The following is a 56,555-nucleotide window of genomic DNA, read 5'->3' as shown; positions in this document are numbered from 1 at the left end:
GGCGGCTATGTCGCTGCCATCCGCTGCGCGCAGCTTGGTCTGAAGACCGCCATCGTTGAGCGCGAGCTGCTGGGCGGCATCTGTCTCAACTGGGGGTGCATCCCCACCAAGGCGCTGCTGCGCAGTGCTGAGATCATGCACTTTGCCCAGCACGCCAGCGACTATGGCCTGAAGATTGCCGGCGCGATCGAGGCGGACCTGGCCGCCATCGTCAAGCGCAGCCGGGGCGTGGCCAAGCAGCTGAACGCCGGCGTCACCCACCTGATGAAGAAGAACAAGATCACCGTCCACATGGGCACCGGCACCATGACCGGGCCGACCACTATGATGGTGAAGGGCGAGAAGGGCGAGGAGCAGCTCTCCGCCAAGCACGTGATCCTGGCCACCGGCGCCCGTGCGCGCGACCTGCCGTTCGCGCCTGCTGACGGAAAGCGCGTGTGGACCTATCGCCACGCGATGACCCCGCCGGAAAAGCCCACCAGGCTGCTGGTGATCGGCAGCGGCGCAATCGGCATCGAATTCGCCAGCTTCTATAACGATATCGGCTGCGAAGTGACCGTGGTGGAAATGCTGGACCGCGTGGTGCCGGTGGAGGACGCGGACGTGTCTGCCTTCCTCGAAAAGGCGCTGACCAATCAGGGCATCACCATCCGCACTGGTGCGGGCGTGGAGGAGTTGAAGGTCTCCGACAAGGGCGTGGCCGCCAAGATCAAGCTGAAGGACGGCAAGGTTGAGGCGGGCGATTTTGGCCATGTGATTGTCGCCATTGGCATCGTCCCCAACACCGAGAATATCGGCGTGGAAAAGTTGGTCGACATGGACCGCGGCTTTATCCAGATCGACCCCTTTGGCCGCACCAAGGCCAAGGGCCTCTGGGCCATCGGCGATTGCACGCCCGGTCCCTGGCTGGCGCACAAGGCCAGCCACGAAGGCGTGACCACGGCCGAGGCAATTGCCAAGGAGCTCGGCAACAAGGACGTCCACCCGCACCCGCTGGATCGCGGCAATATTCCGGGCTGCACCTATTGCCACCCGCAGATCGCCAGCGTTGGCCTGACCGAGGCCAAGGCCAAGGAAGCCGGCTACACCGTCAAGGCCGGCACCTTCCCCTTCATCGGCAACGGCAAGGCGATTGCCTTGGGCGAGGCAGAGGGCTTCGTGAAGACCGTGTTCGACGCGAAAACGGGCGAACTGCTGGGCGCGCATATGATCGGTGCCGAGGTGACCGAGATGATCCAGGGCTTCGTGGTCGGCAAGACGCTGGAAACCACCGAGGCGGAACTGATGCAAACCGTGTTCCCACACCCGACCATCAGCGAATCGATGCACGAGGCGGTGCTGGCCGCCTATGGCCGAGCGCTGCATATTTGAGTTGACGGCTCAACACCGCGTCCTGTCTAACCTTGCGGCATGACACGGATCGACATCGAAGAGTTCATCGACAACCAGCGGATCGGCACGCCGCAGGTAATGGTGCTGCTGGTCTGCGGGCTCGTCTGCTTCATAGACGGGTTCGACATGTTCATGATCGGCAAGATCGCGCCCGCGATTGCCGAGGGATTCGGACAGCCGCCGGAAGCGATGGCCAACCTCTTCGTGTGGCAGCAGATCGCCATGGCCGTGGGGGCCTTCGTGGTCTCGCCGCTGGCTGACCGGATTGGCCGCCAGCGCATGTTGATGATTTCGTGCGGCCTGTTCGGACTGTTCACCCTGGCCAGCGTCTGGTCGCAGACGCTGGCGCAGCTCACTGTGCTGCGCGCGCTTGCCAGCGTGTTCATGGCCGCCGGCCTACCGATGGCGCTCGCGCTGATTTCCGAGGCGGCCCCTGCGCGGCGGCGGGCGACTTTCGTAGCGCTGTCGCTAGTCGGCTACTCCACCGGCAACGCCGCCAGCGGGGCCGTGGCAGCGTGGCTGCTGGACGATTACGGTTGGCAGAGCGCCTTCTGGATCGGCGGCATCGCCCCGCTGGTGTGCATCCCGCTGCTGGCCTTCTTCGTGCCCGAATCGCTCAAGTTCCGCGCCGAGCGTAATCCGAACGATCCGCGGATCGGGGCCAGCCTGCGCAAGCTGGACCGGCAGTTCATGGTGCCGGAAGACGCGGTGTTCGTGCTGGGCAAGTCCGGTGGCGAGGCGCGCAAGGCGAAGCTGACCGACATCTTCACCGAAGGGCGCGGGCTGATGACCGGCGTACTGTGGGCCGCCTGCCTGATCTCGATGACCAGCATCGCACTTACCAGCCAGTGGTTGCCCACCTTCTTCCAGGAGATGGCCGGGGTGCCGATCCAGCAGTTCGCGGTTTCGGCCCTGATCGGCTATATGGGCAGCATCGCGGGCACGCTGCTGATCGGCTACCTGATGGACCGGTTCCGCGCCACGCGGATGATCCCGCTGTTTTACATCGGGTTGTTTGCCGCCTTTATCGGTATGGCCTGGGTATCATTCGAGGCGCAGATCTTCATCCTGATCCTCATCGCCTTCAACTTCCTGCAGACCGGCGGGCAAGCTGGCCTGAACACCCTGATCACCAAGATCTACCCGCCGCGCATGCGCAGCACGGCGCTGGGCTGGGCTGGCGGGGCAGGCCGCGTGGGCGGCGTGCTGGCGCCTATCTATGGCGGCTATGCCGTGGCGCAGGACTTCTCGCTGCAATTGACGCTGGGAATCGCAGCGCTGCTGCCGTTCACCGTGGCGTTGCTGGTTCTGGTGCTGGGCCGCGTTATCCGGACCGGCAAGGCAGTGCTGGCGCCCGATGCAGGGCAGGTGTGAGGGGCGACTTGGCAGTCCGCAAACCTGGCGGACAGGGTGGGATTCGAACCCACGGTAGGCTTGCACCTACGGCGGTTTTCAAGACCGCTGCCTTAAACCACTCGGCCACCTGTCCTCGAACGACGCGCTAGCTTCACGCGCCGCGCTTGTCACCCCGCTTCGGCCCAACGGCCATGATGACATTGTCCGATCCATGCGATAACACTGCCCAACAAAGCCGCGTAACCGTCTTGGGAGAGGACGACTATGGCCCTGAAACATGTCGCCCTTGTCGCGCTGGGTTGCGCTGCACTTGGCATTGCCGCCCCTGCCGCTGCGCAAGGGGCCTGCGACCGGGCACAGTTGCAGAATCTGGCCGATCTCTACATCACCGCGCAGGAGGCGGGCGAGGGCTTCCGCGTGCCGATGGGCGAGTGGGTGCAATACCGTGAGAACAATCGCCTCTCCTCGATGACCTTTGGCGGTGTACTGGCCACGCCGCACGAGGTGGATTGGCACCGCAGCCTGCTGGACACCACCACCTGCGCCATTTTCGTGCAGGCGATCATCGACGATCCCGCAAGCCCGTGGGTGCTTGGCACCAAGATCTCAACGCGCGGCGGGCTGGTAAACCGGTATGACGTGGTAACCACCACCACGGGTGACTGGCTGTTTGATGCTGCCAGAACCCGCCAGTTCGCTGCCGCCGAGGACTGGGCCGTAATTCCCGAAGGCCAGCGCAACACCCGGGCCGAAATCATCGCCGCCGCCAACGCCTATCTGGACCGTTTCGCCGACCCGGCAGTGGAAGTGCCGTGGGCCGACCGTTGCGCGCGACTGGAGGGCGGCCTGAACACTGCGCGCGACGACGACCCGATGACCTGCGATGTCGGCATTCCGCAGGGCATCCAACTGGTCGACCGCGACTACATCGTTGACGAGACGCTGGGCGCGGCGGCCGTGCGCCTGCGCTTCGGCGGGCCGGAGGGCCTGGCCGACGTGCACATCTTCCGCGTGGAGAACGGCCGCATCAGCGCCATCCACACCATCACCAATTGCAACGGCCAGCCCAACTGCGGATTCCCGCCGATGGGCGAGGGGCCGCCCGCCTGATAACGACAACCCCAAACCAAGGATCGCAAACCCCCATGATGCGCAAGACTTTCGCTGCACTGGCCGTACTGGCCGGCCTCTCCGTCGCCACCCCCGCCGCAGCCCAGGGGGCCTGCACCCGCGATTCGCTGCAGGCGATTGCCGATAGCTGGAAGCGCGCGATCGAGCAGGGCACGATGATGACCATGAGCCTGGGCGAATGGGTGGACTACAACGGCAACGGCCGGCGTGGCTCGCTGGGTGCGTTCCTCGATCACCCGCGCGAGGTGGTGCACCACATGGCCCTGCTCGATACCACCACCTGCCGCACCTTCAACGAAGTGGTGGCGAAAAGCGGTGACGAGTGGGAAGTCTTCGCCACCCAGGTCAACAGCGGCTTCTTCGGCACCGGCCCGTTCATAAACGTGACCAGCAAGGAGGGCGACTGGCTGTTCGATGGCGAGCGCACCGCCTATTACGCCACGCGCGAGGACTGGGGCGTGATCCCCGAAGGGCAGCGCAACACGCGCGAGGAGATCCTCGCCGCCGCCAACGCCTATCTCGACCTGTTCAGCAATCCCGACACCGTGGTTCCCTGGGGCACCCCCTGCGCGCGGCTGGAAGGCGGCATCTACACCGGTCGCGGCCTGCCGACCGACACCTGCAACGTGGGCGTGCCCAGCGGCGTGGCCATGGTGGAGCGTGACTATGTGGTGGACGTGGAGCGGGGCGCGGTGGCCGTGTTCCTGAAGATGGGTGAGAAGCGCCGGCCCGACGTGCACACCTTCCGCATCGAGGATGGCAAGATCCGCTATGTCCACACGGTCACCAACTGCCTGGGCGAAAACAACTGCGGCTTCAGGCCGTTCAGCGAGATGCTGGCCGATAACCCCGGGATGCAGCCCGACCTGCCGTAACCATCACGAAATGCGATGAAAGCCGCCGGCGGGGGATTCCCATTCGCCGGTAGCTGTGGCACATTCAGCGGATGAAATTGCCCCGTCGACACCTGACCTTGCCTGCCCTGTCCACCCTGGCCCTGGCGCTGCTGCCGATGGGGCCGATGGCGCAGGCGCAGCTGCTGGTGGCCGAGCCGGTGGTGCAGGACGTCAACGCCACGGTGGCCGAAGCGGGGGCCAATTCCAGCTTCGATGCCTACCTGGGGGAAGTGGCGGGCAGGGCGCGCGCGCAGGGCATCAGCCAACGGGCGATCGATCAGGTGCTGGGGGGGCTGACGGTCAACCAACGGGTGATTTCGCTCGATCGGGACAACCTGCGCTCCACCAGCCCCAACAGTACCGGCTTCAGCCCGCTGGCCCCCTATCTGCGCACGCACAACAGCCAGGCGCGGATCGATGGGGGCAGGGCAGCCATGCGCAGGCTGGGCGGACTGGCGGCAGAGGTAGAGCAGACCTATGGCGTGCCCGAAGCCATCGTCATTGCCATCTGGGGACATGAAACCGCCTATGGCGCGGTGAAGGGCAGCTTCGACCTGCCTCGCTCGCTGGCCTCGCTCGCCTGGGAAGGCCGCCGGCGTGAACTGTTCGAGCCCGAACTGATCGCCACGATGAGGATGGTGGACCAGGGCGTGCCCCGCGCCAGCCTGGTGGGCAGCTATGCCGGGGCTTTCGGCAACCCGCAGTTCCTGCCCAGCGTCTACCTGCGGCTGGCGGTGGACGGTGACCGTGATGGGGACAAGGACATCTGGAATTCGGATGTCGACACGCTGCATTCGGTGGCCAACTATTTCCGCGATGCCGGCTGGCGGCCGGGGCAGCCCTGGGGCGTGCGCGCCTATGTGCCCAACTCGCTTGACCGGGACGCCGTCGTTAACCAGGTCACCTCGCCGGTCTGCCCCCGGGTTCACGGGCGGCACAGCCAGTGGAAGACCGTGCGCGAATGGCGCGCCCTTGGCGTGCAGCCGATGGGCCCGCTGGGCGATGACGTGATGGCTTCACTGTTCGAGCCCGATGGTCCGGCCGCGCCGGGCTACCTGTTAACCCAGAATTATAGGGTTATCCTCGAATATAACTGCTCGAACTACTATGCCATGAGCGTGGGGTTGCTTGCAGATGAGATTTCCCGTTGAGAACCCGCGCCACCCGCGTGGACCCCGCCTGGCCGCCCTCTGCCTGGCGCTGCTGAGCAGCACCGCGCTGGCCGTTTGCGCGCAGGCGCGCGATGTTCCGGCCAGCGTTGCCCTGCCGGCCAACGGCCCGCAGGCCGACTATCCGCTGACCATCGGTGAACCCTATACCATCGGCGAGGTGACCTATCGCCCGGCCGATACGCTGAACTATGACGAGGTCGGCTATGCCACCGCCGGCGCCGGCAATGGCATCACCGGCGCGCACCATACTCTGCCGGTGCCGTGCTATGTCGAGGTCACCTCGCTGGAGACCGGCCGGACCATCCTGGTGCGGCTGGAGACACGCGGACCGATGGACAGCAACCATCTGGTGGCCCTGTCGCCCGCCGCCATGGCGCAGCTTGGGGCTACCGCCGATACCCCGGTGCGGGTGCGCCGTGTCAATCCGCCGGAAAGCCAGCGTGCGCTGCTGCGGGCAGGCGAGGAAGCCCCCCTGCGGATGGATACCCCGCGCGGACTGGTTGAAGTGCTGCGCCGCCGCCTGCCAGCTAACGGTTCAGCCAGCCTGGCGGGGGGCGTGCAGCCAGTGGGCAGCGTGCCGCCGTCTGTCGTCGCTCCAGCTGTCGAGCCGGTCGAGCCTGCCCCGGCACTCGCGCCGCTGGCAACATCAGCGCTGACGGTGCCGACCGCCATTGAAAACGTTAGCGTTGAGCCGAGCAGCGTGGCCGACGCGTTTGCCCTGACGCCGGCTGCTGACGAGCCGGCAGAACCGGCCTCCGTGGTCATTGCAGAGGCACAGCCCGAACCGGCACCCGCACCCGCACCTGTTGCGGCCCCTGTTCCCTCTACGGGCGGCTGGGTGGTTCAGGCCGGAGCCTATTCCGTTGCGGCCAACGCCCAGCGCGTGGCGAGCCAGATCAACGGCCGGGTCAGCCACTCGGGCAACCTCTACCGCGTCCGCACCGGCCCCTTCGGCAGCCGTGCAGAAGCCGAGGCCTCGCTCGCCAACGTGCGGGCGGCGGGTTATAGCGATGCCCGAATCTATAACGGCGGCTGAAGCCTGATACGGGGTTGTCCCGGGCGGGCCGCGCGGGAGTGACCTTGGCTTCATACCGGGCAATTGCAGTGGGTGCCGCGGCCTGGCTGGCGCTGGCCGCGCCGCCCCACGTGCTGGCCCAGACGCGTGCCCTGACCATACCCGATCCCGCCACCTTGCGCGGACCCGCCCCCATCTCTCCCGAAATCCCGGTGGCGCTGCTGGTCGATGTGTCGTCCGGCCAGCACCTCTTCGCGCGCGAGATCGACCGCCGCTTCATGCCCGCCTCGGTCACCAAGGTGATGACCGCCTTCACCGCCTTCCGCCTGATCGACGAAGGGCGCATCGATCCTGCCACCCCGTTCCTGATCAGCCAGGACCTGGAGGACCAGTGGTCCGGCGAGGGCTCGTCGATGTTTCTCAAGGCGGGGGAGCGACCCACCTTTGGCGAACTGCTGCTGGGAGCAACCACGGTATCGGGCAATGATGCCTGCGTGGCCATGGCACTGGCCAGCACCGGATCGCTGCGCGCCTGGGTGCGGCTGATGAACCGCAATGCGGCAGACCTTGGCATGGGCAATACCCACTTCGGCGGGGCCAACGGCTTTCCCGACGAAGGGCAGACCTTCACCACCGCGCGCGACCTGGCCACCTTGGGGTCGTCGCTGGTGAACCGCTACCCCGGCCTCTACCGGCGCTATTTCGGCCACCCCACGCTCACCTGGCGCGGGCTTACGCAGGCGAACCATGATCCGGTGACCGGCAAGGTGGCGGGGGGCGACGGCATGAAAACCGGCTTCACCAGCGAGGCTGGCTATACCGTAATCGGCTCCGCCAAGCGCGAAGGACGGCGGCTGATCGTTGTGGTGGCCGGATCGCCAACCGCGCGCCTGCGGGACGAGGCTGCGCGCGGCCTGCTGGAATGGGGCTTTGCCAACTTCGCCAGCACCAGAGTGGCGGAAAAGGGCACGATCGTGGGCCGGGCGCGCGTGCAGGGCGGCGACGCGCGCCACGTGCCGCTGCGGGTGGCGCAGGATTTGGCGCTGGCCCACCCGATCGACCGAGGTGCCGCGCCACCGCGCATGACCATCCGCTATCGCGGCCCGCTGGAGGCGCCGATCAGCCAGGGCGAAGTGATTGCCAGCCTGCACGTCGAAATGGATTCGATGCCCGCGTTCGACGTGCCGCTGGAGGCGGCGGCCGACGTGGGCGAGGCCGGACCGCTGGACAGGCTGGTCAACGGGGTGGCAGAGTTCTTCTCGTGACAAGGGGCAAGTTCATCACGCTGGAGGGCGGCGAGGGCGCGGGCAAGAGCACGCAGGCGCGCCTGCTGGCCGATGCCTTGCAGGCAGCGGGCTACGAGGTGGTGGTCACGCGCGAGCCGGGCGGCACACCGGGAGCGGAAGCCATCCGGCACCTGCTGCTCGATCCGCAAGGCACCGCCTGGTCGCTGCGATCGGAAGCGCTGCTGTTCGCCGCCGCGCGCGCCAACCATGTAGAAACGCTGATCCGTCCCGCGCTGGAGCGGGGCGCGATCGTGGTGTGCGACCGCTACATCGATTCCACCCGCGCCTACCAGGGCGGGGAAGGGCGGCTGCCGGATGCGGAGATCATGGCGATCCATCGGCTTGGGACAGAGGGTTTCATGCCGCATCTGACGCTGCTGGTGGAAGTCGACCCCGCCACCGTGACGGCCCGCTTGGCCCTGCGCGATGCCGAGGGCAGCGACAGGATCGGTGGACGTGATGCCGATTTCCACGCCAAGGTCGCGCGCCGCTTCGCTGCCATCGCTGCGACCGAGCCGGAGCGGGTGGCGGTGATCGACGGCAACGGGAGCGCCCAGACCGTCCATGTGGCAGTACTGGCCGCAGTCCGCGCCCGCCTGGGTCTCACGGTATGACCCTGCTCGGCCACAAGGAGGCCTGGGCCCAGTGGCGCGCGGCAATGGCCGGCGCGCGCATGCACCACGCCTGGATCCTGGGTGGCAAGAAGGGGCTGGGCAAGGCCACCTTTGCGCTGACCGCCGCGCGCGAGCTGGTGGCGGAACCCGGCGTGCCGCAGCCCCCGGGCGAACATCCCGACGTGATCGTGCTGACCAACCTGCCCGCCAGCAAGGAAGACGAGAAGAAGCGCGAGGATGGCAAGCCCTTCGCCCTGAAGCGGAACATTTCCATCGACCAAATCCGCCAGATGCAGCTCCGGCTAAACACTCGGCCCACGCTGGGCAGCCGCCGGGTGATCATTATCGATCCGGCGGACGACCTGGAAAAGAGTGCCTGCAATGCCTTGCTGAAGAGCCTGGAGGAGCCGCCGCAGGGCACCTTCTTCCTGCTTGTCACCCACCGGCCCGGCCGCTTGCTGCCGACCATCCGCTCGCGCTGCCGGATGCTGCCGTTCCGCCCGCTGGACAACCGCGAGATGGAGGAGGTGCTGGAGCGAGAGGCCCCGTCAGGCAGTCCCGCCGCGCGCACCGCAGCGATTGCGGCGGCGGCAGGCTCGCCCGGCGCGGCGCTCGATTTCGTGGAGCTGGACCTGGGGCCGCTGCACACGCTGATGGGGCAGATTGCCGCCACCGGGGATGCGGATTTCAAGCTGCGCGGCAAGCTGGCCGATGCCATCGGCACGCGCCCCTCGCGAGAGCGGCAGGCCGCCGTGCTGGACCTGGCGCGCACCGTGCTGGCCGAACGCATGGCCACCACGCCGATGACGCAAGTGCCCGCGCTGGTGGAAACCAATGCCGACCTGGCGCAGCTTGCCGCCCATTTCCCGATCTACAATTTCGATCCCGGACTGCTGGTGATGGAGATCGGCACCCTGCTGGCGCACCTTGCGCCCGTCCGGACCGCCGGTTAGGGCCTGCCCATGGCCGAAACCTTTTACCTCACTACCGCAATCCACTATCCCAACGGCAAGCCGCACATCGGCCATGCCTACGAAACCATTGCCGCTGACGTGCTCGCCCGCTGGCACCGCCTGCAAGGGCGCGAGGTGCGCTTCCAGACCGGCACAGACGAACATGGCCTGAAGATGGCCCAGAAGGCGCGCGACCTGGGCATCACTCCGCGCGAACTGGCCGATGAAATGTCTGGCCATTTCCGCGCCTTGTTCGACAAGCTTGATCTCAGCTATGACCGCTTCATCCGCACGACCGAGGCCGAACATCACACGGCCAGCCAGGCCATCTGGCAGGCGATGGAAGCCAGCGGCGATCTCTACCTCGATCGCTATGAAGGCTGGTACTCGGTGCGCGACGAAGCCTATTACGATGCCAGCGAGCTGACCGAGGGGGATGGGGGCGAGAAGCTGTCGCCCCAGGGCACGCCGGTGGAATGGACGGTTGAGGAGAGCTGGTTCTTCCGCCTGTCGAAATACCAGGAGCCGCTGCTGGCGCTCTATCGCGACAACCCCGATTTCATCCAGCCCGAGGCGCGCCGCAACGAGGTCATGCGTTTCGTCGAAGGGGGCCTGCGCGACCTTTCGGTTAGCCGCACCAGCTTCGACTGGGGCGTGAAGGTGCCGGGGCACGAGGATCACGTGATGTACGTGTGGGTGGATGCCCTCACCAACTATATCACTGGCCTGGGCTATCCGGACATGGACGGCGACATGGCGAAGTTCTGGCCGGCGGACCTGCATCTGATCGGCAAGGACATCGTCCGCTTCCACACGGTTTACTGGCCGGCCTTCCTGATGAGCGCGAAAATCGCCCTGCCGAAGAAGGTGTTCGGCCACGGCTTCCTGCTTAACCGGGGCCAGAAGGAATCGAAATCGCTGGGCAACGTCACCGATCCGGCGGACTTGGCGGACCGCTATGGGGTGGACAACCTGCGCTATTTCCTGCTGCGCGAATTCAGCTTTGGGCAGGACGGCAGCTATTCTGCAGAAGCCATTGTAAACCGGTCCAATTCCGAACTCGCGAACAGCTTCGGCAACCTTGCACAGCGCACGCTGAGCCAGGTTTTCAAGAACTGCGAGGGCAGCCTGCCGGCAATTTCCGGCCATACTCCGGAGGATGAAGCCCTGTTTGCCCTGGTCGACAAGGCCGTGCGTCAGGAAATGCCCCCCGCCTATGACCAGCTCGCCTTTGCCCAAGCGCTCGAAGCCTGGATGGGCGCCGTGTTCGCCTGCAATGCCTACATCGATGCCCAGGCTCCCTGGGCGCTGAAAAAAACTGACGAGCAGCGCATGCGCGATGTGCTGGGCACGCTCTATATCTGCATCGCGCAGCTTGCCGTGGCCGTGCTGCCGGTGATGCCCGGTTCGATGACGCGGCTGCTCGATGCCATGGGCCTTGCACCGGAATTGCGGACGCTGGCGGGTATCGGCTCGCACTGGTACTCCCAGCTTGCGGAAAGCGACTTCCGCCTGGCCAAGCCGGAAGGGATCTTCCCGCGCCTGGAACTGCCGGCAGAAGAGGCCTGATGCTGGTCGATAGCCACTGCCACCTGAATTACGCCGGCCTTGCCGAACGGCAGGGCGAGGTGCTGGCTGCCGCGCGCAGCGCCGGGGTGGGCGGCTTCCTCAATATTTCCACGCGGCAGAGCGAATGGCAGACCGTCATCGCCACTGCCGAGCGCGAGCCGGATGTCTGGGCCACCGTCGGCATCCACCCGCACGAGGCCGATGGCCACGTCGACCTTGGCGAAGCCGCGCTGCTGGCAGCGGCAGAACACCCGCGGGTGATCGGCATCGGGGAAACCGGCCTCGACTACTATTACGACAAGTCAGACCGCGCGGTGCAGCAGGCCCTGTTCCGCACCCATATCGCGGTCAGCCGCGCCACCGGCCTGCCGCTGGTGATCCACACGCGCCATGCCGATGACGATACCGCCGCGATCATTGCCGAGGAAATGGGGCAGGGGGCCTTCCCCGCGCTGATCCACTGCTTCACCGCCAGCCCCGCTTTTGGCCGCCGGATGCTGGAACTGGGGCTGACCATCTCCATTTCCGGTATCGTGACCTTCAAGAATGCGCGCGACTTGCAGGCCTTCGCGGCCGAAATCCCGGCGGACCGTCTGCTGGTGGAAACCGACAGCCCGTTCCTCGCCCCCGTGCCGCACCGGGGCAAGACGTGCGAGCCGGCCTATGTGCGTGACACGGCCGCCTTTGTGGCGCAATTGCGCGGCGAGAGGGCTGAAGACCTGGCGGCACAAACAACAGACAACTTCTTCCGATTGTTCGGGAAAGCCCGCCCGTGAAGTTGCTGATGCTCGGTTCCGGCACCTCCACCGGCGTACCGCGCATCGGTGACGATTGGGGGGACTGCGATCCTGCGGAGCCCAAGAACCGGCGCACGCGTGTCTCGGTTATTGTCGAAAGCAATGAAGGCAAGCGGTTGCTGGTGGATACGTCCACGGACCTGCGCCAGCAATTGCTCTCCAACCGGATCGACCGGGTGGACGCGGTGTTCTGGACCCACGACCACGCCGACCACTGCCACGGCATCGATGACCTGCGGCCCATGCGCTATGGCCGCGCCGCGCCGCTGCCGGGGTTCGCCTCGGCGCAGACCGCGCGGCGGCTAAAGCTGCGGTTCGACTATGTTTTTGCCGGCCAGCACGGTTATCACACGCTGGTGGAACTGCAGACGCTGGAGCGGCTGCGGATATTCGCCGGATTCTCGGTCGCTTCGGTGGAAATGCCGCACGGTCCCACGCAGACGACGGGCTACCGGTTCGAAGCTGACGGAAAATCAATTGTTTACGCAACGGACTTCAGCGAGATTACTGCCGATATGGTGGCGCTGTTTAGCGGCGTGGACGTGCTGGTGACCGATTGCCTGCGCCGCGAACCGCATCCGACCCATGCACACCTGGCCATGGCGCTGGAGCTTGGCCAGCGTTGCAAGGCCGGCAAGGTGGTGCTGTCGCATCTGGACAAAAGCATGGATTTTGCCAGCTTGCAGGCCGAGGTGCCGGGCAACGTGATCGTCGGCTATGACGGGCTGGAGCTGATGGCATGACCGAACTGGACTGGCCACGGCTCATCTATCTGCTGATGGCGCTGGGACTGGTCCTCAGCACCTGGCGCGTCCATCGCGGCGGTGGCAAGCGGACGCTGGTTCTGGTGCTGGCTTGGGGATGCATCTTCGTGGTCGCGGCGGGAATTGCCGCATATATCGACGAGAAGGCAAATCCGGCCCCTGTGTTGGCCCCCTCTCCGGACAGCGATCGTAATTTTACATAATATATATTATCATCCCAACATGCCAGACTCCACCAGCCGCCTCCTCGCCATCATGGCCCGCCTGCGCGATCCCGTTACCGGATGCGACTGGGACACCGCGCAAACCTTCGCCACGATCGCGCCCTATACGATCGAGGAAGCCTACGAAGTCGCCGACGCCATCCAGCGCGGCGCCATGGCGGAACTGCGCGAAGAACTGGGCGACCTGCTGCTGCAGGTGGTGTTCCATGCGAGGATGGCCGAGGAACAGGGTCTGTTTTCCTATCAAGATGTTGTCACAGCTATCTGCGACAAGATGGAAAGTCGGCACCCGCATATCTTCGGCGCGCAAACCGGCGGGCCGGATCTGGCGCGCTGGGAAGACCAGAAGGCTGCCGAGCGCGCCGCCAGGGGCCATTCCAGCGCGCTCGATGGTGTGGCCCAGGCGCTGCCGGCGCTGATGCGCGCGGAGAAATTGCAGAAGCGCGCCGCCCGCGTCGGCTTCGACTGGCCCGATCCGGCAGAACCATCCGCCAAGATCGTGGAAGAACTGGACGAGCTGGCCAACGCCACCACTGACCATGACCGGTTGCTGGAAGCAGGTGACCTGCTGTTCGCGGCCGTCAACGTGGTGCGCAGCTATGGCATTTCAGCCGAGGATGCCCTGCGCGCCGGCAATGCCAAATTCGAAGGACGATTTCGCCAGATGGAACATCTTGCCACCGCCGACGGCCAGGATTTCGCCAGCCTGTCGCTCGACGAACAGGAAGCCTACTGGCAGCGGGCCAAGGCGGCGGAGCGCGGTTAGGGCCTAGCCGCCCAGCCTGCCCAGCCAGTCACGCGCGCCATCCTGCGCCTGCCGCCTGATCGGGGGCACCGCCACCCTCGCCGCCGGATCCAGCCTGGTGCCAAGGTGATCCGCCACTTGCGCCAGGGCCCCTGCCGGGTCGGCCAGCGCGTCTTCGAACCACAGCAACAGCGGCACCACGCCCAGGTCGGCATACATCGCCTGCCAACCTGCCTGCTGCTGGTCGAGCATGGCCATGGCCCGCTCAACCGCCAGGGAGGAAAATTCCGGCTCCTCCCTCCCCTCGCGCTCCTGCTCGGCGCGCCACACGCCGGAGAGCAGGGCGCGGGCATAGGATACGGCATGGGCCTGCCGGTCGCGGCGGCGCAATTCCACTACCTTGCGCGGCGCTGCCGGACCCAGCAGCAGCCGCATGACCTCGGCCACCAGCGCGGGATTGCCCCGCTGGACATGGTGCAACTGCCCGGGAAATGCCTTCAAGCCGAAGGCCCCGTTGGGCGATGTGCGGGTGGCCAGCGCCTGCCGCCACAGGCGCGCCTGCTCGTCAGGCCGGCCGGAAGCATGGCCCCAGGGCCCGCCGGGCTCGAAATTCAGGTATTCCAGCGGCGCGCCAAGGCAGCCGGTGGCCCACAGCTCGTGGCTGAACCAGGTCGATCCGGCGCGCGGCAGTGAAGCCAGCAGCCAGGGCAGGCGCGGCGGCCCGGCCCAGGCGGGAAAGTCGAATTCCGCTTCGTAACCCGTGGTAATCCCGGCGATCATCCCGCCCTTAGTGGCGCATGGCGGCGAACCGGCCAAGGTCCTTCTCGCTCAGGCGCACGGCGATCTCGCGTGTTTCCCCGTCGCCGGGGGCCTCGTCAGCCACCACGTCACCATGCGCATAGAGCCAGGCGATATGTCCGCCCTCGCCGGCCGGAATGGCGAAGTGATGCAGCCGCGCGCCCTTGGTCAGCCGCTCGCCAAGCTGGGCGAACAGGGCATCGATTCCCTCACCCGTTAGCGCCGAGATGACGACAACATCGGGGGTGGCACGCGCCTGCTCGGCCAGCTCCTCGCGCCGCTCCTCGTCCAGCAGGTCGACCTTGTTCCACACCTCGATGATGGGAATAGAGCCCTCGCCCTCGTCCTCGGCGGTCACGCCAAGATCGGCCAGCACGCGCATCACCTGCGCCTTCTGCATCGCGCTGTCGGGGTTGGCCATATCGCGCACGTGGAGGATGATGTCGGCCGCAGTCACTTCCTCCAGCGTGGCGCGGAAGGCGGCGACAAGCTGCGTCGGCAGGTCGGAGATGAAGCCTACGGTGTCCGACAGGATGGCCTTTTCCACCCCCGGCATGGAGATCGCCCGCATGGTGGGATCGAGCGTGGCAAACAGCAGGTCTTCCGCCATCACCTCCGCCCCGGTCACCCGGTTAAACAGCGTGCTCTTGCCGGCATTGGTATAGCCGACCAGCGCGATCACCGGCCAGGGTGCCCTGCCCCGCCGCTTGCGGTGCAATTCCCGCGTTTTCCTCACCTGCTCAAGCTCGCGCCGCAGCTTGCCCATGCGGGCGCGGATCATCCGCCGGTCAGCCTCGATCTGCGTTTCGCCCGGACCGCCGAGGAAGCCGAAGCCACCGCGCTGGCGTTCCAGGTGGGTCCAGGACCGGACCAGGCGGCTCTGCTGATAGTCGAGGTGCGCCAGCTCCACCTGCAGGCGGCCTTCCGCCGTGGCCGCCCGTTCGCCGAAGATCTCGAGGATCAGGCCGGTCCGGTCGATCACCTTGCGCTTCAGCTTGTCCTCAAGATTGCGCTGCTGGATGGGGCTGAGCGCGCCATCGACGATCACCAGCTCCGCTTCGTGCAGCTCGCAATCGGTCGCCATGCGCTGCACCTGCCCTTCGCCGAACAGCGTGTTCGGCCGGAGGGTGCGCACGGGCAGGATATAGCTTTCCGCCACCACGATGCCGATCGCCATGGCCAGGCCCCGCGCCTCTTCCAGGCGCGCCTCCGGGTCCTGTCCGCTGCGCTGGCCGCGAATGTCCGGGCACACAACCAGCGCCCGCGCCCCGCGAGTAACCTCGCCGGCGACGTCGTCGTTACCGAAAATCAGGAGCCGTCATCCTCGTCATCATAATCGTCCGACAGCTCCACGTGGCTGGCGGGCTGGATCGTGGATACCGCGTGCTTGTAGGCCAGTTGCACATAGCCTTCGCGTTCCAACAGCATGCAGAACTGGTCGAAGCTGGCGATGCGGCCCTGCAGCATCACGCCGTTGACCAGGAACATGGTCACCTGCACTTCGGCCTCGCGCACGCGGCTGAGGAACACGTCCTGCAGGAGGCGCTGCTTGCGGCCGCCATCGGCGTGGCCATCGAACAGGCCCACGTCCACCTGCTGCACCGGCATGATCGTGCTGATCGCGTGCTTGTAGACCAGTTGCGACTGGCCATCGCGGCGCAGCAGGATCGAGAAATTGTCAAACCAGGTAACGATGCCCTGCAGCTTCACGCCCTTCACCAGGAACATGGTGACGGAGATCTTCTCCTTGCGCAGGTAATTCAGGAACAGGTCCTGCAAGCTGCCCGACTTGGCGCCCTGGCCGGGAGTCGAAGACTGCGCGGTTGCAGGGGGAGCGGGCGGCGCCGGCGGGGGTGTGGGGCGGGCGCGGGGCGTAAGGGTGGCTCTGGCCATAAAGATCGGACTCCTGTTTTTGGCGACTGCCTTGCCGACAGTTCGCAATCTGGCCGTTCGCTGTGACAAACAGCGGACAACCGGGTGCAGACCGAATTCTTGCACGCTGACAGCCGGTCTGCGGGCTGCCGCGAATCGAAGTCTAACCCTCTTCGCCCTCTTCGTCACCTTCCTTGCGCTCGCCCATGCCAAGGATCTTCAGTTTCCGGTGCAGGGCCGAGCGTTCCATGCCGATGAACCCGGCGGTCTTGGAGATGTTCCCGGAGAAGCGGCGGATCTGGATGCGCAGGTACTCGCGCTCGAAATTCTCGCGCGCCTCGCGCAGCGGAACGCCCATCAGGGACGGCATCCCTGCCCCAGTGTCACCGCCCCCGCCCACGATCTCGGGGGGAAGCAGGTCCGGCCCGATACTGCCGAAGGATTCGCGCGGAGTGAGGATGACGGTGCGTTCCACCACGTTGCGCAATTGCCGCACGTTGCCGGGCCAGTCATAGGCCTGCAACGCCGCCATCGCCTCGGCCGTGATGGTGGGGGCGGCCAGGCCCTGTTCGCGGGCGTAACGGGTAAAGAAGTGGTCCGACAAAGCCGGAATGTCGTCACGCCGGTCGGCCAGCGAGGGGATGGCGATGGGCACCACGTTGAGGCGATAGAACAGGTCTTCACGGAAGCGCTTCTCGCTAATCTCCACCTCCAGGTCGCGCGCGGTGGAGGATACCACGCGCACGTCCACCCCCACCTGCCGAGAGCCGCCCACTCGGACGAAGCTCTGGTCGGTCAGTACGCGCAGGATGCGGGCCTGGGTGTTGAGCGGCATGTCGGCCACCTCGTCGAGGTAGAGCGTGCCGCCGTTGGCCATTTCCAGCAGGCCCGGGCGCAGCAGCTTGCCATCGGCCTCCTCGCCGAACAGCTCCTGTTCGAACCGTTCGGGCGTGATGCGCGCCGAGTTGACCGTGACGAAGGCGTTGTCCGCCCGCGGGCTCCAGGCGTGAAGCAGGCGCGCGGCCACTTCCTTGCCCGATCCGCCCGGCCCGCTGATCAGCACGCGGCTGCCGGTATTGGCCACCCGCTTCAGTGTGGCACGCACCTGGTTTATGGCGTTGGAATTGCCGGTGAACTCGTCATGCGCGGCAAAGCCTTCGCGCAGCCGGGCGTTTTCGCGGCGCAAGCGCTCGGTTTCCGTCGCCCGCTCAACAAGCAAAAGCAAGCGGCTGGTTTCGAACGGTTTTTCGAGGAAATCCATCGCCCCGCGGCTGACTGCGGAGACGGCGGTGTCAATATTACCGTGGCCGGAGAAAATGATCACCGGCAGGCTGGGCTCTCGCGCCTTGATGGCATCAAGCACCTCCAGACCGTCCATCGGGCTGCCGTGGAGCCACACGTCCAGCAACACCACGCTGGGGCGGCGCTGGTCGATCATGGCCAGCGCCGTGGTGCTGTCCCCTGCCGTGCGGCATTCGTAGCCCTCGTCGCTCAGCACGCCGGCCACGAGTTCGCGGATGTCCAGTTCGTCATCGACTACCAGGATATCGAGCGCCATTACCTAAGCTCCGTAAATGTCATTCGGCCGCCTCGCTGCCGGATTGGATGGCCGCCGGGTGGATGGCAAAGCGCAAGCTGGCGCAGGCACCGCCCTCCCCGCCTTCATCATGCTCGGCCGGGCTGAAGGCCAGTTCCCCACCGTGTTCCTCGACGATCTTCTTGACGATGGCGAGGCCCAGTCCCGTGCCCTTCTCGCGCGTGGTGACATAGGGTTCCATGATATCGCCCCGCCCGCTGGGCAGGCCCACGCCGTTGTCGGTCACCATCACGCGCAAGTGATGGGGTTCCAGCTTGATCGCCACACGCACCTTGCCGCGATAATCGGGCTCGGCATCGCGTCGCCTCGCCTCGATCGCCTCGGCCGCGTTTTTCAGCACGTTGGTCATCGCCTGGCCAAACTGGTGGCGATCGCACCAGATCGGCGGGATGTCGGCGTCCATGCTGAAGGCGTAGGTGATCTCCGGGTTGGCCACTTCCTGCAGGAACATCCCCTGGCGTACCAGGTCGACCGCGTCTTCCTGGCGAAACACCGGCTTTGGGAGGCGGGCGAAGCTGGAGAATTCGTCAACCATCTTCCTGAGGTCGCCCACCTGGCGGATGATGGTGCCGGTCAGCTCGTCGAACAACTCGGCGTCCTGCTCGATCTGGCGCGAGTAGCGGCGCTTGATCCGTTCGGTGGCAAGCTGGATCGGGGTCAGCGGGTTCTTGATCTCATGCGCGATGCGCCGCGCCACGTCGGACCAGGCGGCCTGCCGCTGATCGAGCAACTGGCGGGTGATGTCCTCGAAGGTGATCACCTTGCCCCCGCCGGAAGCCGACTGCTTGATGGCCAGCGTCAGCAGCTCTCCCTGTTTGCTGTACTGGACAAGTCCGCTGCTGGCCCCGCCGGCGGCAAAGGTGGCGATTTCGGGCGAGACCTGCTCCAGCCGCAACCCCACGGGCGAGGCGGCGGACTGCTCCAGCAGGATGCCTTTCGCCGAGGAGTTCATCAGCAGCACCTGGCCATCATCGTCCACCGAAACGATACCTGCGGTGATCGATTCCAGCACGGTTTCGATAAAGGCGCGGCGCTCGCCCAACTGGCGGTTGGCCCCGATCAGGGCATCGGTCTGGCGCTCGATCTGCGCGGTCATCGAGTTGAACGCGCGGTTGAGCAGGCCGATCTCGTCCGGCCCGGTGCGGCCCGATACGCGCATGGCATAGTTGCCGCTGCCAATCTCGCGCGCGGCGTTGACCAGTTCGGCCAACGGCTTCACCTGCCGGTCGGCAAAGCGCAGGGCCGCCCACACCGCGAGACTCACCAGCAGGATCGCCACACCGAACAGGAGCATGTTGAAGCGCAGTTGCAGCACCCATGCCCGGTCCGACATGGCATTGTAACTGGCGGCAACGTCCTGCGCCCGCTGCCACTGGCTGAGTGCGTTCACGTCAGACCCGCGCGCCACATAGAGCACCACACCTTCGGCAATATCAATCGGGGCGACGGCCTCGATCCGCTGCGGAGTAGCATTGACGACGACACTTTCGCCGGCCCGCAGGTGGGCCATTGCTTCCGGAGAAACGCGCTGGCGGGTGCTGTCCTCGGCCGGATCGGCGATGGCAATAACCCGCATCGAACCGTCGTTCGCCTCTTGCAGGATGGCGCTTTCACTCAGCTCGCGGGTGTAGACCTGCAGGAAATACTGCTCCTGGAACTCGGCGCTCGAAACCGGCATCTGCTGCAGGAAAAACCGCAAGTCACCGGCCATGGCGACGCCTTCGGCCCCCACTTCCCGCTGGTTCTCGTCATAATATCCGCGCGCCAGTTCGTTGGCGTCCTCCAGCAGGCTGCGCTGCCGGTCCGAGAACCAGAATTCCACGCCCGACTGAAAGATCAGCGAGGCGAAGACGGCCACGATCAGTGTCGGGATGGCCGCCACCAGGCTGAAGAAGAACACCAGGTTCACGTGCAGCCGCGCAGTGGTTCCTCCCGCCCGCCTGATCGCAATGCGCCGGCCCCACAAGACGATCAGCGACAGAGCCGGGATCAGCGTGCCCACCAGCAGGGCGGCCGCCTGGGTTGCCGGCAACAGGTCCCCGGCATCGGACTGGCGCGACAGGGCCAGCCAGGTGGTCACCAGCATGGTGACAAGCGTTATGGCGGCGGCCGCTTCCAGCCAGGCAAACAGGTTCCAGCGGCGCGAGGCGATCTGCGCGCGCCGCCACCAGCGGGGCAGGCGGCGGACCGGGCGGTCAGGCGCAGGAAGATCGGCTGGCGATGTCACGTGGCATGGTTACAACGCTGCTGTTGCAGATTTGCAAGTGAATTGTCGCCCAGCGTTGCGCAAATGCGACGATCAGCGCGAGAACACGTCCGGGTCGATCGCCAGCTCGCCCAGCCGCTTGTGGAGGGTGTTGCGGTTGATCCCCAGGAGCTGGGCCGCACGCAACTGGTTGCCGCCGGTGCGGGCCAGGGCATGTTCGAACAGCGGCTTCTCGAACGCGGCAAGGGCACTGTGGTAGAGGTCACCACTGGGGAGCGTCGCCTGCTCCAGCCACTGGCGGATCACCGCGCCGATATCCTGGCCGGGCGTGAGGCCGCTTTCCGCCGCCGCGCCGGCCAGCAGGCCTTCGATGCTGGCAGCGTCGATCTCGTCCTCGCGCGCCAGCAGCGCAGCGCGAAAGATGAAGTTGCGCAGTTCACGCACGTTGCCGCGCCACGGCTGGCGCTCCAGCACTTCCAGTGCGGCGGGCGAAAGGCGGCGCTGCGGCAGGCCTTCCTGTGCGGCGCGGCGCAGGAAGTGGCGGGCCAGTGGCTCGATATCGCTCTGCCGGTCGCGCAGGGGCGGCAACTGGATGGGCACGACGTTGAGGCGGTAGTAGAGGTCCTCGCGGAAGGTGCCGGCGGCGATCATCGGTTCCAGGTCGCGGTTGGTGGCGGCGATGATGCGCACGTCGATGGCGATCTCCTGGTCGCCGCCCACGCGCCGGATGCGGCCCGATTGCAGCGCGCGCAGCAGGCGGGTCTGCGCCTCGGGCGGCATGTCGCCGATCTCGTCAAGGAACAGGGTGCCGCCGTTGGCCTGTTCGAACTTGCCGATGTTGCGGCTGGTGGCGCCGGTGAAGGCCCCTTTCTCGTGGCCGAACAGTTCGCTTTCGATCAGCTCGCGCGGGATCGCGGCGGTGTTGACCGCCACGAAGGGCCCGCCCTTGCGCGCGCCGAGCTGGTGGATCGCCTCGGCCACCAGCTCCTTGCCGGTGCCCGATTCGCCCAGCACCAGCACGGTCAGGTCATTGCGCAGGACGCGGGTGATCAGGCGATAGACCTCCTGCATCTTCTGGCTGCGGCCGATCAACGGCAGGCCATCGGCCGCTTCCTCCACCTCGCCCGCACTGCGCCCGTGGGAATCCGCCGCCTGGCACGCCGCGCGCACCAGTTCATCGAGGTCGAAAGGCTTGGGGAAGTATTCGAAGGCCCCAGTGTCGCTGGCGCGCACAGCGGTATCCAGCGTGTTCTGCGCCGACAGGATGATCACCGGCATTGCCGGCCAGGCAGCCGTAACCTGTGGCAGGGTGGCAATGCCGTCACCGTCCAGCAGGATCACATCGGTCAGCATCACGTCATAGGCGTTTTCCGCCAGCAGCCGGTCGCGCTCGGCAATCCGGTCGCAACGGTCGACGGTAAAGGCCTCGTCCTCCAGCGCAGCGGTGATTACCAGCGCGATGGCGGTATCGTCCTCGACCAGCAGGGCACGCCTGGGCATCCGCTTAATCTCCCTGTCTGGCCATCGGCAGGTGGATGCGGAAATGCGTCCAGCCACCCGCAGTATCGCGCTCGTGGCTGATGCGCCCGTCCATGTCGCGCACCAGCTTCTGCACCAGCGCCAGCCCCAGCCCCTGGCCGTTGGGCTTGCTGGACACGAACGGTTCGAAAATGTGCTGCTCCACCGCCGGATCGATCCCGGGGCCGTTGTCGCTCACCTGCACCTCGATCGGCAGCTTTACCGGGCGGCCGAGGCGGAACACGTTCATCACCAGCCCGGCCACGAAGCGGGTGCGGATCACCACCTGCGGCTGCGCCTGCCCCGCGCAGGCATCGCGGGCATTGCTCAGCAGGTTGATCAGCACCTGCACCAGTGCGCCCTCATTCGCCATGACCGGCGGAAGGGAGGGGTCGAACTCCTCGCGTACGGCCAGCTTCATGCCCGATGCAGCCTGCACGGTATCCACCGCGCGGTGGATGGCGGCGTGGAGGTTGAGCGGGGCCACCGGCTCCGGTTTCTCGCGCCCCAGGCGCTGCATCCGGTCGATCAACTGGGCGATGCGGTCAACCTCGTCGGTGATAAGGTTGGTCAGGTCGCGCTTGCCTTCGTCCAACTGGCGGGCGACCAGTTGCGCCGCGCCGCGGATGGCCGCCAGCGGGTTCTTGATCTCGTGCGCCAGCACGGCGGGGCCACGCAGCGATACTCGGCGTTCCTCGTTGCCGAACCGCTCGCCCTGCCCCGCGTCCGACAGGGTCACCACCCGCCAGCCCGGATGGGTCGGCACGGGGGAGACGGTGAGGTTGACCAGCACGGCCCGGTCACCCAGCCGCATCGGCACGCCGCGGGCCAGCAGTTGCTCGCTGTTGCGGCGCAGGTGTTCGGCCACGTGCGGTTCGCTGAAGTCGAGCACGCTGGTAAGATCGCGCCCCGCCAGGCGCTTGGCGCTGCGGCCCAGCATGCTCTCCGCCGCCGGGTTGGCCGAATGGATGACGAGGTCCGGCGTTACCACCAGCATGGCAAAGGTCAGGCCCGCAATCAGCTCCGCTGCGCCGGGTGGCTGGGCGGGAATGCTGTCGGGCGCGGCGCTCACGCGGCCAGGCGCTCCAGCACGGGGCTGTAGAAGCGGTCCAGCTCCTCCAGCACCAGTTTCGGATTGTCTATGGTGTTCACGAAATTGCGGAACTCGGCCGATCCGTGCAAACCCTTGGTGTACCACCCCAGGTGCTTGCGGGCGATGCGCACCCCGGCATGTTCGCCGTAGTGGTCGATCATGTGGCGGTAATGTTCCACAAGCGTAGCATACTGCTCGGCCAGCGGCGGGGCATCCAGTGCCTGGCCAGTCTGCCACCAGTGCATCACCTGGCCCAGCAGCCACGGCTTGCCATAAGATCCGCGCCCGATCATCAGCCCGTCCGCGCCGGACTGCTCCAGCGCGGTTGCGGCATCGTGGATCGAACAGATATCGCCGTTGACGATTACCGGGATGGTCACGGCATCCTTCACGCGGCGCACGAAAGACCAGTCGGCATTGCCCTGATACATCTGGTTGCGGGTGCGGCCGTGAACGGTGATCATCTGCACGCCCAGGTCCTGCGCGATGCGCGACAGTTCCGGCGCGTTGAGGCTGGCATGGTCCCAGCCCATCCGCATCTTCACGGTAACCGGCACCTTCACCGCCTTGACCGTGGCTTCCATCAGCCTGATCGCCAGCGGCACCTCGCGCATCAGGGCGCTGCCGGCAAACTGGCCCACCACCTTGCGCACCGGGCAGCCGAAGTTGATGTCGATGATCGCTGCGCCCTGCCCTTCCTGCAGCTTGGCGGCTTCGGCCATGCTGGCGGGATCGCAACCGACAAGCTGCATCGACACCGGCTCTTCCGCCGGGGCCCATGCGGCCTTCTGGATCGACTGGCGGGTTTCGCGGATCGCCGCCTCGCTGGCGATCATCTCGGTCACGTTGAGGCCCGAGCCATAGCGCCGCACCAGCGTGCGGAACGGCAGGTCGCTGACACCCGTCATCGGCGCAAGCACGACCGGGCAATCGATCCGCACGGGGCCGATGGCAATCGGCTTCAGGGCCGGCGGGGTGGGAATAGCGGGGCTGGTCATGGTGTGCCTAAATATTGGGCAGCGCTTAGTGGATTGCGAGGGGCGCGGCAAGCGGCTAGCGCGCGCCGGGTAATGAGCACCCCCGCTCCCCTCGCCTCGCAGAGTCTCGCCGCCGTGATCGTCGCGGCGGGCAAGGGCCTGCGCGCCGGCCAGCCCCTGCCCAAGCAGTTTGCCCTGTGGCGCGGCAAGCCGGTGCTTCGGCACGCCGCCGAAAGGCTGCGTGCGGGCGGGGTTGGCACGCTGTGTGCGGTGATCCCGGAGGGCGCGGATGCGCTGGCAGGCGAGATGCTGGCCGGGCTGGAGCCGTTCACCCTCGTCACCGGCGGCGAGACGCGGCAGGAATCGGTACGCGCCGGGCTGGAAGCGCTGGCGACCCAGGCGCCTGATCTGGTGCTCGTCCACGATGCCGCGCGCCCCGATTGCCCGCCAGAGGTGATCGCCAGGCTGGTGGCCGCGCTGGCAGACCATCCGGCGGCCATTCCCGTGCTGCCGGTGGTGGATTCCATGGTCAGCGCCGCCCATGATCTGATGAAGGGCAAGGCCGAGCGCGAGGCGTTGCGCCGGGTGCAGACCCCGCAAGCGTTCCGCTTTGCCGATATTCTGGCGGCGCACAGCGAGTGGCAAGGCCCCACCGATGCGGGCGACGATGCGCAAGTGGCCCATGCCACCGGCCTGTCGGTGGCGCTGGTCGAGGGTGACGAGCGGTTGCACAAGCTGACCTTTGCGGGTGATTTTATACAGGAGCAGGCCCCCATGATCCGCACCGGGACAGGGTATGACGTTCACCGCCTGGCCGAGGGCGAGGAACTGTGGCTGTGCGGCCTCAAGATCGAGCATGACAAGGGCCTGGCCGGCCATTCCGACGCCGATGTGGCGCTTCACGCGGTGGTCGATGCCGTGCTGGGCGCGGCGGGCGAAGGGGATATCGGCCTGCACTTCCCGCCCAGCGATCCGCAATGGCGCGGGGCCGCTTCGGGCCGGTTCGTGGAACACGCCGTCAGCCTGGCGGCGGCAAAGGGCTATGCCATCGGTAACGTCGACGTCACGATCGTCTGCGAAGCGCCCAAGATCGGCAGGCACCGCGATGCCATGCGGGCGGAACTGGCGCGGTTGCTGGGGGTTCAGGCAGAACGTGTCAACGTGAAGGCGACCACAACCGAGCGACTTGGCTTTACCGGCCGCGGCGAAGGCATTGCCGCCCAGGCCGTGGCCACGCTGGTCGCCAACTGACGAAGGATCTCGCCATGTCCGCCTTCCGCACTGCCGCCGCTGCCCTTGCCCTTGTTGCTACCACCCTGCCCGCCTCCGCGCAGGAGCTGCCGCAGATGAGCGAGGCGGAAGTCAACGCCGTTGCCCTCTATGCCATGCCCCATGCCTTCCGCGCCCTGCAGACCCGGTGCGCCACGCAATTGCCGGGCAGCGCCTATATCCGCACCCGGGGCGATGCGCTGGCGGGGCGGCTGGACCAGGCATCGCGCGGGCGCTTCCCCGCCGCGCGCGCCGCGCTGACCCGCATGGTCACCGCCGAGAATCCGCAGATGGCCGCCCTGCTGGGCCAGCTTCCCGCCGAGAACATCGAGCCGCTGGCGCGCGAGCTGATCGCCGGCAAGGTGCAGAGCGAGGTGCAGTTGACCGACTGCGCCAGGTACAACCGCGTGCTCGAATTGCTCGACCCGCTGCCGGCGGAAAACCTCGCCTCGCTGATGGGCGTGCTGGTGACCGAGGCCCAGGGCCGCAGCCGTGCTGCCGCTACAACTACAGGAACATCCCGCCGGTGACCCATCTCCTGCCCAAGAAGATTGCCGAACTGGCCGAACGCGTAGTGGCCGAAAACCGCGCCGCGGGCCGCAAGGTGGTGGTGGCGGAAAGCTGCACAGGTGGCCTGGTCGCTGCCGCGCTGACCGAAGTGGCCGGAAGCTCAGCCGTGTTCGAGCGCGGCTTCGTCACCTATTCCAATGACGCCAAGGTGGAGATGCTGGGCGTTTCGAAGGACATCATCGATGCCTTCGGGGCCGTCTCGGTCGCCTGCGTCTATGCCATGGCGCAGGGGGCCCTCGCCCGCAGCAAGGCCGATGTTGCCGTGGCCATCAGCGGCATTGCCGGGCCTGACGGGGGTAGCGAGGAGAAGCCGGTGGGCACGGTGGTCTTCGCCCGCATGGTGCGCGGCAGCGACAAGCCCGAGGCCGAGCACAAGGTTTTCGCGGAAAAGACCCGCGATGGCGTGCGGCTTCAGGCCACGCTGTCGGCGCTGGAACTGCTGCTGCCGTAAAGCGCGGCGGCCCGTTCCTCGAACGCGGCCACCATCTTGCGGAAGGCGCGGTCGATATACTGGCCGGCCAGCGCCTCGAACATCAGGTTCTTAAAGGTGAAATCCACGCTGAAGGACAATTCACAGCCACCATCGGGCAGCGGGGTGAAGGTCCAGTTGTTGTCCAGATCGCGCAGCGGACCATCCACGTAATGCACCTTTACCGAGTGCGGCCGGTCCAGCAGCACCCGGCTGGTAAACTTCTCGCGGATCGCCTTGAAGCCCACCAGCATGTCGGCCTCCATCCCCGCATCGGTGCGGCCGCGCACGCGGGTGGCGACCACCCAGGGCAGAAATTCGGGATAGCGGCCAACGTCGGCCACCAGGTCGAACATCTGCTCTGCCGAATACGGCAGCACACGGGTTTCGCTGATCGCAGGCATCAGGCTTGCTGCTTGGCTAAGCGCCGTTCACGCTCGGCGCGCATCTGGGCAAAGTCGTCGCCCGCGTGATAGCTTGACCGGGTCAGCGGGCTGGCGGCCACCTGCAGGAAGCCCTTGGCCCGCGCCACCGCGCCATAGCCGCCGAACACCTGCGGGGTGACGAATTCCTCCACCCGCGCGTGCTTCGGCGTGGGCTGGAGATACTGGCCCATGGTGATGAAATCGACGTCCGCGCTGCGCATGTCGTCCATCACCTGGTGCACTTCCAGCCGCTGTTCGCCCAGCCCCAGCATGATCCCGCTCTTGGTGAAGATAAGCGGATCGTGGCGCTTCACTTCTTCCAGCAGGCGCAGCGAGGCGTAATAGCGCGCACCCGGGCGGATGGTGGGATAGAGCCTTGGCACGGTTTCGAGATTGTGATTGTAAACGTCTGGTCCAGCAGCACAAATCGCCTCCACCGCCGGGCGCATCCGGCCGCGGAAATCGGGGGTGAGGATTTCGATGGTGGTATCGGGCGTGGTCCGCCGCAGCGCCTCGATCACCTTGACGAACTGCCCCGCCCCGCCATCGGGCAGGTCATCGCGGTCCACGCTGGTGATGACGATATGCTCCAGCCCCATCTTGGCAGCAGCGGTGGCCACGTGCTCGGGCTCCAGCGGATCGACCTGGCGCGGCATCCCGGTCTTCACGTTGCAAAAGGCGCAGGCGCGCGTGCAGACGTCACCCAGGATCATCACCGTGGCGTGCTTCTTGCTCCAGCATTCGCCGATGTTGGGGCACGCCGCTTCCTCACACACGGTGTTGAGGCTGAGGTCGCGCATCAACTGGCGCGTGGCGTGGTATTCCCTGCTGACAGGCGCTTTCACCCGGATCCAGTCCGGCTTGCGCTGGCGCGGGGGTTCGGGAGCGTTGGCCAGGTCGTTCATCAGGGGCCCACTTAGGGGAGGGTCTTGCACCTTGCAATGGCGCTTGGCAGAGAGCCGCCATGGTCACAGAATCGGCAGAACTGCAATCGCTCATCGCCGGCTACCGGCGCTTTCGGGAAACTGGCTGGGAACCGCGGCGCGAGCGCTGGTCCACCTTGCGCGAGGGCCAGCAGCCGCAGGTGATGATTATCGCCTGTTCCGACAGCCGGGTGGACCCCACGCAGATCTTCGATGTCGATCCGGGCGAGATTTTCGTGGTCCGCAACGTGGCTGCGCTGGTGCCCCCGTTCGAGACCACGCCCGGCCTCCACGGCGTATCCGCCGCGCTGGAATTTGCCGTGCAGTTCCTCAAGGTAAAGGAAATCGTGGTCATGGGCCACGGCATGTGCGGCGGCTGCCAGGCGGCCTTGACCCAGTCTATGCACGGCTGCGAGCGTGGCAAGGGCGGCTTCGTGGCCGACTGGATCAGCCTGCTGGATGACGAGCGCGACGATATCGTTGCCGCTCACGGCACTGAAGGCCGCGAGGCGGAACGGGCGATGGAACAGGCCGGCGTGCGCGTGAGCCTCAAGAACCTGCGCACCTTCCCCTGCGTTTCCACCAAGGAAGCGCGCGGCGACCTGCGGCTGACGGGCGCGCTGTTCTCCATCAGCGACGGCCTGCTGCGCCTGCTGGACGAGGACAGCGGCGAGTTTTCGCCGGTCAGCTAGCTTGCGCCAGCCGGTCCATCGCTGCATGGATGGGCAATGGAAGAGCGCCTGAAGAACATCGCCCTGCTGATCGATGCCGACAACGTATCGCGCGAAGGCATCGACCCCGTGCTGAACGTGCTGGCCACGCTGGGCCAGGTGTCCATCCGCCGCGCCTATGGCAACTGGACCAAGCGCGGGCTGATGGGGTGGGACAAGACGCTGCACCGTTATGGCATCGCCCCGCACCAGCAGTTTGACCTGACCAAGGGCAAGAACGCCACCGACATGGCGATGACCATCGATGCGATGGACCTGCTCTACCGAGGCAAGGTGGATGGCTTTGCCATCATGAGCAGCGACAGCGACTTTACCCCGCTGGCTATGCGCCTGCGGCAGGACGGCGTGCTGGTCTATGGCTTTGGCAACAGCAAGACGCCGCTGGCCTTCCAGACCGCCTGCACCCGCTTCATCGAAGTTGACAAGCTGATCGCCTCCGCCGCTGCCGACGCACCCCCGCCCCAGCCGGAGGCCGAACCCGCCCCCGCCAACGGCCCGCAACCGGTCGATCCCGAAGTGGTGGCGCTGATCGGCAAGGCGTGGAAGGAAACCAAGCGCGACGAGCAGGGTTTTGCCCGCCTTGCCGAAATCGGCAAGTTCGCCAACAACCGCTCAAGTTTCGATGCCCGCAATTATGGCTATGCCACGTTGGGAGAGATGATCGGGGCCCTGCCCGGCTTCCGGACCGAACGCCGCGCTGACGGGGTCTATGTAAAACGGGTGCGATAGACCGCAGGCACCATTCGCCGCACCCCGCGTTACCCGTGCAAACACAATTGCCGGGGACCCGCCATGCACACGCCGCCAACCAAGTTCAGCACGCTGGTGCGCGTGGGGTTTGCCGCCCGCGCCGTGCTTTACATGATGCTGGGCTATATCGGCCTCACCTCCGCCGGACACCTGCAGCAGGGAACCGACGGGATTTTCGTGGCCATCCGTGAACTGCCGCTGGGCACCGCGCTGCTATGGCTCATGGTGCTGGGCTTCACCTTCTACGGCCTGTTCCGCCTTGCTTCCGCCACCTTCGACATCGAAAACCACGGCAGCGACAAGCGCGGGCTGGCGACGCGCGCCGGCCACGGCGCATCGGGCCTGGGACACCTGGCCCTGGCCTTCACCGCCTATGGCTTTGCCACCTATGACAGCGCCGGCGGCAGCGCGGCGCAGGAAGCTGCGGCGGGCCTGCTGGGGGTGACGCTGGGGGGCACTGTGCTGGGTCTGCTGGGACTGTGTTTCTTCGGCGCGGCAGCGCAGCAGGCCAGGGAAGCGATCAGCGGCTCGTTCATGGCGGATATCGCGCGCGATGCACCCGAAGTCACGCGGAGCCTTGGCACGATCGGCTATCTTGCCCGCGCGGTGGTGTTCGCCATCATCGGCTGGTCGCTGATCGATGCCGGCTGGCTTACCGGCAGTTCGGCCCGGGTTAAGACACTGGGCGAGGCGGTCCAGTCGCTGTCGGGCATGGATCCGTGGTTCACGCTGGTGTCCATCGGGCTGCTGCTGTTCGGCCTGTTCAGCCTGATCCTGGCCCGCTTCCGCATCATCCCCGAGGTGGACATGCGGACAGTGAGGAGCAAGCGCCGGGGGTGGTAGGCTAAAGGTCCGCCTGCGCAGGATTGGCTGGCGCTTCGCCCCCGTCCACGCAGGCAACGGTGCCGGTCACTGCATAGACCTCGCGGCCATAGGCATCGTCGATGGTGATGCTGCCCTGGTCGCCGTCCATCGCCAGCTTCACCACCATGGCCCGCCCGTTGTAAGTCGTCCGCGTGCCACCCGCCAATTCCAGCGAGCCGCTGTCCGCCGCAAGCCGCACCATGTCGCCATCAAGCTTCATGTATGCGTCGAGCGGGCGCACGATCAGGCGGGGGCTGGAATTGACGCCGGGCATATAGGTGCAATGCGCCCCCTCGATCCGGGCTTCGGCAATATCCTCCTCGGTAATGATCTCGGGCCGCAACTCTTCCAGTGGCGGGGGCATGGCATTGGCCGCTTCCACCGCCGCCACCTTGGCATCGTCAATCCGCTGCTGCTCCTCGGCTGAAGGCTCGGCGGCGCAGGAGGGTAGCAGCAGGATCAGGCCCAGCAGGGGTAGAGTGCGCCGCATCAGTGCCTCCCGAACAGTTTTTCGACATCGGCCAGCGACAGCTTCACCCAGGTGGGCCGCCCGTGGTTGCACTGGCCGGAACGGGGCGTGGCCTCCATCTCGCGCAACAGGGCGTTCATTTCAGCCACGGTCAGCGGGCGACCGGCGCGCACTGATCCGTGGCAGGCCATCGTCGCCAGCACGTGCTCCACCCGCTCGCCCAGCAGCAGCGATGCGCCGTTTGCTGCCAGGTCATCGGCCAAGTCGCCCAGCAGGGCCGCCGGATCGCCGCCCTTGAGCGCAGCAGGCATGGCGCGCACCAGCATGGCGTTGGGGCCAAAGCGCTCGACCTCCAGGCCATAGGGCAGGAAGGCGGCGGCGCTGTCCTCAAGCCTGTCACAGGCAACTTCGTCCAGTTCCACCACTTCGGGCAACAGAAGGGCCTGCGAGGCGGCCGCTGCCTGGCCGGTGCCAGATTCGGACCGGGCAGCGCGCAGGCGCTCCAGCACGATCCGTTCGTGCGCCGCATGCTGGTCCACCAGGATCAGCCCGTCGGGCGTTTCAGCCACGATGTAGGTATTGGCCACCTGGCCACGCGCCACGCCCAGCGGATAGTCAGCCTGTGGCAGCACGGGTTCGGCGGCAGCCTCGGCCCGCCCCAGGGGCTGGGCCGGCACCGACGCGGCATGGCTCCTCCAGGCAGCAGGAGCTTCGGCCACGCGCGCCGCGGGCGCGGACCAGTCGCGCCCCTCGAAGATCGAACGCAGGGCTGGCGGTTCGGGCGGGGCCAGAGGTTCGGCCTGCCAGCGCCCCATCGCCGCGCCATCGGGGGCCTGGACGCTGCGCCGGTCGCCGGTGGCAAGTGCCTGGCGCAGGGCCGAGACGATGAACCCGCGCACGGCCGTGGCATCGCGGAAGCGCACCTCGGTCTTGGCCGGATGGACGTTTACGTCCACCTCCTCCGGCGGCAGGTCGAGGAACAGCGCCAGCACGGCATGGCGGTCGCGCGCCAGCATCCCGGAATAGGCACCGCGCACGGCACCCACCAGTAGCCGGTCCTTCACCGGGCGGCCGTTGACGAACAGGTACTGGTGATCGGCCACGCCGCGGTTGTAGGTGGGCAGCCCCGCCACGCCGGAGAGCCGCAGTGCCCCAAAGTCTCCGTCGCGTTCGAAATCAATGGCCACGCCATTATCGGCCAGTTCGCGCGCCACCACCTGTGCGGCGCGCCCGGCCATGTCCTGCCCCGGTTGCAGGTGGAGCACGCGCCAGCCGTCATGCTCCAGCGTAAAACCCACTTCGGGCCGGGCGAGCGCCAGGCGGCGGACCACATCGAGGCAGGCGGCATATTCGCTGCGCGCCGAGCGGAGGAACTTGCGGCGGGCCGGGACGCGGGCGAACAGCCCTTCCATCCGCACGCGCGTGCCGGGTGGCAGGGCGGCAGGGCCCTCGTCCACCATGGTGCCGTGATCGACTACCCGCCGCCACCCCTGCACAGCCGCGCGGGAGCGGCTCTCCAGCGTAAGGCGCGACACGCTGGCGATGCTGGGCAGTGCCTCGCCCCGGAAGCCCAGCGTCAGCACCTGTTCGATCGCCTCATCGGGCAGCTTGGAGGTGGCGTGGCGTTCCAGCGCGAGGGCCATTTCCGGCGGGTCCATGCCGCAGCCGTCATCGGTGACCTCCAGCCGCGCCAGCCCGCCTTCCGCCAAGGATACGGAAACCTGCGTAGCCCCCGCATCGAGCGCATTCTCGATCAGTTCCTTGAGCGCGGAGGCGGGCCGCTCCACCACCTCGCCCGCCGCAATGCGGTTGACCAGGTGTTCGGGCAGGCGGCGGATTGCGGGCATGCAAGACGACTAGCGACCAGCCGCCGACATTTCGAGCCAAACGGTGTAAAAATTCACCATCTGTCCGCACAAAATTTTGGCCTTTCCCCGCGCGCCGCGCTAGAGAGCGGCTCTTCCGGCAAAACGCAGCGGCAAGGCGGCGGTTCCTACCGCTGGGCTTCGCCATAGATCACGGATTTTTCAATGGGTTCCTTTTTCTCGAAATTCTTCAAGTTCGGTTCGCGTAACATGGCCATCGACCTCGGCACGGCGAACACGCTGGTCTATGTTCAGGATGGCGGCATCGTGCTGAACGAACCCTCCGTGGTCGCTATCGAGACGATCAACGGCATCAAGCGGGTGAAGGCCGTGGGTGACGATGCCAAGATGATGATGGGCAAGACGCCGGACAACATCGAAGCAATCCGTCCGCTGCGCGACGGCGTGATTGCCGACCTCGACGTGGCCGAGGAGATGATCAAGCACTTTATCCGCAAGGTAAACGGCAAGCGCACCAGCATGCTGTCGCCGCCGGAAATCGTCATCTGCGTCCCGTCGGGCGCCACCAGCGTTGAAAAGCGCGCGATCCGCGATGCCGCCAGCAATGCCGGCGCGTCCGAGGTGTTCCTGATCCTGGAACCGATGGCCGCCGCGATCGGGGCCGACATGCCGGTGACCGAACCGGTTGGTTCCATGGTGGTGGACATCGGCGGCGGCACCACCGAAGTCGCCGTCCTGTCGCTGCGCGGCCTGGCCTATACCACCTCGGTCCGCACCGGGGGTGACAAGATGGACGAATCCATCATCAGTTACGTGCGCCGCCACCACAACCTGCTGATCGGCGATGCCACGGCCGAGCGGATCAAGAAGGATTACGGCATTGCCGTGGTTCCGGCTGACGGGATCGGCGAACAGGTGACCATCAAGGGGCGCGACCTGGTGAACGGCGTGCCTAAGGAAATCACCATCAACCAGGCGCACATCGCCGAAGCGCTGAGCGAGCCGATTGCCGCCATCGTGGAAGGTGTCCGCATCGCGCTGGAAAACACCGCGCCCGAACTGGCCGCCGACATCGTTGACCAAGGCATCGTGCTGACCGGTGGCGGCGCGCTGATCCGCGGGCTGGACGAGCACCTGCGCGACGAGACCGGCCTGCCCGTCTCCGTGGCCGAAGACCCCCTCACCTGCGTGGCGATGGGCACCGGCCGGGCGATGGAAGACCCGGTCTATCGCGGCGTGCTGATGACCGCGTGACGCGGGGCATTTTGTAAGGGAAGGGTTCGGCAGTCATGGCACCGCCGGCTGCGCACAGATCCGGCGCCAACAAGCGGGCACAGCTAGGGCTGTTCGCCGGCTATGTTGTCGCGGGCTCCGGGGCGCTGCTTGGGGCCTTCCTGCTGATCATCTCGTTGTGGAGCCCGGAGACCTTTGCCGGCCTGCGTTCGATGGCGGCGGACCTGGCCTCCCCCGCCGGCCGCGCGGGTGCCGCTGGCCGGGTGGAAAGCCGCAGCGTATTCGAGGCGATCGGCGGCTATTACCGCGCCGGCAGCCGCAATGCCGAACTGGAGCGCGAGATTGCCATTGCCCGCGTGCGCCTGGCCGAGGCCGAGGCCCTGCGGCGCGAGAATGACCGGCTCAAGGCCGTTCTGCGGGTAACCCGGGGTGAAAACCGTCCGGTGGCGGTGGCCCGCCTGATCGGCTCCACATCGTCCAGCGCGCGGCGCTTTGCCTATCTCTCCGCCGGTCGCACCCAGGGCGTGCGGGCCGGGATGCCGGTCACCTCGCCGCTGGGGCTAGTGGGCCGGGTGCTGGAAGCCGGCTCCTATTCCTCGCGCGTGCTGCTACTGACCGACAGCGAGAGCATGGTTCCCGTCCGCCGCGCTGGTGACGACGTGCTGGCCTTTGCCGAGGGCCGCGCCGATGGCCTGCTGCGGGTGCGGCTGATCAACCTTGGCATCAACCCGCTGAAGGTGGGCGACGTGTTCGTCACTAGCGGCGCAGGCGGGCTGTTCCGCCCCGGAATTGCCGTGGCCGTGGCCGTGCGGATCACCGAGGACGGGGCCATCGCCCAGCTCCTTTCCAATCCAGCAGCCAGCGACGTGGTGACGGTGGAGCCGATCTGGCAGCGGCCCGCCGTGCAGGCGCTGGAGGTGATCGACCAGGGCCTGCCGCTGCCCGGCGCCAGTGCAGACGCAGGGGCTGCGCCCGCAACCGGCTCTCCGCTCCCCATCCCTACGCCGACAGCCACGCGGACCGGTTCGCCGACGCCCGTTGCGCCTGCAACGCCTGCCGATCAGCCGCCTGCCGCTGGACCGGCGGCAGACTGATGGACCACCTCGTTCCACCCGATCAGCACGACGCGTTCGGGATCCGCATCAACCGCGACCAGAGCCCGCTGCTGGCGGGCGCGGTGCCGTGGGTGACGATTTTGCTCGCCTCGCTCGCCCCGCTCTCGCCGATCATCGCCCCTGCCCCCGTGCTGCCGCCGCTGGCCTTCATGCTGCTGGTGGCCTGGCGGCTGCTGCGCCCGCAGGTGCTGCCGCTGTGGGCGGGTTTTCCGCTGGGCCTGTTCGACGACCTCTACTCCGGCCAGCCCTTCGGCAGCGGCATCATGCTGTTCAGCCTGGCGATGATCGCCCTGGACCTGATCGACGGCCGTTTCCCCTGGCGCAATTTCCTGCAGAACTGGGGCGCGGCCTGTGCCCTGATCGTGGCCTACCTGATGATCGCCGGACTGGTATCCGGCGCCCAGCTTACCTTCGTGCAACTGCGCGTGCTGCTGCCGCAGATCCTGCTGGCAATCATCCTTTTCCCGCTTGTCGCCAGCCTGGTTGCGCTGTTCGACCGGCTGCGCCTGCTGCGCGTCAGGCGGCTGACCTGATGGCGATCGACAAGTCTCCCAACGCCAACGCGCTGAAGCAGACGTTCGACCGCCGCATGTTCGTGCTGGGCGCTGTGCAGGGCGGCGTGGGCCTGCTGCTGGCCGCGCGCATGGGCTATATCGCCGTGGGCGAGAACGAGAAGTACCAGATGGAGGCGGAGAGCAACCGGGTGAACCTCACCCTGATCCCCCCCCGGCGCGGCTGGATCCTTGATCGCCACGGCTCGCCCCTTGCCTCGAACCGCGCCGACTTCCGGGTCGACATCATCCCCGACCGGCTGGATGATGCGGACCGCGAGATTACCCTGCTCGCCTCGCTGCTGCGGCTGGACGATGTGGCCGTGGCCGACCTGCGCCAGCGTGTGGACGAAGCGCAAGGGTTCCAGGCCGTGCAGGTAGCAGCCGGCGTCTCGCTGGACGATTACGCCGCCGTCAGCCTGCGCGCGCCCGAACTGCCCGGCGTGGTGCCGCAGCGCGGCTATTCGCGCTATTACCCCACCGGTCCGGCGGTGGGCCACCTGATCGGCTATGTCGGCGCGGCCAGCCGCGAGGAATACGAGGTGGAGCCGGTGCCGCTGCTGGTCACCCCCGGCTTCAAGCTGGGCAAGGACGGGCTGGAAAAGCAGTTCGAACAGGTTCTCCGCGGCCAGCCCGGCGCGCGGCGGGCAGAAGTGACGGCGCGCGGGCGCGTGGTGCGCGACCTGGAGACGCGCGAGGACGTGCAGGGCAATTCGCTGCGCCTGACGATCGACGGGCCGTTGCAGGACTATGCCGCCCGCCGCCTGGGGCTGGAATCAGGTTCGGTGGTGGTGATGGACTGCCAGTCTGGCGACCTGCTGTGCATGTCGTCCATGCCCAGTTTCGATCCCAACAGCTTCTCCGAAGGCATCGGCCGGGTGGAATACCAGATGCTGAGCCAGGACGAGCGGGTGCCCCTGCGCAACAAGGTGCTGGGCGGCCTCTATCCCCCCGGCTCCACGCTCAAGCCGATGGCGGGCATGGCCCTGCTTGAAGCAGGGGTCGATCCGCAGGAGACGGTGGTGTGCGGAGGCGGCTATCGCCTCGGCAACCGCGTGTTCCGCTGCCTGGGCCGACACGGCCCGATGACCCTGCACACCGCCATCGCCAAGAGCTGCAACACCTATTTCTACTCGATGGCCCACAAGCACGGCTACGAGATCATCGCCGATATGGCCCGCACGCTGGGCCTGGGCGAGAAGTACGACCTGCCGGTGGCCAGCCAGAGCTATGGCACGGTCCCCGATGCCGCCTGGAAGCTGCGCCGGTTCGAGCAGGAATGGACCAATTCGGATTCGCTGAACTCGGTGATCGGCCAGGGCTATGTGCTGGCCAACCCGTTGCAACTGGCGGTGATGGCGTCCTGCATTGCCTCGGGCAAGCGCATCCGGCCGCGCCTGGTGCTGGGCCAGGGGCCGGAACCGGGCACTTTCGGCTATGATCCGGCGCATTTCGAGATCGTGCGGCAGGGCATGTGGGAAGTGGTTAACGGGGCCGGCACCGCCGTGCGCAGCAAGCTGCCGTTCGATGACATCACGATGGGCGGCAAGACCGGCACGGCGCAGGTGCGCGGCCTGTCCAGCGGCGCGCGTGGCGGTGCGGGCGTGCCGTGGAAGTATCGCGACCACGGCCTGTTTGTGTTTTTCGCCCCGGTCGACCGGCCGCGCTATGCCGGGGCCGTGGTGATCGAGCATGGCGTGGGCGGCTCGCGCTCGGCCGCGCCGGTGGCAAAGGATGTGCTCACCTACCTGTTCGATCCGCAGAAGGGCATGGATGCCCTGCACGCGCTGGAGGCAAGCTGGGGCGGCACCGCGCAGGAGCGGCTGGCATCCACCTATGCCGCCTATGCCAGCGCCGCCGCCGGAGTCCGCGTGGCACCGGAGACGGCGATGCCGGTAACCGGCCTGCGCCGGGTGGATGCTGAATCGCGCCTGCCCGCCTCACCGGCGGAAGGGGCCGAGCCCACCGAAGGCGCCGATCGCAGCGGGGGTGCAGCATGAAGGCGATGACCCTCCCCCCCTTCCTGCGCCATGTGCCCTGGGCCATGCTGGTGCCGCTGACCGCGCTGGTGCTGTTCGGCGGCGCCGTGCTCCATTCGGCGGCGGGCGGATCGATGAGCCCCTATGCCTGGAGCCACCTGATCCGCTTTGCCGTGTTCCTGGTGATGGCCTTCGCCATCTCGCTCGCCCCGCGCGAACTGGTGCTGAAGGGGGCCTATCCCGCCTATGGGCTGATCCTGCTACTGCTGGTGCTAGTGGAGATCGTCGGCAAGGTGGGCGGCGGCAGCCAGCGGTGGCTGGACCTGGGCTTTATCCGCCTGCAACCCAGCGAATTGATGAAACCCACCATCGTGCTGGCGCTGGCCTATTTCTACGGCCTGCTGCCGCCGGGCATGGTCGGGTCTTGGCGCGCCCTGGCGGGGCCCGCCGTGCTGATCGGGCTGCCGGTAGGCCTGGTTCTCCTCCAACCGGACCTGGGCACCGGCCTTGCGATTACCTTTGGCGGCATCGTAGTGCTGTTCCTTGCAGGCCTGCCGCTGTGGTGGTTCCTGGGCGGCGCGGCAGCGGCCGTGGTGGCTGCTCCGCTGGCCTATTTCTTTGCCCTGCACGATTACCAGCGCAACCGCGTGCTCACTTTCCTCGATCCGGAGAGTGACCCGCTGGGCACCGGCTATCACATCACCCAGTCGAAGATCGCCATCGGCAGCGGCGGCGTGTTCGGCAAGGGTTTCGGCAACGGCACGCAGAGCCACCTGGACTACCTGCCCGAACCGCACACCGACTTCGTCTTTGCCACGATGGCCGAGGAATGGGGCCTGGTGGGCGGCATCTTCACCCTGCTGGTCTTCGGCATCATCCTGGCCTGGGGCCGCAACGTCAGCCGCGCCGCGCCCGACCGGTTCAGCCGCCTGCTGGCCGGCGGGATGACGGCCACGATCTTCTTCTACGTGGCGATCAACCTGATGATGGTGATGGGGCTGGCGCCCGTAGTGGGCATCCCGCTGCCCTTCATGAGCCACGGCGGCACGTCGATGATGACCAACCTGATTTGCCTGGGCACACTGATGATGGTGGACCGGTGGACGCGAAAAGGTTCGTCGCAGGGCATTTGAGGGCCTTTTCAGCCGCGAAATCTCCGCTATATGCGCCTCTCCCGCTGATTCGCCGCCGCGCGGTTCTCGGGAATTCCGCTTCGCCGGAATGGACGCATAGCTCAGTTGGTAGAGCAGCTGACTCTTAATCAGCGGGTCCTTGGTTCGAGCCCAAGTGCGTCCACCACCTTCACCAGTAAATTCAGTCACTTACAACACTGCCTTCAGCGGGTCCTAGTGGCGTCATTTGCGCTAGGTAGCTATCTAGGTAGCACGCCCTTTACCAACCGATTATCCCCATCGATTGAGTTCTGGGTGGACTACCGGGAATGTTTGGAGAGGTGTCGTATTTCCCGGACGGACCAACCTGCGGTCGAACCGTAGCCGGAAAGCGGCTCCTCTCGGTTTCGTTGCGGCGATGAGCAACGTTACTGCCATTATGAATTCGGCCACTGAACAGCCGATCCAGAAGATCACCTTTGAGCGCATGCCCATCGCGCCGGCCTCGATCCGGACGACGACGCGGCGCTGGCAGTTGACCAGGTTCTCTGCCTGACCGCGAGCGCAGTAGAGCGTATCATAGATGTGCTCTCAATCTTGCATCTGGAGAACATGTCACGGCTGACCGCGTGCATGCCTCCCGCTCGCCCTGAACTTCCAGCAAGTGGTCGAACATCAGGCGATAGGCATCTCGCGGGAACAGGCTGTCGCGATAGACCAGCCCTAGCAGCGCCATCGGCTTGCGGCGCAGGGAATGGATCACGTGGCGGTAATCGACAACGTGGCCGTGCATCCCGTTCATGCCCGCGCGGCCGCGCGGCAGGGTCATGAGCCTCGTGCCGCCGATGAAGACGTCGAGGCGGTCATCATATAGGCGAACCCGCAAGCGGTGCCCGATCAGGCGGGATGGGACCGTGTAGAACACCTTGCGCAGCGTGAAGCCGCCCGAGGAAGTTACGGTCACAAGGATCTCTTCGTAGTCGGTGGTGCGCAGGTCCGGCAGAGGCCGCAGGAACTTGCGTTCGGCATCGATCCCGGGGCCGTGCCGCCGGTTGCGCGCATTTACGACCTCGTCGATGAAGCGGCGATAGTCGGCAAGGTCGGCGAAGTCGCCGCTACCGCGCAGCAGCACCGCATCCTTCACGGCAGCCTTGATATGGCCATGGGCACTCTCGATCGCGCCGTTCTCATGGGCAACGCCCCGGTTGTTCCTCGTGGGCTCCATTCCGTAATGGGCGCAGAGCGCGTCATAGCGCCTGGTCAGATCGATCCTGGCATCGGCGTCCAGATTGCGGAAGGCGGCCGAGAGGCTGTCGGTGCGATGAAGCTTCGGCGCGCCGCCTGCGGACCAGAGCGCGTTCTGCAGCCCTTCGGCCAAGGCAACGAAACTCTCGCCGCCCAGGATGACGTGCCCATGCTCGAAGCCGCCACAAGGAAGCCGGAAGTGATAGAGCAGGTGGTCCAGAGGCTGTCCGGCGATCGAAACTGCCAGATCGTCCATGCACGTAAAATCGGACAGACCGAGCCGCCCCGCCTCGTGCACTTGCCGGAAAATGACTTCGCGATCCTGCCCGTTCATGGCGCGCCAGTCGCGAATGCGCCTCTCCAGCGTTCGCCGGGAGCCGAACACCGTCTCGGGATATCGACGCCGCAGTTCCTCGAAGATCGCTATGGGCCGAAGGCCCGGAGCAGCCTCCAACATCGGCACGACCACTTCATCGAAGATACCGGCAAGGGGATCGGGCCGGCGCCGGCTGCGGTGTTTGCCGCTGTGATGGCAACCGGGCGTCCTGCAGAATCCGATAGCCCGTCGCCGGGCCGAACCCGGCCTTCGCCGCCGCCAAAGCGACGGGGTCATTACGTCTGTTGGTCATGAAAAGTCTCACCTGATGATCGTTGATGTGTCGGCCGGCCACACGCCAGGTCCTCCTCCCGGAAAACCCGATGCATAGCGGCCACCACGACCATCATAGGCACCCCGCAAAGAGCGCCTCCGGTGTGTCGGGAACGGCTACGGGCTACGCCCTCCGCCGTTCCCGACACACCGGGTTCTCATCTTGTTTGTCGCGCTTTCACACCCTGATCGTCGCGCGACACGGTGGGGCAGATCACTGGCCGAACTGTGCGACGGCTAATCCCATACTGCTTTAAATCAGCATGGCACCTTTGGATGCGGGACTTGCGGCCATCGTCCCTGCGCCCATAGACGAAGTCGTAAGACCACACATTGCGGGATATTCCGGTCGCAGGCGGGTAACCACGCTCGGTGATCTGGGGTACCGCACCGCGATTGAACTCATCGCTGAAATTGGGCTTCCCCATGGTCGCCTCCTGTCCTCAAAATTAGGATCGAAGGCGTCCAGAAATCTAGGGGCTACTCACCCCCCGACGCATCCTCACCTCCGTCAGCAGCGCTGAATCAAATCAAACCGCCATTGGCGAAGGGCTGTTGTAGTGCCCAGATAGCGCCCGATGCGTAGGAGATTATCTTTGCCCTCCCCCGTTCGGGGGGTGTGCGGCGATCAGCGGACAGCTCATAAGGAAGGGGCGACCCGGCCTCCAAGTCGCTCCGGTAATGGAGTTTCTTGAAGGTAACTCTGGCGGTGGGAGTCCGTCTCACCGCCATTTTTTACTTTCGTGTGGCTTTTTCATGTCGGCAAACCCCGGTCTGAAGGGCCACGTAGCATCGCTGATTGGGAGAACTCAAATGCGCGTCCTACTAGCCGCCGCCACCTTCGCGATCGCGCTCGCGGCAACCCCTGCCCAGGCCCGTTCGGGCTACGCCGCGTGCGTGGCGATCCAGCCGAGCAAGAACCGCCTTCTGTGGACGAATCCGGTTGCCGCCGAAGACTCGTCGATGGCGACGCTTGCCGCGAAATTCGCCGCGACGCTGCGCGACAAGAGCTATGCATCCGACCCCGAATTGTCCGAATATTGCAAATTCTTTGTGCAGCAGAAGGACGCGATGGAGTTCATCACGAGTATCCGTCGGAACCACAACGGCCCGGTAGGCCCAGGAGTGCCCTTCAGTGGCTAGCAGTCGATTTTTGCATGCGCTGCTGACAGTCGGCCTACTCGCCGTGTCGCAGGCCGCGCAGGCGCAGTGGAGCGCCGCCAACGACGAGGCCAACCGCCAGCGCATGATGGCATCGATGCGGGCGCAAGATGCTGCCAATGATCGCGCCGCAGCCGACCGGGCCTTCCAGGCCGGGCTGGAGCAGCAGCGTTCGCTGGGCAGCGGCTCGTCCTCCTCGTCTTCCTCGTCAGGATCGGGTGGCATGGGCACCCCATTGGACGGGCTGGCGGCTGCGCTTGGCAGCGGCAGTCAGTCACGCGGGGGACCGCAGTCCGTGGTCGATCGCCGCACGTACATCATCTATCAGCAGGAAACGTCCAAACAAGTGGTGGCTCGGCTGATCGCCGAGGCTGAAGGCGGCAATCCCGTAAGTGCGTGGAACCTCGGCCGGCTCTATTACACCGGATATGCCGGCGTCCCACGGGACGATGCCCAGGCGCGCCGCTGGTTTGCCACCGCGGGCGAACGCGGCCATGCCGAGGCGCTGGCCAACCTAGGCTACTTTGCGCACGAGGGGATCGCAGGTCCGCAGGACCCGGCGCTGGCACTTGACGCCACGGCCCGGGCTGCGGCTGCAGGCAGCACTTACGGCGCAGGGCTGAACGGGCTCTATCGGCTGAGCGGCCTGGCCGACGGGCAGCTGGATCCTGTTGCCGTCGCCAACCTGGAGCGGGCAGCCGATGCGGGCGAACTGTTTGCTCAGGTAGCTCTCGGTACCATTGTCTACGCACTAGGAGTAGGCACGGCGGAGAACTGGGAACGCGCGGCGCACTATTCCCGCCTCGCGGCTGAACAGGGCCACGGTCCGTCGATGACCGAACTGGCGCGGATGATGTTCGTCGGAAGGGGCGTGGCGCAAGACCAGCGGGAGGCCATCGCCTTGTTCCGTCGCGCGACCGAAGCCGGCGATCCGGCAGGCATGTCGTTCCTGGGGCAACTATACATGACCGGCCAAGGAGTGCCCAACGACGTGGCAGCGGGCCTGGAATTATTTCGCCGCGCGGCCGATCTGGGCCATCCCGAGGCGCAGGGCGTCTATGGTCTCTCGCTCATGCTGGGGCAGGGCGTGGCAGAAAACGTCCCCGAAGGTTTGCGCTATATCCGCTTGGGAGCCGCGCAGAACGATCCGCAAGCCTTGACCGTGCTGGGCAAGATGACCTTCGTCGGCGAAGGCGGCATCACAAGCGATGAGCGGCGAGGGATCGAGCTGCTTCAGGCGGCCGCGGCGCTGGGCTACCACGACGCCATCGAAACTTTGGCCATGGACGAGGTACAGCAGGCCATGCGCCGTCTGGGCATCGCGCAGACGGTGACGCCAGCGTCCGGACCTAAAGTGGGCATGGGCAGCAAACCCAAGAGGTGACGAACCGATTAGTTAACAATATGGCGGCGGGGGCATCACCCACCCCAGAAACAGACGCGTGTTTAAGGGGCTGACGAACTCAATGGTCTTAGGCCTACCTGGACGGGTTATGTTCGCAGGCCTCTGGCTTGCCCTGGCCCCGGTCGGCGTTCTTTCGCAAGAACCCCCACCCGGTTTCGTTTGGTATGTTCTGGACGTACTGAACCATACCAGCTTCGATATCGAGGACCCCACCAACCGTCCCAACCCGTTGTCGGAACCGCCTGCCGGGGTGCTCCTGCCAGTTGACGTCAGCCGGGACGGGGTCGTGGACTGGCTGATTCGCTGGCCGGAAGACCAACGGCTCTGCGGAACCGGAGGTTGTCGTCTCAGCCTGTACGTCAGCGGCGACAATCGCTACTTGCGTGTGTTCGACCGACAGGCTTGGGATCCGGACATCCGCACAGTCGGCGACGAGGTCCGACTGGAGGCTTCGTTTCACCACCTGAACTGCCTCCCGGTTCGGGAAGTTTGCCGCCTCGCCTGGGCCTGGGACCCGGCCGCCCGCAGCCTTTCCGAGCGCCCGAGTTCCGATGGCGAAGCTGTCGTCAGCGGCTTTGGCGAGGGGACCGTCGATCTCGGCGAGGTCGATGGAAGACCGAAGTTGCCGGATGATATTCCGGCGGCTGTCTTTGACAGGTATCTCGCCGGGCGTCGCGCCTGTGGCAACCCGAATGACGCCGATGCATTCACCGTCTCTTACCCAGCCGTCGCTTCGACACCGGATTTGAACGGCGACGGCCAGCGGGACTGGGTTATCGAGGCGCCCAGCTTCTGCGCGGAGCAGGCGGCTGCCGATTATGGCTACGAAGTCTGGATCTCCGACGAGACGGACGGTGCTTCCCGCGCCTTCGTCGCGGCGCCCGGTCGCTGGCCAGCATTTCAGGTAGACCGCACTCCTGCAGGGCTGCTCGACGCTCGGCCCTGTCTTGCTGGCGAGATCTGCGAAACCGTCCCCCTCGAATGGAACCGCGCCACCCGCGTATTCAGGCCGGCGTCATCGGAGAGCTTGTCGTCCCGCCCTTGACGCCTGTGAAACATGGTTACAGCCGACCTTGGCGGATCCGGAGCCGCAGCGTGGAGTGATTTATGATCCCGGCGGTAGTCCTTGCGACGACCCTCCTGATTGGCCCCGGGCTGCAGTCGGCGCCGCTTGACGAGCGGGTATACGTTCTCAGCCAGGATGAACGCTGGGGAGCTTATCTCTCGGCGCCAGACCAGACCGCCGCCGAACGTCAGAACGGCTTGGTCATGGTCTGTCTGGTTGACGCTGGACAGTTCCCTGCTGATCGACGCCTTTCTCAATGAGTATGATTGCGATAGGTCGCAATTCCGGAGGCTTCGGCAGGAGCGCTTTCGGGAGGGCGACCTATTCGACACGCGGGACTCTGAAGCAGGGCTCCGGTCCCCACACTGGCTCGAGATGGAGGGCCTGGTAATGGAAGAGGTCTGTCGAGATACCTACCTCACCCTGTCCCAGGCGGAAAGCTTTCCCACTGCTGCGGATGAATTGACCTCCGGACGTACTTCATCATGAAGTGTTTGCTCGGAATACTGTCCGTCATTATCGGACTGGAAGGTTTTTGGTCGGCGCTCCGGAACAGGCACCTGCGCGATAAGTCGGGATGGATATACGTCCGAGCGGAAAGACAGCCCCTCTACTTCTGGGTGATGACAGGGGTGTTTGCCTTGATGGTCGTGACGGGCGGTTTTCTACTGTACTTGGCCATAACGGAAATCTGGTGATTGTTTGGGAGGGTGCCGTCAGTCAAGTCGAGCAAATCGTCGCAGGTTGGATAACCCTCATGCGTAGGCAGCGGCATCAGCCAGGCCGATAGCGCGCTGTAACCCGCAGATAAAAACAGGCGCAGTGAATTCCAACTGTGCCGCCACGCACCTCCCGGCTCGTCTTCGACATCGAGGATCAGGAAATCGGCCTTGGCGCGGTTGAGGTAGTAGCCCAGCAACAGCCCCATCTGGCCGCCGCCGATAATGACAAATGCCCTGGGTCTCCATGCCCTCATCCTGGAGCCAGCGCTTGAGATCATCTTCTTTAGGCACGCCGCCAGCATGATCGGGCGAGCCTAGATCACCCCGCGCGAGCTGCTGTGTGAAAAGGGGACGCCTTTTGCAGAACTCGGGCTCGACAAACTGGCCCTGACGGACGCGCAACTAGTTGATGCGATGATGGATCATCCGGTCCTGATCAACCGGCCAGCCTCAATCTTCCATGCGGTCTTGTGACGAGCCGGGCCGTCTTGCGCTGCGAATATGCAGGGGAGTTCATTTTTGATAGCATGGAATTGTGCCATGCGTGTGCAATTGGTTTGACGATATGCCCGACGCGATCGATCGTTGGCAGTCAAGCATAAGGTCCGGCGCGTTGCCAATAGGTCATGACCACCTTTTCGCCCTGAACAACGGGCAGTCCGGCGTGGAGGCTGGCAGGATCTCGTCGGCCCGTATCATCGACGTTGCGAAAAATCACTGCGGATCCCGGCTGTGGACACACGGTGAGCCCGCAAGCGGGAAAGGCAGTGCCCCCGCCCGCTTCGGGACTTTGCAGATAGACCAGAACCGTATTCACTCGCTGCCCGCCGCGCGCGGTGTGGACTGCGCCGCCCGTGCCATCGGGGAAGGAATCGAAATGCGCCCGGTATTCCTGTCCCTTGCGATAACGCAGGATCTGCAGGCCCTCTCCATTGGCGATTGGCCAGTCGGTAAGTGCGGCCAGGCGGCGCTCCAGCCGGTCGATCAGCCCGGTTTCGGCGCCGGCCAACATCACACCGGCACTCGACCTTTCGGGATGCGGTACATTCTTCCCGCTCAATTCGTCCACCACGGTGGAGGGGTGCAAGCCCCGGTCGTGCGCATAGGCGAGCAATTCGCTGCACTCCGCAGGTGACAGCACGTTTTCGCACACGGCCACGGCAGGGCTGGCCAGTCGCATGATCACCTTGATGTCGCGTCCGTCACACCTTGCCGTTCCCATGTCGGGAACAACCGGAAGGGCGAGGGCCTGCCCTGTCAGGCCGGGTAACACCTGCCTGATTCCCGATGCAAGGGCCGCCCGTGCATCCGCCTCGTTCCACCCGGCGGCGACCATGCGGCCTTGCATGTCCCCCGGGTCACAGCCTGCGGAAAGGTTGCTGGCGATCCATTCCTGCCAGTTCGGCTCGACTCGTTGCATCTTCTCCCTTTCGGCCGAACTGGTTCCTGCGCGCCGAGCCCTTGGCCCCTCGCGCGAGAACCCCTGGCTCAGAACCCGAAATGGAACGAGGCGCTGACTGAGAACGGGTTGCCTCCCGCGTTGCCCACGGCTTTGTGAGCCGAGAGCGAGAGCACGGCGCTGCGCCCGATCCGCTGGTCGATGTCTGCCCCCAGGCGGGCATGGTCACGGTCTACCGCATAGAGACCGCCCGCGCCGCCCATGCCGGTGCCGATGATCTGGAACGCGGGGCCAGCATCAAACCGGTCGAAGCGGTGGATGTACTCCCCGCGCAGGCGCAGCGTGGTTGGCTCGGCCAGGGCGAAGCGACCGGTCAGGCCCAGGCGCCCTTCTGAAGCTTCGTCATTGGAGCGACCGACAGTGACCGGAAAGCCGCCGCCAGTCTCGGTATAGCCATCGACCGTCACCCGGCTCCAAGTGTAACTGATCGTCGGGTTCAGTCCGAAGCGGCCGCTTCCCACGATGTCAAACCAGTCAAGCCGAGCGCGCAGGGCAAGCCCACGGGCGTCAGTCGATCCGGTGCTGGTGTCGGTGTTCGCGCCGTTGAGGTAGTTGCGACGCAGGTCGACGTTCCACACACCATAGATCGCCGTCGCACTCATCACAGCACCGCTCTGCCCGAGCCGCAGGTCGGCCTCGGCCACGCCATGCCAGCCTTCGAGCTTTTGCCTGCCGCCCAGCGGCAGATCGGAATTCGACCGGTCATAGCCGATGCCAGCCCCTAGCCGGAGCGGGCCGGCGTCAACGCAGGCGCCTGCTTCGGCCAACGTGGAATCCCCGTCATTGCGGCCATCCCGGCGATAATCGAGCACGGTCCACGCACAGCCGCGGCCAGGTTGAACATAATCGGTGAGGATCCGGTGATGCGCCCCCCACATCATCAGCCCAAGCCCACCCTGCAACGCTAGATTGGGCGCTGCCTGCATCACGGTTGCTCCAAAGTCGTCGAGACCGATGACGCCGGTTCCTGGTGTTGGAGCGGGTGTCGGTGCCGGAGTTGAAGTGGGTGTCGGCGTTGGTGTCGGAGCCGGTGTCGGCGTGGGCGTTGGCGTTGGCGTTGGCGTTGGCGTCGGAGCGGGTGATCCGGCTGCGGCCCTCGCAAGATAGGGCTGGCTGGTGCCGTTGATGTTCCCGTGCCCGATCACCATCGTGCCGTCAGCGCTCACATCGGCCGCACTGTTATAGATATTCGCGCCGTTGTTCACGCCCGCAACGGCGAGCCAATCGGCGATCGACTGGGTGCCAGCGGCCGTCCAGCGAACTGCCGAGTCGGTGAAACCCGCAGACGAGGTGCCGACGATGACCGCGCCGTCGGCGCTTACAGCGTTGGCGACTGATCGCGTTTCTCCCGGCAGGGACGCAAGCGCGACCATCCCACCGGCCTGTGTCCATCGGAATGCGACCATACCGGTAGGAGCGGTTGAGCTCCCGACGATGACCGAGCCATCTGCGGAAATGTCGTTTCCGGAGGAACTGAACGACTCACCGTAGCGGCCGATCGCTCCCAGCGACACCATTTGGCCTGCCTGAGTCCAGCGGAAGGCCGAAAATTGGCCATCAAAGTCGCCTCCCGAAGCCTCTCCGGTGACGACGGATCCATCGGCTGAGGCCGCGCGGGCCAGCGAATAGGCGAATCCGTTCGACGTGATCGGCCTGGCGCGACCGCCGTCTATCCAGATGACCGCGCGAGTGCTTGCGCTGGCGCTGGACTCCGGCGAGCTGAAGCCCACGGCCACGCGCCCATCCGCCGAAACGCCGAGCGCCTGGACATTAACCGCGCCGTCAAATCCCGGCAGCCTGACCGATGTTCCCGTGCCATCGACATTGCGGAACAGGAAGGCCGCAGTGATCTGGGAGGTGGCAGCATAGGATCCGACGGCTACGGTCCCGTCATTGGAAAGCCCGCTTATCGTCATCTGATTGGTTGAAAAACCGTCGGGCAGAGGAACCTTGTAACGCCCTGAGCCCGTTACGATGAACCCATCAGAGGTCCCAATGGCGCGTCCGTCTCCGGAAATGCTGTTGTAACGGACATTGCCGCTCCCCGGACCACCTGGAAGCAGATCATCGCCGGTGATCGAGGGAACTGCCGTAGCAATGGGGGCCGGCGTCGGGGCGCTGATAGTCACCGGTCCTGGTGTGGGTGTCGGAGTCGGCGTGGGTGCAGGAGTGGGTGTCGGCGTCGGAGTGGGCGTCGGCGTTGGTGCAGCGCCGACGACACGGGCGATATAGCCCTGCCTGTGGCCGTTGATGATGCCCTGTCCCACGATCACGTTGCCGTCGTCGCTGACGCCCAACGCCTGCTGGTACTGGTTCGTGCCATTGGCCACGCCATTGGCGGCCAGCCATGCCGCAACCGTTTGCGCATTGGCTCCAGTCCAGCGCACGGCATGGGATTCGTTGACCACGAAGGTGCCGATGGTCTGTCCAGGAACGATTGCCTCGCCTACGATGACGCTGCCGTCGGCATTCACTGCGGAGGCAACGGATGCGACCTGGTTGGTCAGCTTTGGCAAGGCGACCATGCCGCCCGCCTGGGTCCACTTGATGGCGATCTGGTTATCGTTCCTGAACAGGTCGTTGCCCATCACGCCGCCCTGCTGCGAATAGCCGACGATTGTTCCGCCATCGGCCGAAATGTCGTTCGCCCAACTGCTCGCGCCTGCGGCGGAATGGCTGGCAAGAACGCCCAGTTCGACAAAGCCGGTGGCGCGGGTCCACCGCAGCGCCTGGACGTTTGGCCCGACGATGGTTCCATTTGCGCCCCACTGCTGGCCGCGCCCGCCGATAGCGGCGATGACCGAGCCATCCCGTGAGATGCCGGTAATTTCGGCGTTGAAGGTCACGCCATTCTGCACTGGACTGGTCGTGCCGACCTGAAGCAGCTGCTCTGGAGCGGCGGTGCCCGTCCACAGGATCGGGATGTTGAAGCCCGATATACTGGCCAGACCGCCGATCATATTGCCGTCACCGCTGACGGCGACTGCCTTGTAATTTCCAGCGCCGGTAGGTTGTGCCAGGATCGTGGGCGTGCCGTTCAGCCATTTTACGCCCACCATGCCGGTGAAATCCGTGCGTGCGGTCGGCTTGGCCTCGCCGACGATCACTGAGGCATCATCGGATATGCCATAGCCAACGTAGTGAAGGTAGCCGGTCGGCGCTGCGAGTTTCGTCGCGCCGGTCGGGGTGAATACCCAGGCTTCGAGAACAGACTTGTTGCCGACCACCTTGTTGTGAAAGCCGATGACCGACGTACCGTCGCCGGAGATGTCCACGAAATCGACGGAATTGCCGTCGGAGTTCGACCCGTTCTCGGCTCCGTCTGGGCTTCCGGGGATCTGCTCCGAGCCGGTGACTTGTCCGAACGCAGGTGCAGGCAATCCCGCCAGCAGGGCAACAGAACCTAGCGTGCCCACAATGGCGGTCGTGGTCTTCAATACAGCGTTGGTCGCAAACGTGCCGGTCATCTCTGAAACTGTCCCCGTTAAACGCCCGCGCGCGCAGTACCGCGAGCCGATCCCCGCCTAACTGGTCTTCGGGACATCATGCACCCCCTGTTCAAGGGGCTAACGCGGCGGAGACAATTACTTGAAAATACATGACACCTGCGATCTTCGAGGCAGTCACTTCCCTTCTTTTCCGCCATAGGACAAACCAAGCTGCGCGGCATGCCACGACGCTTCGGCCCGGCTGGAAATCCCCAGTTTGCGGTAGATCGCCTTGATATAGCCCGAGACCGTATTCTCGCTGAGCATGAGCTGCGCGGCGACTTCGGCATTGCGCATGCCGCGTCCGATCAGGGTGAGCACTTCCAGCTCGCGCGCTGTCAGGTTGCCGGTTTCGCCTGCTGCCGGCCCGGTCCGCCGGAAATGCTCCATGATCCGCCGGGCAATCGAGGGCGACAGCGCCGGCACCCCTTCCTTGATCTGCTGCAACTGGCGGATGATCCCTTCGCGCATCTGCTCCTTCAAAAGGTAGCCCGAGGCGCCAGCCGAAAGCGCGCCGACGATCGAGCTGTCATCGGCCATCGCGGTGGTGACGACGCAGATCGTATCGGGAGAATTTACTCGTAACTGGCGCAGCACATCCAGCCCCGATCCGTCGGGCAGGCGCAGGTCGATCAAGGCAAGGTCAAACACGTGCCGGTCCATTGCGGCCAGCGCATCGCGCACGGTGGAGGCACCCGTCACCCCGCAACCCGGAAACGCCTCGGCCGCGATCTCGCCCAGCCACTGCAGCGTTTCCGATACATCTTCGAGGATCAGCACGGATTTCACGCCGCGACGCCTTCGCGCGGAAAGCGAACCTCGATCACCGTTCCGCGCATCCCCATGGCAGCGCCCCGCGAAACCTTCATCGTGCCGTGGAGCGCCGTGGCCCGTGAGCGCATGTTGCGCAGGCCGTTGCCCGCTGGCGCGGTTTCGGGATCGAAGCCGTTGCCGTCATCGGCAACCATCAGGACAAGGCCGCTCGCCACGTCACCCAGCCGTATGCCGACCGTGGTGGCCTCCGCATGGCGCAGGGCATTGCCCACGGCCTCGCGCAGGATCGAGCGCATTGCGGCTACTGATTGCGGCGGAAGTTCGGCCCGGGTGTCCACCTGCCAGACCAGCCCGATACCGGTCGATGACAGCAGATCGGCGATCTCTACCCTGAGGTCAGCCATCAGTTCGGCCAGGGTCAGCCGCTCGCCAGCGCTGTTGTTGATGATCTCGCGCAGATCGGCGAGCGTGTCGCGGATCAGCTCGTCCTTGCGGACCGGATCGCGGCTGTGCAGCGCGCCGAGCAGTTGCACCCCGATATTGTCGTGCATGTCGCTGGTGATGCGTTGGCGTTCTTCCGCCACGCCCTGTTCGTGGGCAAGACGGCTGGCGATGGCGTGGGATAGCATCGAACACAACTCGCTCGCCTTGGCCTGTTCGCGCGAACCGAACAGGCACCGACCGTGCATGGCATGTTCCAGGCGCAGCGGCGGCAGCGGACCGGTGGCGGGGATCGCCAGGGCTGCGCCGTCTTCAATCACCATGGGCGCGCCAATCACTTGACCGGCGACTATCTTCAGCGGCTGGAACACCCGCTCAAGCAAGCCGCGCCAGCGGTCCATGCGCTCCGCCTCGTCCTCTGCAAGCGCTATGGCGAGCATGTCTTGAAAACTTGCCTCGATCTCTGCATCACGCCGGAACAGCTTGCGCGCGATGATGTCCCGCAGCGGCAGGTACAGGAAGCCTACCATTACAAGCGCCAGCCCGAAAGCCGGCGCACGCTCAAGCGCGATCCACGAAATCAGCGCCGCGTCCACCGCGATCAGCAGTGCGGCGCCGGTCATGTAGAACAGGATGCGGAAGGCCCAGCGATCGAGATCGAACAGCCGGTAACGCGCGACCCCGATGGCCATGCCGATGTGGATCAGGAGGAAGAAGGCAAAGGCATAACCCTGCGGCAAGCCCGGCGTCAGCCCGACCAGGCTGGGCGCAATGACCGTGAAGACGAATGCCCCTGCCCCGACCGCGACCGACAGGCCGAACCAGCGCACTACCGCCCGCGCCGCCGGATCACCGCGCGAGCGCCAATATTGTCCCGCCGCTGCAAAAAGGATGCCGAGCATCTCCAGCATCGTCGGCAGGTGCGAACCGGCAGGGGGGCCATCGAACACCTGCAGGCTGTCACCCAGCCACCATGCCCCGAACAACGCGAACGGCGCCCATAGTCAACGGGCCGGAACCAGAGGCCTTGGATAACGCAGCAGCAGGGCAATCATCGCCGCGCCGAACAGCAGCGCGCCGCCGTGGTTCATCACCGAAAGGGCGCGGAACAGGTCGCCGTCGATGGCGAGTTCGCGGGTGCTGTAAAGCGCGGCAGGAAAGGTGAAAACAAGAATGCCAAGGCTCGCCAGGGCGAAAAGGCGGGCAGCCGTATCGCTGCGCCGCAGCGCCCAGACCCAGCCGCCGATGAGGAAACTTGCCAGTCCAACCAGCATCTGCACCCAGAAGGCGGCAGGAAGATCGCTGATGGGCCGCATTCGCGCCGGTGAAAGGGTCGTCTGCTGCGCGGGCCTGGCACCTGCCGTTTCGATCGAAACACTCGGGCCGCTCACCACCCCCGCAAGCATCGACTGTCGCGCAAAGAAGCGCCGCATATCGGCATAGGTCGCCAGCGTGTCCGGCTCTTCGATCAGATCGCCAGCCTCGATCGCAACTCTTCTGCCGTCGCTCACCCGGATGGCAGCGATCGGCCCGGAAACGATCGCAGAGCCATCAACGCCGGACGCAGGCGTCACATGGATGATACCGGAATCATCTGCGGTAAACGCGAGGGCCAGCCATGGCCGACTGGTCGCCATTTGTATCAGGACAGCCCCGGCCAGAAGTCCGGCGAGAACCAGCCCGATCATTACAGTCGCCGGCGATCTCATGAAACTTACCCGGCCCCGTATTACTGCCTAGCAAACAAGACTTAGCGATGCCGTGGATTCGCGCCACCCCCTGAACAGGGCATTCTCACAAGTCACAATCCCCTGAACCGGGGGATGACTGCCGCATCCACGAATGCGATGTTTCCGGTACGGGAGAATCCTCCGAAGGTAGCCGTCAGCGGGTCAAGGACCTGTGTCAGGGCGTGACCCGAGACAGCACTGGCGGCGAAGGTATAATGCTTCCAAGCTGGGCCCGCAGTCTGATCACAGCGTGCAGCTATGTTGATGAGCTTGCCGGGATGAATGCCGATACGATCTGGTCGGCCAACGACCTCAGGGCCAACTGCAATCAGATGAAGAAGGATGCCGGCGACATGCTGAAAGCCCGGCTGGTCACTGTGGCACCGCGAGCACATGAAAAAGCCTTGCATCTCGGCGCCGATCTCATGTTTTTCTACGAAGGCGGGTGCAAACGGCGGCGGGACGCCCGCTCCGTCTATCACCTTTGATGACGGCCAAGATACCGTAGCCTGAGATCACGTGGATGGCAGCCAGGCTTGTCGATCCGCTGGCTTTGCCTCCGCGGGATCTGCATCGGATACTCAGTGAGTTACGGCCGGTATCTTCTTTGGTCAGATCGTTGGTGACGCCATTATAAATCAGCAAGGTGTGGGCTTAACCTCGGATCGGATGTTAGGCAGCAGGCATCTGCCATCACCATCAATTGCTCGGCGCAGTTCACCTTGAAAAATTTGCGGGTGCACCAAATTCGGCGGACACTAGCGAACGCATGTGGACGCAAAGCCGCTCTTAATCAGCGGGTCCTAGGTTCGAGCCCTAGTGCGTCCACCAAAATTCTCAAATATTTCAGGATTTTATACTCAGAGCGAGAGGTCACTGAAAGCAGCGAACTCTCGCTAGGTAGCTCCCTAGGTAGCTTTCATTTTCGCTCAGATATTTTTGGGATTTATGGTGATTCGCCATCGCGCCCGCGCGATCAGGTCGGGGTCCGTTGGCAGCAGGAAGCCGAACATCTCATTGGCGGCAACCTTCTGGGCAACCTTGAACTGAAAATCCGGGGTCTTTTCACGCCACACCACCCGTTCCTGAGCGGCACTCATCGTTGCGGTCTTGCCCTTCGATGTTTGTCGCCGGAACGATGAATAGGGCGCTGGTTCGCTCGGGGCAAACGCCGCTTTATCCAGCTACGGTCAGCGCCGACTCCTATCCAAGCGAGCGCCCGCTGCGGCAGAGACGCGTCGGCTGCTGTCGATCTGCGGCATGCAAGGAGTCAGATCTGACTGGACGAAGACTGATTCTGCAGATCAGCGGTGACATTGCTCGCCGCGCGAACCGTGTCAGCACCGGCTCCGTCCGACGTGTAGCGCGCAAATTCTTCACTGTACCGCTTGGCGATCATCTCATGGTCTGCGTCGGGCGCATTATCGACCAGCTCGATGAACCACTCACCTTCCTCTTCGTAGACATGATGCTTCACGGCCCCTTCAAGATGCCCAAGCTTGTGCGCGAAGTCCTCGCTCATTGGGTCCATGCGCTCAAGCAGACCCATTTGAATTTTGGCGACAGCCTGTTCAGTATAGGCCATCGTCGCATGTCCAGTATCGCCATTGTCTGACAGCGCGGGATAGATCACACCTTCCTCCGCGATAGAGTGTCCCGTGAGCAACGCGCCGAGCTCCCTCAGGCGAACGCGCCGATCAGTTGCGCTGTTGGCGGTTTTGACTGCGGCAAAGGCGCCGTCGATCTGCCGGTGATGGTCGAGCACCATCGCCAGCCACGGCGCACGTTGCGCGTACTCTTCCGCGAGCGAGCGGGCGCTCGCCCGGTCTTCGCTGATTCAGGCGGGGTGAGGGCAGCAATGACTTTATCGAGAATGGCCATTGACGAAATCCTTTACTCATTGATTCGGAACGCCGCACGCCGATGATCTTACGAAAGCACTTCCGGCATTCGAATGACCAACAATGAACCTCGCGGATTACCAATAATTCCAGCCTTGAGCGGAACGATTGGCGCGGCCTCGAATTATGCCGGGTGACGACGTTTCTTGAATGCGCGCGCCGGCGTGGACGAGGCGGTGAACGAGCGTCTCCTGAAATCCTGAGCACATAATGCTGGGGCAAATTCGGAGTTTGGCAGATGACGGGAGATCACGACAGTTCGTCGCTAGCGGGATTATCGACCAGTACCTTGGCGCTATATGACGAATTGCGCGCCGGAACGATGGATGGCCTGCAGGATTTGTCTTGCCCGGGCCTGGATGCCGAGGTGTTTCGTGGAAAGGATGCCATCTGAGTAATAGCCAAGCGGGATGGCGTTGCCGGACTTGCCGTCCGCGCGGCCCACTGCCCCGGCGGAATTTCCGCTGTCGCCGTCAGACGTGACGGGGCTGCGGTCCGGCTGTCAGCAGAATCCGCGGCGGCCATGCATCGCATCAAGATCGAGCTGTACAACGACGACTTGCCATTGCTGTCAGTTCACCATGAGCTCAGGCCGCGCGCAGACCTGCTGATCACGCATATGCCGCGGGATCTTTATCCGTTGGGCAAAAACCTTGATCCTGCCGCATCGCGCGGATGCATGGAGGCCGCCCAACGGGGGCACAACGACGCGGTCTGCTATTTCACCTACGAAAAGCCCAACTTCGGCAGTGTGGTCTATTGTCAGGATCTGACCAGCCTGAACCCCTATTTTGAGATCACTGAAACCACACCTGATGGCTCAGCGGGGGGCCGATGGCCAGAGATCGGTTTTCTCCTGCCGACTCCTCTCCAGAAGGGGCAGCCCGCGCTCGTTCCACTGCCAAAGGGCAAGTGGATCACTGTCAGCGATGCCAAAATCGTCTTCCACCACGACGGTGATCGCGACGAGTGCGCGTCAGCTCGGCGCTTTCTGCAGATGAAGGCCGCGGCATACCGGCGCATTCAGCGCCCGCCGGTGCAATTTCGCGACTGGGAGTCACGAGCACGCCAGACGGTTCGTGCACTCGAAACCTCGCCCAAGGCCACCATCAGCCACTACGGTCACCGCTACGTTCATCCCTACACTGCCAGCGAATATCCCGACATCATGGTTCAAAGTTCTATCCTTGCGGCGCTGTCCGACTTTGAGCATTGGTCAAGAGACAGGTTGCCCTTCCGCGTCGAAACAGCGGCGGGCCTAAACAAATTCTTCGACAGCAAACTGCCCTCACTAAGGCGTTACCTTCCCAACGTCGGCAAAGACAAGAACAAGAACGCGGTGGATAGCTGGTATCTGTTTCACCCCCTCGTCAATCTGGGCCGTCTCGCAATTGACGGCGACCCGATCGCAAAGCGGTACTTCCTGCGCTCGCTTGAGTTCGCGTGCAAAACCGCGCCGCATTTCTCGTACCACTGGCCGATCCAGTTCGATGTGCGCGACTTCTCGATTATCGTGGCAGCCCGAAACGAGGATGGTCTGGGACAAACCGACGTAGGCGGATTGTACGCTTACGTCATGTTGCTTGCCTTCCAGTTGTGCGGCGAGCAGCGCTATCTGGACGAGGCAAAGGCAGCCATCGATGCCTCTCGGGGAATGCGGTTTGAACTGGCTTATCAGACCAATCTCACTGCCTGGGGCGCAGCGGCCTGCATGCGCCTCTGGAACGTGACGGACGAGGGTTATTATCTCCGGCAAGCATATGTGTATCTGGCCAGCTTTCTGCACAATTGCATCATCTGGAATCCGAAATTCCGCAACGCGCGGCATTATGCCATGTTTTTCCAGCCGACTTGCCTGCACGATGCGCCTTATGCGGCCATGTATGAGTGTTTCGATGCATTTGTGGCGATCGAAAGCTGCTTGAAGGACAGCGGCCCCGACCTTGATGAAGGGGTGCGCATGTTGCTTTCCGAATATAGCCGCTACGCCGTCAGCAACGCATGGTTTTATTATCCCGACGTCTTGCCCGAGGACGCTCTGGCCACGGACATCCGCAACGGGCACATCGACCGTGAACTCCCTTTCCCGCTTGAGGATCTTTATCCCGATGGGCAGCCTGCGGGCCAGGTTGGACAGGAAATCTATGGCGCCGGGGCAGCCTTGGTCTTTGCCTCGAGGATGTTTCGTCACGTCGAGGGCGCGCCATTCAAACTCTACTGCGACCATTTTCTGATGGCGAGCGAACGCACATC

The 56,555-nt window shown here is 65.2% G+C and carries 51 protein-coding genes, 3 tRNA genes and 2 pseudogenes (2 of these 56 cut by a window edge); 34 read left to right on the top strand and 22 right to left on the bottom strand.

The window, feature by feature from the left end; genetic code table 11:
* Both lpdA and GRI99_RS11045 read left to right on the top strand, forming a co-directional pair.
* Window positions 1-1,371: the 3' portion of a dihydrolipoyl dehydrogenase gene (lpdA, locus tag GRI99_RS11050; RefSeq protein WP_160772099.1), read on the top strand. Its footprint begins 42 nt before the window's first position; only the last 1,371 of its 1,413 coding nucleotides appear in the window; its start codon lies beyond the left edge, outside the window; it ends in the stop codon at window positions 1,369-1,371.
* 39 nt (window positions 1,372-1,410) lie between these two features.
* Complete coding sequence (locus tag GRI99_RS11045; RefSeq protein WP_160772098.1) at window positions 1,411-2,766, top strand: MFS transporter; 1,356 nt, start codon at window positions 1,411-1,413, stop codon at window positions 2,764-2,766.
* Between the two features lie 25 nt (window positions 2,767-2,791).
* On the opposite strand, the gene GRI99_RS11040 is transcribed toward GRI99_RS11045, so the two are convergent.
* A tRNA-Ser gene (locus GRI99_RS11040) sits at window positions 2,792-2,881 on the bottom strand.
* Window positions 2,882-3,012: 131 nt separating this feature from the next.
* On the opposite strand from GRI99_RS11040, the gene GRI99_RS11035 reads away from it, so the two are divergent.
* From GRI99_RS11035 to mazG, 12 genes are all read left to right on the top strand, one after another.
* Window positions 3,013-3,858, top strand: a complete 846-nt coding sequence (locus tag GRI99_RS11035; protein WP_160772097.1) for a DUF8021 domain-containing protein — start codon at window positions 3,013-3,015, stop codon at window positions 3,856-3,858.
* Between the two features lie 35 nt (window positions 3,859-3,893).
* Entirely contained in the window at window positions 3,894-4,754 is an 861-nt protein-coding gene (locus GRI99_RS11030; RefSeq protein ID WP_160772096.1) for a DUF8021 domain-containing protein, read from the top strand.
* A 71-nt stretch (window positions 4,755-4,825) separates the two neighbouring features.
* Window positions 4,826-5,926, top strand: a complete 1,101-nt coding sequence (locus GRI99_RS11025) for a lytic murein transglycosylase (RefSeq protein ID WP_237438301.1) — start codon at window positions 4,826-4,828, stop codon at window positions 5,924-5,926.
* Window positions 5,910-6,983, top strand: coding sequence for an SPOR domain-containing protein (locus GRI99_RS11020; protein ID WP_160772095.1), 1,074 nt, complete (start codon window positions 5,910-5,912; stop codon window positions 6,981-6,983). The genes GRI99_RS11025 and GRI99_RS11020 overlap by 17 nt, the downstream gene beginning before the upstream one ends.
* A gap of 68 nt (window positions 6,984-7,051) precedes the next feature.
* Window positions 7,052-8,227 (top strand): D-alanyl-D-alanine carboxypeptidase family protein, encoded by a 1,176-nt coding sequence (locus tag GRI99_RS18745; RefSeq protein WP_337192907.1) that lies wholly within the window; start codon window positions 7,052-7,054, stop codon window positions 8,225-8,227.
* On the top strand, window positions 8,224-8,862 hold the full coding sequence (gene tmk, locus GRI99_RS18740) for a dTMP kinase (protein ID WP_160772094.1): 639 nt from the start codon (window positions 8,224-8,226) through the stop codon (window positions 8,860-8,862). The genes GRI99_RS18745 and tmk overlap by 4 nt, the downstream gene beginning before the upstream one ends.
* Window positions 8,859-9,815, top strand: a complete 957-nt coding sequence (locus tag GRI99_RS11005; RefSeq protein WP_160772093.1) for a DNA polymerase III delta subunit-related protein — start codon at window positions 8,859-8,861, stop codon at window positions 9,813-9,815. The genes tmk and GRI99_RS11005 overlap by 4 nt, the downstream gene beginning before the upstream one ends.
* A 9-nt stretch (window positions 9,816-9,824) precedes the next feature.
* On the top strand, window positions 9,825-11,384 hold the full coding sequence (gene metG / locus GRI99_RS11000) for a methionine--tRNA ligase (RefSeq protein WP_160772092.1): 1,560 nt from the start codon (window positions 9,825-9,827) through the stop codon (window positions 11,382-11,384).
* Window positions 11,384-12,160, top strand: a complete 777-nt coding sequence (locus GRI99_RS10995) for a TatD family hydrolase (protein ID WP_160772091.1) — start codon at window positions 11,384-11,386, stop codon at window positions 12,158-12,160. Before metG ends, GRI99_RS10995 begins: the two co-directional genes overlap by 1 nt.
* Complete coding sequence (locus GRI99_RS10990; RefSeq protein WP_160772090.1) at window positions 12,157-12,924, top strand: MBL fold metallo-hydrolase; 768 nt, start codon at window positions 12,157-12,159, stop codon at window positions 12,922-12,924. The genes GRI99_RS10995 and GRI99_RS10990 overlap by 4 nt, the downstream gene beginning before the upstream one ends.
* Window positions 12,921-13,148 (top strand): hypothetical protein, encoded by a 228-nt coding sequence (locus GRI99_RS10985; protein WP_160772089.1) that lies wholly within the window; start codon window positions 12,921-12,923, stop codon window positions 13,146-13,148. Before GRI99_RS10990 ends, GRI99_RS10985 begins: the two co-directional genes overlap by 4 nt.
* Window positions 13,149-13,167: 19 nt before the next feature.
* The gene (gene mazG, locus GRI99_RS10980; RefSeq protein WP_160772088.1) at window positions 13,168-13,935 is read left to right on the top strand and encodes a nucleoside triphosphate pyrophosphohydrolase; all 768 of its coding nucleotides are present in this window, start codon (window positions 13,168-13,170) and stop codon (window positions 13,933-13,935) included.
* A gap of 3 nt (window positions 13,936-13,938) precedes the next feature.
* Here mazG and GRI99_RS10975 read toward each other — a convergent pair whose 3' ends face one another.
* The 8 genes from GRI99_RS10975 to dusB all read right to left on the bottom strand — a co-directional run bounded on the left by GRI99_RS10975 (window position 13,939) and on the right by dusB (window position 23,996).
* Window positions 13,939-14,694 carry a Stf0 family sulfotransferase gene (locus tag GRI99_RS10975; protein ID WP_160772087.1) on the bottom strand — a complete coding sequence of 252 codons (756 nt, stop codon included), beginning with the start codon at window positions 14,692-14,694 and terminating at the stop codon, window positions 13,939-13,941.
* Between the two features lie 7 nt (window positions 14,695-14,701).
* The gene (gene hflX / locus GRI99_RS10970) at window positions 14,702-15,964 is read right to left on the bottom strand and encodes a GTPase HflX (protein ID WP_337192906.1); all 1,263 of its coding nucleotides are present in this window, start codon (window positions 15,962-15,964) and stop codon (window positions 14,702-14,704) included.
* Window positions 15,965-16,020: 56 nt separating this feature from the next.
* Complete coding sequence (gene hfq / locus GRI99_RS10965) at window positions 16,021-16,605, bottom strand: RNA chaperone Hfq (protein ID WP_160772086.1); 585 nt, start codon at window positions 16,603-16,605, stop codon at window positions 16,021-16,023.
* A gap of 142 nt (window positions 16,606-16,747) precedes the next feature.
* Window positions 16,748-18,142 carry a nitrogen assimilation response regulator NtrX gene (ntrX, locus tag GRI99_RS10960; protein ID WP_160772085.1) on the bottom strand — a complete coding sequence of 465 codons (1,395 nt, stop codon included), beginning with the start codon at window positions 18,140-18,142 and terminating at the stop codon, window positions 16,748-16,750.
* A gap of 19 nt (window positions 18,143-18,161) precedes the next feature.
* Window positions 18,162-20,408, bottom strand: a complete 2,247-nt coding sequence (locus tag GRI99_RS10955; RefSeq protein WP_160772084.1) for an ATP-binding protein — start codon at window positions 20,406-20,408, stop codon at window positions 18,162-18,164.
* A gap of 72 nt (window positions 20,409-20,480) precedes the next feature.
* A complete protein-coding gene (locus GRI99_RS10950; RefSeq protein ID WP_160772083.1) occupies window positions 20,481-21,887 on the bottom strand; it encodes a sigma-54-dependent transcriptional regulator in 1,407 nt (468 codons plus the stop codon).
* Between the two features lie 4 nt (window positions 21,888-21,891).
* Window positions 21,892-22,977 carry a two-component system sensor histidine kinase NtrB gene (locus GRI99_RS10945; protein ID WP_337192905.1) on the bottom strand — a complete coding sequence of 362 codons (1,086 nt, stop codon included), beginning with the start codon at window positions 22,975-22,977 and terminating at the stop codon, window positions 21,892-21,894.
* Window positions 22,974-23,996, bottom strand: a complete 1,023-nt coding sequence (dusB, locus tag GRI99_RS10940) for a tRNA dihydrouridine synthase DusB (protein ID WP_160772082.1) — start codon at window positions 23,994-23,996, stop codon at window positions 22,974-22,976. The genes GRI99_RS10945 and dusB overlap by 4 nt, the downstream gene beginning before the upstream one ends.
* 72 nt (window positions 23,997-24,068) lie before the next feature.
* Between dusB and GRI99_RS10935 the strand changes: the two genes are divergently transcribed.
* From GRI99_RS10935 to GRI99_RS10925, 3 genes are read left to right on the top strand one after another with little or no spacing between them, the layout of a single operon-like run.
* Window positions 24,069-25,226 carry a bifunctional 2-C-methyl-D-erythritol 4-phosphate cytidylyltransferase/2-C-methyl-D-erythritol 2,4-cyclodiphosphate synthase gene (locus GRI99_RS10935; RefSeq protein ID WP_160772081.1) on the top strand — a complete coding sequence of 386 codons (1,158 nt, stop codon included), beginning with the start codon at window positions 24,069-24,071 and terminating at the stop codon, window positions 25,224-25,226.
* 14 nt (window positions 25,227-25,240) lie between these two features.
* Window positions 25,241-25,774 (top strand): hypothetical protein, encoded by a 534-nt coding sequence (locus tag GRI99_RS10930; RefSeq protein WP_160772080.1) that lies wholly within the window; start codon window positions 25,241-25,243, stop codon window positions 25,772-25,774.
* Window positions 25,771-26,265, top strand: coding sequence for a nicotinamide-nucleotide amidohydrolase family protein (locus GRI99_RS10925; RefSeq protein WP_160772079.1), 495 nt, complete (start codon window positions 25,771-25,773; stop codon window positions 26,263-26,265). Before GRI99_RS10930 ends, GRI99_RS10925 begins: the two co-directional genes overlap by 4 nt.
* Here the strand turns inward: GRI99_RS10925 and GRI99_RS10920 are convergent.
* Together GRI99_RS10920 and lipA are read right to left on the bottom strand one after the other, a co-directional pair.
* Window positions 26,226-26,687, bottom strand: coding sequence for a type II toxin-antitoxin system RatA family toxin (locus tag GRI99_RS10920; RefSeq protein ID WP_160772078.1), 462 nt, complete (start codon window positions 26,685-26,687; stop codon window positions 26,226-26,228). The genes GRI99_RS10925 and GRI99_RS10920 overlap by 40 nt on opposite strands.
* Window positions 26,687-27,613, bottom strand: a complete 927-nt coding sequence (lipA, locus tag GRI99_RS10915) for a lipoyl synthase (RefSeq protein WP_160772077.1) — start codon at window positions 27,611-27,613, stop codon at window positions 26,687-26,689. The genes GRI99_RS10920 and lipA overlap by 1 nt, the downstream gene beginning before the upstream one ends.
* 59 nt (window positions 27,614-27,672) lie before the next feature.
* On the opposite strand from lipA, the gene GRI99_RS10910 reads away from it, so the two are divergent.
* From GRI99_RS10910 to GRI99_RS10900, 3 genes are all read left to right on the top strand, one after another.
* Window positions 27,673-28,323, top strand: a complete 651-nt coding sequence (locus GRI99_RS10910; protein WP_160772076.1) for a carbonic anhydrase — start codon at window positions 27,673-27,675, stop codon at window positions 28,321-28,323.
* Between the two features lie 36 nt (window positions 28,324-28,359).
* Complete coding sequence (locus GRI99_RS10905) at window positions 28,360-29,091, top strand: NYN domain-containing protein (RefSeq protein ID WP_160772075.1); 732 nt, start codon at window positions 28,360-28,362, stop codon at window positions 29,089-29,091.
* 63 nt (window positions 29,092-29,154) lie between these two features.
* Window positions 29,155-29,955, top strand: a complete 801-nt coding sequence (locus GRI99_RS10900) for a DUF1206 domain-containing protein (protein WP_160772074.1) — start codon at window positions 29,155-29,157, stop codon at window positions 29,953-29,955.
* Between the two features lies 1 nt (window position 29,956).
* Here GRI99_RS10900 and GRI99_RS10895 read toward each other — a convergent pair whose 3' ends face one another.
* A complete protein-coding gene (locus GRI99_RS10895) occupies window positions 29,957-30,466 on the bottom strand; it encodes a DUF6692 family protein (RefSeq protein ID WP_160772073.1) in 510 nt (169 codons plus the stop codon).
* Window positions 30,466-32,292, bottom strand: coding sequence for a DNA mismatch repair endonuclease MutL (gene mutL / locus GRI99_RS10890; protein WP_160772072.1), 1,827 nt, complete (start codon window positions 32,290-32,292; stop codon window positions 30,466-30,468). Before mutL ends, GRI99_RS10895 begins: the two co-directional genes overlap by 1 nt.
* A gap of 183 nt (window positions 32,293-32,475) precedes the next feature.
* Here mutL and GRI99_RS10885 point away from each other — a divergent pair, with 183 nt between their 5' ends.
* From GRI99_RS10885 to GRI99_RS10855, 7 genes are all read left to right on the top strand, one after another.
* Window positions 32,476-33,525 (top strand): rod shape-determining protein, encoded by a 1,050-nt coding sequence (locus tag GRI99_RS10885; protein ID WP_160772071.1) that lies wholly within the window; start codon window positions 32,476-32,478, stop codon window positions 33,523-33,525.
* A gap of 35 nt (window positions 33,526-33,560) precedes the next feature.
* On the top strand, window positions 33,561-34,598 hold the full coding sequence (locus GRI99_RS10880; protein ID WP_160772070.1) for a rod shape-determining protein MreC: 1,038 nt from the start codon (window positions 33,561-33,563) through the stop codon (window positions 34,596-34,598).
* A complete protein-coding gene (mreD, locus tag GRI99_RS10875; RefSeq protein ID WP_160772069.1) occupies window positions 34,598-35,152 on the top strand; it encodes a rod shape-determining protein MreD in 555 nt (184 codons plus the stop codon). Before GRI99_RS10880 ends, mreD begins: the two co-directional genes overlap by 1 nt.
* Window positions 35,152-37,170, top strand: a complete 2,019-nt coding sequence (gene mrdA / locus GRI99_RS10870) for a penicillin-binding protein 2 (RefSeq protein WP_160772068.1) — start codon at window positions 35,152-35,154, stop codon at window positions 37,168-37,170. Before mreD ends, mrdA begins: the two co-directional genes overlap by 1 nt.
* The gene (gene rodA / locus GRI99_RS10865; protein WP_160772067.1) at window positions 37,167-38,282 is read left to right on the top strand and encodes a rod shape-determining protein RodA; all 1,116 of its coding nucleotides are present in this window, start codon (window positions 37,167-37,169) and stop codon (window positions 38,280-38,282) included. Before mrdA ends, rodA begins: the two co-directional genes overlap by 4 nt.
* 90 nt (window positions 38,283-38,372) lie before the next feature.
* Window positions 38,373-38,448: transfer RNA gene (locus GRI99_RS10860), tRNA-Lys, on the top strand.
* Between the two features lie 231 nt (window positions 38,449-38,679).
* Window positions 38,680-38,817 carry a hypothetical protein gene (locus GRI99_RS10855; protein WP_160772066.1) on the top strand — a complete coding sequence of 46 codons (138 nt, stop codon included), beginning with the start codon at window positions 38,680-38,682 and terminating at the stop codon, window positions 38,815-38,817.
* A 75-nt stretch (window positions 38,818-38,892) separates the two neighbouring features.
* Here the strand turns inward: GRI99_RS10855 and istA are convergent.
* A pseudogene (gene istA, locus GRI99_RS10850) lies at window positions 38,893-40,177 on the bottom strand (IS21 family transposase); the annotation flags it as partial.
* 791 nt (window positions 40,178-40,968) lie between these two features.
* On the opposite strand from istA, the gene GRI99_RS10845 reads away from it, so the two are divergent.
* The 3 genes from GRI99_RS10845 to GRI99_RS10835 all read left to right on the top strand — a co-directional run bounded on the left by GRI99_RS10845 (window position 40,969) and on the right by GRI99_RS10835 (window position 43,766).
* Window positions 40,969-41,298, top strand: a complete 330-nt coding sequence (locus tag GRI99_RS10845) for a hypothetical protein (RefSeq protein WP_137710442.1) — start codon at window positions 40,969-40,971, stop codon at window positions 41,296-41,298.
* A 43-nt stretch (window positions 41,299-41,341) separates the two neighbouring features.
* Window positions 41,342-42,700: an SEL1-like repeat protein gene (locus GRI99_RS10840; RefSeq protein WP_160772065.1), complete on the top strand. Its 1,359-nt coding sequence runs from the start codon at window positions 41,342-41,344 to the stop codon at window positions 42,698-42,700.
* A 109-nt stretch (window positions 42,701-42,809) separates the two neighbouring features.
* Entirely contained in the window at window positions 42,810-43,766 is a 957-nt protein-coding gene (locus tag GRI99_RS10835) for a hypothetical protein (protein WP_160772064.1), read from the top strand.
* A 631-nt stretch (window positions 43,767-44,397) separates the two neighbouring features.
* Here the strand turns inward: GRI99_RS10835 and GRI99_RS10830 are convergent.
* Window positions 44,398-44,763 carry an NAD(P)-binding protein gene (locus GRI99_RS10830; protein ID WP_272917408.1) on the bottom strand — a complete coding sequence of 122 codons (366 nt, stop codon included), beginning with the start codon at window positions 44,761-44,763 and terminating at the stop codon, window positions 44,398-44,400.
* Window positions 44,764-44,827: 64 nt separating this feature from the next.
* Between GRI99_RS10830 and GRI99_RS18735 the strand changes: the two are divergent.
* Window positions 44,828-44,956: pseudogene (locus GRI99_RS18735) on the top strand (ArsC/Spx/MgsR family protein); the annotation flags it as partial.
* Between the two features lie 145 nt (window positions 44,957-45,101).
* Here the strand turns inward: GRI99_RS18735 and GRI99_RS10820 are convergent.
* The 5 genes from GRI99_RS10820 to GRI99_RS10800 form a co-directional block, all read right to left on the bottom strand.
* Window positions 45,102-45,857 carry a 2OG-Fe(II) oxygenase gene (locus GRI99_RS10820; RefSeq protein WP_160772063.1) on the bottom strand — a complete coding sequence of 252 codons (756 nt, stop codon included), beginning with the start codon at window positions 45,855-45,857 and terminating at the stop codon, window positions 45,102-45,104.
* Window positions 45,858-45,997: 140 nt separating this feature from the next.
* The gene (locus GRI99_RS10815; protein WP_160772062.1) at window positions 45,998-49,435 is read right to left on the bottom strand and encodes an autotransporter domain-containing protein; all 3,438 of its coding nucleotides are present in this window, start codon (window positions 49,433-49,435) and stop codon (window positions 45,998-46,000) included.
* 156 nt (window positions 49,436-49,591) lie between these two features.
* On the bottom strand, window positions 49,592-50,245 hold the full coding sequence (locus GRI99_RS10810) for a response regulator transcription factor (RefSeq protein WP_160772061.1): 654 nt from the start codon (window positions 50,243-50,245) through the stop codon (window positions 49,592-49,594).
* Window positions 50,242-51,657, bottom strand: a complete 1,416-nt coding sequence (locus GRI99_RS10805; protein WP_160772060.1) for a sensor histidine kinase — start codon at window positions 51,655-51,657, stop codon at window positions 50,242-50,244. The genes GRI99_RS10810 and GRI99_RS10805 overlap by 4 nt, the downstream gene beginning before the upstream one ends.
* Window positions 51,658-51,675: 18 nt before the next feature.
* On the bottom strand, window positions 51,676-52,359 hold the full coding sequence (locus GRI99_RS10800; RefSeq protein ID WP_160772059.1) for a hypothetical protein: 684 nt from the start codon (window positions 52,357-52,359) through the stop codon (window positions 51,676-51,678).
* Window positions 52,360-52,583: 224 nt separating this feature from the next.
* Between GRI99_RS10800 and GRI99_RS10795 the strand changes: the two genes are divergently transcribed.
* On the top strand, window positions 52,584-52,889 hold the full coding sequence (locus GRI99_RS10795) for a hypothetical protein (RefSeq protein ID WP_160772058.1): 306 nt from the start codon (window positions 52,584-52,586) through the stop codon (window positions 52,887-52,889).
* 275 nt (window positions 52,890-53,164) lie between these two features.
* Window positions 53,165-53,232 (top strand) — tRNA-Ser (locus GRI99_RS10790).
* Between the two features lie 98 nt (window positions 53,233-53,330).
* Here the strand turns inward: GRI99_RS10790 and GRI99_RS10785 are convergent.
* Both GRI99_RS10785 and GRI99_RS10780 read right to left on the bottom strand, forming a co-directional pair.
* The gene (locus tag GRI99_RS10785; protein ID WP_160772057.1) at window positions 53,331-53,501 is read right to left on the bottom strand and encodes a hypothetical protein; all 171 of its coding nucleotides are present in this window, start codon (window positions 53,499-53,501) and stop codon (window positions 53,331-53,333) included.
* 170 nt (window positions 53,502-53,671) lie between these two features.
* Window positions 53,672-54,169 carry a hemerythrin domain-containing protein gene (locus tag GRI99_RS10780; RefSeq protein ID WP_237438298.1) on the bottom strand — a complete coding sequence of 166 codons (498 nt, stop codon included), beginning with the start codon at window positions 54,167-54,169 and terminating at the stop codon, window positions 53,672-53,674.
* Window positions 54,170-54,825: 656 nt separating this feature from the next.
* Between GRI99_RS10780 and GRI99_RS10775 the strand changes: the two genes are divergently transcribed.
* Window positions 54,826-56,555 carry the 5' portion of a hypothetical protein gene (locus GRI99_RS10775; protein ID WP_160772056.1) on the top strand. 190 nt of this gene lie beyond the right edge of the window, so 1,730 of the gene's 1,920 nt are visible here — the first part of the coding sequence; its start codon is at window positions 54,826-54,828; its stop codon lies beyond the right edge, outside the window.

This window comes from Alteraurantiacibacter buctensis, from assembly GCF_009827655.1.
In the GTDB taxonomy this organism is placed as follows: domain Bacteria; phylum Pseudomonadota; class Alphaproteobacteria; order Sphingomonadales; family Sphingomonadaceae; genus Alteraurantiacibacter; species Alteraurantiacibacter buctensis.
The sequence above is the reverse complement of the archived record's forward strand: the minus strand, read 5'-3'. Positions and strand labels throughout refer to the sequence as shown.

Bases quoted from the DNA above. Each gene is read 5' to 3' on its own strand.
- mazG (WP_160772088.1), top strand. From the start codon at position 13,168: ATGCCAGACTCCACCAGCCGCCTCCTCGCCATCATGGCCCGCCTGCGC.
- GRI99_RS10930 (WP_160772080.1), top strand. From the start codon at position 25,241: ATGTCCGCCTTCCGCACTGCCGCCGCTGCCCTTGCCCTTGTTGCTACC.
- GRI99_RS10910 (WP_160772076.1), top strand. From the start codon at position 27,673: ATGGTCACAGAATCGGCAGAACTGCAATCGCTCATCGCCGGCTACCGG.
- GRI99_RS10880 (WP_160772070.1), top strand. From the start codon at position 33,561: ATGGCACCGCCGGCTGCGCACAGATCCGGCGCCAACAAGCGGGCACAG.
- mutL (WP_160772072.1), bottom strand. From the start codon at position 32,292: ATGCCCGCAATCCGCCGCCTGCCCGAACACCTGGTCAACCGCATTGCG.
- GRI99_RS10835 (WP_160772064.1), top strand. From the start codon at position 42,810: ATGTTCGCAGGCCTCTGGCTTGCCCTGGCCCCGGTCGGCGTTCTTTCG.
- GRI99_RS10900 (WP_160772074.1), top strand. From the start codon at position 29,155: ATGCACACGCCGCCAACCAAGTTCAGCACGCTGGTGCGCGTGGGGTTT.
- metG (WP_160772092.1), top strand. From the start codon at position 9,825: ATGGCCGAAACCTTTTACCTCACTACCGCAATCCACTATCCCAACGGC.
- GRI99_RS10985 (WP_160772089.1), top strand. From the start codon at position 12,921: ATGACCGAACTGGACTGGCCACGGCTCATCTATCTGCTGATGGCGCTG.
- GRI99_RS10975 (WP_160772087.1), bottom strand. From the start codon at position 14,694: ATGATCGCCGGGATTACCACGGGTTACGAAGCGGAATTCGACTTTCCC.
- dusB (WP_160772082.1), bottom strand. From the start codon at position 23,996: ATGACCAGCCCCGCTATTCCCACCCCGCCGGCCCTGAAGCCGATTGCC.
- GRI99_RS10895 (WP_160772073.1), bottom strand. From the start codon at position 30,466: ATGCGGCGCACTCTACCCCTGCTGGGCCTGATCCTGCTGCTACCCTCC.
- GRI99_RS10905 (WP_160772075.1), top strand. From the start codon at position 28,360: ATGGAAGAGCGCCTGAAGAACATCGCCCTGCTGATCGATGCCGACAAC.
- GRI99_RS10845 (WP_137710442.1), top strand. From the start codon at position 40,969: ATGCGCGTCCTACTAGCCGCCGCCACCTTCGCGATCGCGCTCGCGGCA.
- GRI99_RS10885 (WP_160772071.1), top strand. From the start codon at position 32,476: ATGGGTTCCTTTTTCTCGAAATTCTTCAAGTTCGGTTCGCGTAACATG.
- ntrX (WP_160772085.1), bottom strand. From the start codon at position 18,142: ATGGCGCTCGATATCCTGGTAGTCGATGACGAACTGGACATCCGCGAA.
- GRI99_RS10935 (WP_160772081.1), top strand. From the start codon at position 24,069: ATGAGCACCCCCGCTCCCCTCGCCTCGCAGAGTCTCGCCGCCGTGATC.
- mrdA (WP_160772068.1), top strand. From the start codon at position 35,152: ATGGCGATCGACAAGTCTCCCAACGCCAACGCGCTGAAGCAGACGTTC.
- GRI99_RS10815 (WP_160772062.1), bottom strand. From the start codon at position 49,435: ATGACCGGCACGTTTGCGACCAACGCTGTATTGAAGACCACGACCGCC.
- GRI99_RS10780 (WP_237438298.1), bottom strand. From the start codon at position 54,169: ATGGTGCTCGACCATCACCGGCAGATCGACGGCGCCTTTGCCGCAGTC.
- GRI99_RS11030 (WP_160772096.1), top strand. From the start codon at position 3,894: ATGATGCGCAAGACTTTCGCTGCACTGGCCGTACTGGCCGGCCTCTCC.
- rodA (WP_160772067.1), top strand. From the start codon at position 37,167: ATGAAGGCGATGACCCTCCCCCCCTTCCTGCGCCATGTGCCCTGGGCC.
- mreD (WP_160772069.1), top strand. From the start codon at position 34,598: ATGGACCACCTCGTTCCACCCGATCAGCACGACGCGTTCGGGATCCGC.
- GRI99_RS11025 (WP_237438301.1), top strand. From the start codon at position 4,826: ATGAAATTGCCCCGTCGACACCTGACCTTGCCTGCCCTGTCCACCCTG.
- hfq (WP_160772086.1), bottom strand. From the start codon at position 16,605: ATGGCCAGAGCCACCCTTACGCCCCGCGCCCGCCCCACACCCCCGCCG.
- GRI99_RS11005 (WP_160772093.1), top strand. From the start codon at position 8,859: ATGACCCTGCTCGGCCACAAGGAGGCCTGGGCCCAGTGGCGCGCGGCA.
- GRI99_RS11035 (WP_160772097.1), top strand. From the start codon at position 3,013: ATGGCCCTGAAACATGTCGCCCTTGTCGCGCTGGGTTGCGCTGCACTT.
- GRI99_RS10820 (WP_160772063.1), bottom strand. From the start codon at position 45,857: ATGCAAGGCCGCATGGTCGCCGCCGGGTGGAACGAGGCGGATGCACGG.
- GRI99_RS10830 (WP_272917408.1), bottom strand. From the start codon at position 44,763: ATGAGGGCATGGAGACCCAGGGCATTTGTCATTATCGGCGGCGGCCAG.
- lipA (WP_160772077.1), bottom strand. From the start codon at position 27,613: ATGAACGACCTGGCCAACGCTCCCGAACCCCCGCGCCAGCGCAAGCCG.
- GRI99_RS10920 (WP_160772078.1), bottom strand. From the start codon at position 26,687: ATGCCTGCGATCAGCGAAACCCGTGTGCTGCCGTATTCGGCAGAGCAG.
- GRI99_RS10800 (WP_160772059.1), bottom strand. From the start codon at position 52,359: ATGATCGGGCTGGTTCTCGCCGGACTTCTGGCCGGGGCTGTCCTGATA.
- GRI99_RS10785 (WP_160772057.1), bottom strand. From the start codon at position 53,501: ATGAGTGCCGCTCAGGAACGGGTGGTGTGGCGTGAAAAGACCCCGGAT.
- GRI99_RS11020 (WP_160772095.1), top strand. From the start codon at position 5,910: ATGAGATTTCCCGTTGAGAACCCGCGCCACCCGCGTGGACCCCGCCTG.
- GRI99_RS10950 (WP_160772083.1), bottom strand. From the start codon at position 21,887: ATGCCCAGGCGTGCCCTGCTGGTCGAGGACGATACCGCCATCGCGCTG.
- GRI99_RS10995 (WP_160772091.1), top strand. From the start codon at position 11,384: ATGCTGGTCGATAGCCACTGCCACCTGAATTACGCCGGCCTTGCCGAA.
- GRI99_RS11045 (WP_160772098.1), top strand. From the start codon at position 1,411: ATGACACGGATCGACATCGAAGAGTTCATCGACAACCAGCGGATCGGC.
- GRI99_RS10855 (WP_160772066.1), top strand. From the start codon at position 38,680: ATGAGCAACGTTACTGCCATTATGAATTCGGCCACTGAACAGCCGATC.